This is a genomic window from Dyella sp. C11, assembly GCF_003121485.1.
Taxonomy (GTDB): Bacteria; Pseudomonadota; Gammaproteobacteria; order Xanthomonadales; family Rhodanobacteraceae; genus Dyella.
The window spans coordinates 54,276-109,707 of the sequence record NZ_QAVX01000004.1 but is presented as its reverse complement, the minus strand read 5'-3'; the positions used below and the strand labels follow the sequence as shown (position 1 = coordinate 109,707).

The window sequence follows — 55,432 nt, the reverse complement described above, 5'->3', positions numbered from 1 at the left end:
CGGCAGCTACGTCGTCACCGTCGACCAGAAGATCGAGAACGGCGGCAGCACCGCGTGGACCGGCAACACCTACGAACAGCTGCAGCGCGTGGCACCGGCACAGCAGAAGAGCTGGTGGCAGAACTTCAGCGATCCGTCCTCGCACAGCTTCTATGGCGCCGCGTGGTACAGCCCTGAAGACAAGATGTCGACGCTGCCCTTCAGCGACTTCGCCAAGAAGCCGCTCAACCACGCCATCACCGGTGGCTGGGCATCGATGCTGCAGCACTACTTCTTCGTCGCGTGGATTCCCGCGGCGCAGGACGCCAACACCTACAGCACCAGCGTGATCAATCCGGACACCGCGCAGCCGGTGTACCTGATTCGCTCGGTGGGTCCGTCGATCAACGTGGCACCGGGCCAGAGCGCCACGGCGGCTTCGCGCCTGTATGTCGGTCCCAAGCTGCAGGGCACGCTGGATCTGGTGGCACCGGGCCTGGACCTGACCACCAACTACGGCTGGCTCACCGTGGTGGCGCAGCCGCTGCATTGGCTGCTGTCGCAGTTGCACACCGTCGCCGGCAACTGGGGCGTGGCCATCATCCTGCTGGTGCTGTTGCTGAAGGGGGCGCTGTGGAAGCTCACCGCCGCGCAGTTCCGTTCCGGCGCCAAGATGCGCAAGCTGCAGCCGCGCGTTACCGCTCTGAAGGAGCGCTACGGCGACGACAAGATGAAGATGCAGCAGGCCATGATGGAGCTGTACAAGAAGGAGAAGGTCAATCCGATGTCGGGTTGCCTGCCCATCCTGATCACCATGCCCGTGTTCTTCGGCCTGTATCGCGTGCTGATGGAAAGCGTGGAACTGCGTCATGCGCCGTTCTTCGGCTGGATCCACGACTTGTCCGCGCCCGATCCGTTCTTCGTGCTGCCGGTGCTCTACATCCTGGTGATGCTGGCTACGCAGTGGCTGACGCCGGCCGCCGCAGGCATGGACCCGGCGCAGCAGAAGATGATGAAGGTGATGCCGGTGGTGTTCGGTTTCATGTTCCTGTTCTTCCCGGCCGGCCTGGTGCTGTACTGGGTGATCAACGGCCTGACCAGCCTGACCCAGCAGTGGCTGATCACGCGCGCGGTGGATCGCGCGGACGAGAAGGCCAAGGCGGCCTGATCGCTTCGGAAAAGCTTGAGAAAAAGGCCGCGAAAGCGGCCTTTTTCTTTGATGCTCCTTATTCTTCCGTCACCTTGGTTACTCCTCACCGTCATCCCTGCGAAAGCAGGGATCCAGCGTCTTTCGCACTTAAAGCGCCCATCCATATCAAGAGCAAAGGCACTGGATCCCTGCCTTCGCAGGGATGACGGTGAGGCATCTCGACATGTATTCGCCAACTTGCTGCCACCCTTCATAATTACCCCCATGACCCACACCGACACCATCGCCGCCATTGCCAGCGCCTCCGGTGCCGCGGGCGTCGGCGTGTTGCGCGTATCGGGACCAGCCGTGCCGGCCATCGCCAGTGAATTCCTAGGTCGCGATCCCGAACCGCGCCGCGCCTACTTCGCCGCGTTTCGCGACGCGCATGGCGAACTGATCGATCGCGGCCTGTTGCTCTACTTCCCTGCTCCAGCCTCCTACACCGGCGAACACGTACTGGAATTGCAGGGCCACGGCAGTCCTGTCCTGCTCGATGCGTTGTTGCGACGCGTGTGCGCCATGGGGTCGCGACTCGCGCGGCCGGGCGAATTCACCGAGCGCGCCTTTCTCAACGGCAAGCTCGACCTGGCACAGGCGGAAGCGGTCGCCGATCTCATCGCCGCGCGTTCGCAGGCGGGAGCGCGTGCGGCGCTGCAATCCATGGAAGGCGTGTTTTCGCGCAAGGTCCATGAATTGCTGCAATCGCTGATCGCGTTGCGCGTGCATATCGAAGCGGCCATCGATTTTCCCGAGGAAGAAATCGACTTCCTTGCCGATCCGCTGATCATGCAGCAGCTGCACGCATTGCGCGTGCAGTTGGATGACTTGTTGCGCGAAGCCCAACGCGGCGTGCGCCTCAACGACGGTTTGCGCGTCGCCATCATCGGACGTCCAAACGCGGGCAAGTCGAGTTTGTTGAATGCCCTGGCTGGTAGCGACCGCGCCATCGTCACCGACATCGCCGGCACCACGCGCGATGTGTTGCGGGAACAGTTGAACCTCGACGGCATCGCACTGGAACTTGCCGACACCGCGGGTTTGCGCGAAACGGACGATCCCGTCGAACGCGAGGGCGTGCGCCGTGCGCACGGCGAATTGGCGCGTGCCGATGTCGCCCTGCTCGTCACCGACGCGGAGCATGCCGGACACGACCTCGCCCTGTTGGCCGATCTTCCCGCCAACGTCGAGCGCATCGTGTTGATCAATAAAATCGACCTCGGCAGTCACGCTGCGCAGTACGACGTTCGCAGCGACGCCATCTGGGTGTGGGCATCGGCGAAAACCGGCGCCGGCCTTGACGCATTGCGCGATCATCTCAAGCAGCTTGCGGGTGCCGGCAGTGGCGAAGGTGCGTTCAGCGCACGCCGTCGCCACGTGCAGGCGCTGGAACAGGTCCATGCGCACCTAGCCTCGGCCGACCATGTGCTGCAAGCCACCCGCGCGGGTGAACTGGCCGCCGAGGAGTTGCGCCAGGCGCAGCATGCCTTGGGCGAAATCACCGGCACCTATTCCAGCGACGATCTGCTGGGAGCCATCTTCAGCTCGTTCTGCATCGGAAAGTAAGCCGCCTGACACGGCGAGTAATCGATAAATTACAGCGTGTTAGGCAACCCTCTGCTGACGTTCCTTACACGTTGGCGCTAACATGCTGAGTTTGCAGGCAAGCGGCTCGGCATCTCAGGCATGCTCCATCTCATTTTCGGCGCCTTCGGGCTGTCCACTCTCTGGCTCATCCCCCTGCTCTGGCGCGTCGGCAACGGCCTGTTGAAACGTCGTTCCGCGACGGGCGGCGGCGAAGGCTCGATCCGCTTGTGGCTGGGCGCACTCTTCGTGTTGCTGGCGAGTGCGACGCTGGAAGGCCTGGTGATCGATCAGTACACCGACGACGCCAACGCGGGCGGCACGTTGTGTCGCGCGTTGTCGCAAGGCCTGGACGGGTTGCTTGGCGGATGGATCACCACGCTGGCGATGCTGGCCGTACTTGCGGCCGCACTACCCTGGTATCTGGGTTTGGGCTGGCCGCAGATCTTCAAGCGTGTATCCGGCGTGGTCGACATCATCGCCGCGCTTCTGCAGCGGGGTGTGGAAGCCATCGCCAAAAAACGGGGCAAGGCGATCGTTGCGAGGCGCTCAAGCGGTGCCGTGCGCCGACCTGATCGTGCACCGGCGAAGGGACGTCGCGCTAAACCCGCCGCCGCGCGCCGCACGGAAGCCCCGGCCCCGGTCGTCGCTGCAGCGCAGAAACCTTCCGTGCAAGTGGCTGAGCCATCACCTTTGACGCCGACGCCCTTGTCGCGCGTCAGCCGCGTAGCGCAACAGGAGAAGGTGATACGCGAACCCTGGCTGACGCCCAAGCGCGGCAAGCTGGCCGCATCCCAGGAACAAGGGTCGCCCGTTCGCGCCGCGCCGTTGATGGCGACGAAACCGACCGTGGCCGCATGGCCGACGGCATCGGCGGCGACGAACGCCGTCGCGCAGACACCGATGGTTGCTGTTGCAGCACCGCTCGCGACGGCCGTGATCGAACCGACACCGCTGCCAGGGCCTGTGCACGTCCCGGAAGAATTCGGCATCGCACCTTCCCCGGTGATCGAAACCATGGTTTCCGCCGAGGAACCGGTGCTTGATGAAGAAGCTCCCTTCGATGTGGACTTGCCGGCGGCAAGCCACGCCCCCGTGTCGACTACGCCCATAGCTTCCTTGCGGCGCCCTGCTGCCAACGACGAAGAGCTGGCCAGCCTCGCGACGAGCGTTACACCGCTGCGTCAGCCTGCACCCGCGCATCAACGCTCGGCGGCCATGCTGCCGCCATTGTCGCTATTGGCTGCGCCGCGCACCGAACAGGCCTCCATTGACGATGCACAACTGGCCGAAACCGGCGAGTTGATCGAGCAACGCCTGCGCGAGTTCAAGGTGCCGGTGACCGTGGTCGGCGCATCGGCGGGCCCGGTGATTACCCGTTTTGAAGTGGAGCCCGCCGTGGGCGTGCGCGGCAACCAGATCGTCGCGTTGATGAAGGATCTCGCGCGCGGCCTGGGACGGACGTCCATTCGCGTGGTCGAAACCATTCCGGGCAAGACGTGCATGGGCTTGGAATTGCCCAACGAGCAGCGCCAGATGATTGCGCTGTCGGAAATCCTCGACTCCCCCGCCTACCGCGACTCCGACTCGCTGCTCACGCTGGCGATGGGCAAGGGCATTACCGGCGAGCCACTGGTGACGGACCTTGCCAAGGCGCCGCACATGCTGGTCGCGGGCACCACCGGTTCGGGCAAGTCCGTCGCGGTGAACGCGATGATCCTGTCGATGCTGTACAAGGCCACGCCCGACGACGTCCGCATGATCATGATCGACCCGAAGATGCTGGAACTCTCGGTGTACGAGGGCATTCCGCATCTGCTCGCTCCCGTGGTCACCGACATGAAGCTCGCTGCCAACGCCTTGGCGTGGTGCGTGGGCGAAATGGAAAACCGCTATCGCCTGATGTCGGACCTGCGCGTGCGCAACCTGGCCGGCTTCAACCAGAAGGTGCGTGAGGCACGGGCGTCTGGACGTCCATTGATGAATCCGTTCCCCGCGCATCCGGAAGTGCCGGAGCTGCTGGATACGTTGCCGATGATCGTGGTGGTGATCGACGAGCTGGCCGACCTGATGATGGTGGCCGGCAAGAAGATCGAAGAACTGATCGCACGACTTGCGCAGAAGGCACGTGCGGCGGGCATCCATCTGATCCTTGCCACGCAGCGTCCGTCGGTGGATGTGATCACGGGTCTCATCAAGGCCAACATTCCCACGCGCGTGGCGTTCCAGGTGTCGTCCAAGATCGACTCGCGCACCATCCTCGATCAGATGGGCGCGGAAAGCCTGCTTGGCCAGGGCGACATGTTGTTCCTGCCGCCGGGCACGGGTTATCCACAGCGCATCCACGGCGCGTTCGTGGCGGATGAGGAAGTGCACCGCATCGTCGCGCATCTCAAGCTCTACGGAGAGCCCGACTACAAGGACGAGATCCTTGCCGGTCCGCCCAGTGAAGGCAGCGGCGAGTTGTTCGGCGAAGAAGGGGCGGACGCGGAACTCGATCCGCTGTATGACGAAGCCGCCGCGTTCGTGCTGCGCTCGCGCCGCGCGTCGATCTCGTTCGTGCAGCGCCAGTTCCGCATCGGCTACAACCGCGCCGCGCGACTGGTGGAAGCGATGGAAGCGGCGGGATTGGTATCGTCGATGGGCATCAATGGGCAGCGGGAAGTGATTGCGCCGGGGCCGTCGGACTAATCAACAGCGTTTGTGGGAGCGCACCCTGTGCGCGACAACGGGATGCGAAAGCGAAGGAAAGTGCGGGCTTGAATCGAGGCCTATCCGTTCCGCTTCGCACAGTCGCGCACAGGGTGCGCTCCCACAAAAAAGCATCGGCGGCAAAGCGCTCAGGCGGACGGAAGGAACGCTTCCAGCTCGGCGCGCGTTGGCATGCCGCCTTGCGCGCCCAGTCGTGTCACCGACAATGCCGCGGCAGCACACGCCTTGCGGACTGCTGCAGGCAATCCTTCGTGAAGGAAAACGGCGAGAGCCGCATTGAACGTATCGCCGGCACCCGTGGTGTCCACGGCATCGACCTTGAAACCTGCCTGATGTGCCGCGTCACCGCCATCGCGATACCAAGCGCCATCACCGCCGCGCGTCAGCACCACCGGTGCAGGCGCGCGTTGCATCAATGACTGGAAATCTTCATCGGCATCCGCACCGAGCAGGATGGCGAGCTCGTGTTGATTGGGCGTGAGATAGCGCGCAAGTTTCAACCATTCCACCGGCAGCTTCTGCGTGGGTGCGGGGTTGAGGATCACCGGCTTGCCAAGTCGCTGGCCGAGTCGCAGCGTGGCTTCCACGGACTCGAGCGGAATTTCCATCTGCACCAGAATGGCGTCGGCGCTGGCGAGCGTGGATTGCGCCCGCTCGATCTGCGCCGGTGTCACGCGCGCGTTGGCGGCGGGAACCACGATGATGTGGTTTTCGCCTTCGGCGACGGTAATGGATGCGGTGCCGCTGCCGCATTCGGCGATGCGCACGACATGCGCGAGATCGACGTTCTCGCGCGACAGGCCTTCCCGCAGTTCCGCACCAAAAGCGTCGTCACCCACGGCGCCGATCAGCGCCACCTCGGCACCAAGCCGCGCGGCGGCCACCGCCTGGTTCGCACCCTTGCCGCCGTGCACGGTGAGGAAGCGCTCGCCGAGAATGGGTTCGCCGGGTCCGGCAAAACGCGACGCCAGCGTCACCAGATCCATGTTGATGCTGCCGACCACGGCCACGCGCGCCATACCTGCTCCATCACTTCTTCATGCGGGGAAGAGGGAGGATACGAGAAGGGCCGGCTGGCCGAAACGACAGCGCGTCGCCCCCGCGCGCGCCGGGGCGACGACGGGAATCACCATCAGCCGCCGCTGCTACCCGACGACGGCACGTTCTGGCCGTGCTTCTCCTGCATGCGCTCCATGGCTTTTTCGCGCGCGGCTTTCCACTTGTCGCGCTGTTCCGGCGTCAGCACGCCACCGATCTGGCTTTCGCTGTCCTGCACCAGGGACATGGTCTTCGCGCGGCGGTCCGCCGGCTTCAGGGTGGTGTCGGCGCGCAGTGCCTGCAGCTGCTGGTCGCGCTGCTGCAACATCGGGCCGATCTTGGCCTGCTGGTCCGGCGTGAGCTGCAGCTGCTTGGTCAGGCGCTGCAGTTGCGTCTGCGGATCAAACTGATGCATGTGCTGGCCGTTGGCGGGCGGCGGTGCGGTACCGGCCTGGTCGGCCTGCTGGGCCAGTGCGTGGCCCGTGAAGGCAACAGCGAGTGCAAACGCGAGAGAGCCGGGGAGGCGTTTCATGGGCGGTTCTCCGTGGGTGACCAGCGCGGGAACGCCCCCGCGGCGTCGCGGTTGACGGCGAGGAGCTCCCCCGCGCTTGAATCGCAGGCTAGCGCCCCGACCATCAACGCATTGTCCGCCCCGAGTTATCGCCATGATCGAGCTGCATTACTGGCCCACGCCCAACGGCCACAAAATCACGCTGTTTCTCGAAGAAACCGGTCTTCCGTACACCATCAAGCCAGTGAACATCGGCAAGGGCGAGCAGTTCCAGCCGGATTTCCTGGCCATTTCGCCCAACAACCGCATGCCCGCCGTGGTGGATACCGATCCGACGGGCGGCGGCGAGCCCATCAGCGTGTTCGAGTCCGGTGCCATCCTGCAGTACCTGGCCGAGAAGACCGGCCGGTTCCTGCCAACCGACTTGCGTGGCAAGTACACCGTGCTGGAATGGCTGGCCTGGCAGGTGGGTGGCCTGGGCCCGATGCTGGGCCAGAACCACCACTTCAACCGCTATGCACCCGAGAAAATCCCCTACGCCATCGACCGCTACGTGAACGAGACGCGGCGCCTGTACGGCGTGCTGAACAAGCGCCTGGAAGGCCGTGATTTCATCGCCGGAAAGGACTACTCCATCGCCGACATGGCGGCGTATCCGTGGATCGTGCCCTATGAAAACCAGGGCATGACGCTGGAGGACTTTCCCCGTGTGAAGGCCTGGTTCGAGTCGATCCGCGCGCGCCCTGCCACCCAGCGCGCCTATGCCATCGGCGAGCAGATCCGGGGCACATTCGACCTGACGACCGACGAAAACGCGCGAAAAGTGCTGTTCGGCCAAGGTGCAAAAGTCTGAGATCGCGCGCTGCATCCGTTGCCGGATGCAGCGCTTTTCACGGGAAATCGCTGGCTTCCCTGCGCCCGACGCGTTCTAATCGCCGCTTGTTCTTGCGTACGACGCGTCGCCCAGGGAAGTATTCATGCGCGCACTTTTCTTTGCCGCCCTCACACTGGTGGCTTTGCCGACCATGGCCGAAAAACTCACGATCGAACGCATCTTCGACGGCGGCAACCTTGCCGGTGCTGCGCCGCGCGGTTTGCAGATATCGCCCGATGGCACGCGCGTAACTTTCTTGCGTGCCCGTGCGGACGACCAGTTCCAGCTGGATTTGTGGGAATACCAGCTCAAGGGCAACACCACGCGCCTGCTGGTGGATTCGAAGAAACTCGAACCCAACGGCGAGCAGCTGTCGGATGCGGAAAAGGCGCGCCGCGAGCGCGAACGCACCGCGGGCCTGCACGGCATCGTGAGTTACCAGTGGTCGCCGGATGGCAAGCAGCTGCTGTTTCCCATCAACGGCAAGTTGTACGTCTACGCGTTGGCCACGCCCGATGCGGCGCCCAGGCAGCTCGACGCGGGCGACAACGTGATCGACCCCAAGATCTCGCCCAAGGGCCGTTACGTTTCGTACGTGCGCGACCAGAACCTGTGGGTGATCGACCTCACCAGTGGCGAAGCGAAACAGCTCACGCACGATGGCGGCAGCACCGTGCATAACGGTGAAGCCGAGTTCGTCGCGCAGGAAGAAATGGATCGCAGCGCGGGCTACTGGTGGGCGCCGGACGATTCGGCCATCGCGTTCGAACGCTATGACGAGTCGAAGGTGCCGGTGACCAAGCGCACCGAGCTCTACGCCGATCACACCGACGTGATCGACCAGCGCTACCCGGCGGCGGGTGCACCCAACGTCGCGGTGAAACTCGGTCTTGTCTCTCCCGCGGGCGGTCAGCCGCGCTGGATTGACCTGGGCAAGGATCAGGACATCTACCTGGTCCGCGTGAACTGGCTGCCCGACGGCAAGCACGTCAGCTATCAGCGCATGCCGCGCAACCAGCAAAAGCTGGAACTGCGCCTGGTGGATGCGAAGACGCTGGCCCACCGCACGCTGGTCACCGAAACCGCCGACACGTGGATCAACCTCAACGACGTCCTCACCTTCCTCAAGGACGGCAAGAGCTTCCTGTGGGGCAGCGAACGCAGTGGTTTCCACCATCTGTATCTGTACGGACTCGATGGCACGCTCAAGCATGCGGTAAGCGACGGCGATTGGCCCATCGACGGGCTGCTGGCGGTGAACGAACGGGCGGGCCTGGTGTACATGGCATCGAACAAGGACGCCGTGCCGGAAAAACAGGTCTACGCGGTGAAGCTCGATGGCAGCGACGCCAAGGCGCCGGTACGCATCACCCAGGGCGCGGGCACCCATGTGGCCACGTTTGCACCGGATGGCAGCTTCTATCTCGACAACTTTTCCAGCGTCGACACGCCGCCGCAGGTAAGCCTGCACAAGGCAGACGGTAGCCTCGTCACCTGGATCGAGCCGAACAAGCTCGACGACAAGCATCCCTACTGGCCCTACCGCGACAGCCTGATCAAGCCGGAATTCGGCACGCTGAAAGCCGCCGATGGCCAGACGCTGTACTACCGCCTATACAAGCCCGTGAACTTCGATCCCACCAAGAAGTACCCGGTGTTCGACATGTACTACGGCGGTCCGCACGCGCAGATGGTCGCCAACGTGTGGGGTGACTATTTCAACCAGTACATGGCCAACCAGGGCTTCGTGGTGTTCACCCTGGACAACCGCGGCATGGCGCGCCGCGGTCGCAAATTCGACAGCGTGATCTACCAGCAGCTGGGCGCGGCCGAGGTGGACGATCAACTCGTTGGCATCCACTGGCTGAAATCGCAGCCGTGGATCGACGGCAAGCGCATCGGCGTGTTCGGCTGGAGCTACGGCGGTTACATGACCACCATGATGCTGTCCAAGGCATCCGATGAACTGGCCGGCGGCGTGGCCGTGGCGCCCGTCACCAACTGGCGCCTGTACGACACGTTCTACACCGAGCGTTATCTTGGCCGCCCGCAGGACAACGATTCCGGCTACACGCGCAGTTCCCCGATGGCGTGGTTGGATGGCCTGACCTCGAAGCTCTATCTCGTCCACGGCATGGCGGACGACAACGTGCTGTTCCTCAATTCCACGGAGTTGATGGCGGAGTTGCAGAAGCGAGGGACGCAGTTTCAGTTCATGGCGTATCCGGGGGCGAAGCACGGTTTGAACCTGCCGGGACAGCGCAGTCACGTGTATCACCTGATCGAGAATTTCTTTCAGCAGCAGGTGAAGGGTGCTGCTGTGCCGGTGGCGCCGAAGCCTGCAGTGCAGCCGGCTGCTGCTGCGACGGCTCGATAGCCCTGCCTTAGCTCCCTCTCCCCTTCGGGGAGAGGGTTGGGGTGAGGGGTGGGTGCTCGCGGAAGCGTTTCTTTCGTTCGCTGTCATCCTTGCGATGACCTCCCCATCCCTCACCTGCATCCTCGCGGCGACATCTCTACCCCTCACCGTCATTCCCGCGAAGGCGGGAGGCGCTTTTCAACGGCCGAAGGGCCGGTCATCCAGTGACTTTGTTCTTTGGCTCTTTTGCGGTCCTTCCGCAACCCGGCTCGCCTGCCGCGGGCTTCCGACCTCCTGCCGGAGGCCGGGTCACTTTCTCTTGCTTGCCCAAGAGAAAGTAACCAAAGAGAAGGGCACCCCCACTTGGCGCTGCCTGGGCTGCGCCCAGCCAGTCCGTGAGGGGCGGCCGGGCTTTTCGACCGGGCTCCTGCCCGGGCGAAAAGTGCCTGACATCCATGTCAGGCACCCCTGCGGGGCCTGATCGTCCACCCCTCACCGCCGCACAGGGGGCCCAGGATCAAAATCAAAAGCGGAGCGGACGGCTCGTGCAGCTGCGCTGCACATCGCGTCGCTCCTGCCTTCGCGTGGAGCACGGTCATGAAAGGAAAGGCCAGATTGGCCCCTCACCCCAACCCTCTCCCCGAAGGGGAGAGGGGGCCAAAGAAAAAGGCCGCCCGTGAGGCGGCCTTTCTATCCAGCACATTCACAAGCATTACTGCGCGGTACCCACGCCCGAATCACCCTGCTCCAGCGGCGGCGGCGTGCCCGCCACGGCCAGCAGCGACGTGGCGTAGCCGTCTTCGATGCTCACGGTGGAAACCTCGTCCCAGGAGAAGAACGATGCCTCGCGCAGCCATTCGGCGTCCGGCGAGATCTCCTGCATGTTGAAGCCGTCTTCTTCCACGCTGATCAGGCGGCCGATGTAGCAGACCTCCGACTCGTCCTCGCTGTCCACGTGCACGCCGATGACGGGCGCCTGCGCGGCAGCGGCCTGGATCACGCTGCGGATGTCGTCCAGCGGGAAGCCTCGCGGCGGGCGTGGCATCAGGTGCTTCAAGGCCAGCGCCTTTTCCATGAAGGGCGCGTGCTTGTCGGGCGCTTCCAGTTCGGACACGTCGCGGTGACGCATCACATACATGCCGTCATACGTGATGCCGTCGCCGACGACCCACAGCAAAAAGAATTCACGGCCAACACCACCCACGTAACCACAAAAGCTGCCGTGTTCGAGTTCGCCGCGCCACAACCGGACCAGCTGGTGCTTCTGCTGCGCTTCGCGCAACTGGGCGCGCTGGCCGGTGGTCTTCAGTTCAATCACATTTCCCATGGTCAAAATTTTACCAGCCCGGGGCTTTCCCCTTGTTTACAGGATGTAACGGCTCAAATCCTCGTCCTGAACCAGTACACCCAGGTTTTTATCCACATATTCGGCGTCAATCATGTAATTTTCGCCGGATTTGTCAGCAGCTTCGTAGGAGATCTTCTCCAGTAGCCGCTCCATCACGGTGTGCAGGCGCCGGGCGCCGATGTTCTCGGTGCGCTCGTTCACCTGGAAAGCGACCTCAGCCAGGCGGTCCACGCCCTCCTCGGTGAAGCTGACCGTGACGCCTTCGGTACCCAGCAGGGCGATGTACTGCTTGGTCAAGGCGTTATGCGGTTCACGCAGGATGCGCTTGAAGTCGTCGACCGACAGCGCCGACAGCTCCACGCGAATCGGGAGGCGACCCTGCAGCTCGGGAATCAGGTCCGAGGGCTTGGCCAGCGAGAACGCGCCCGAGGCGATGAACAGCATGTGGTCGGTCTTGATCGGGCCGTATTTGGTGGACACCGTGGAGCCTTCCACCAGCGGCAGCAGGTCACGCTGCACGCCTTCGCGGCTGACGCCGGCGCCGCCGAACTCGGAGCGCTGGGCGACCTTGTCGATCTCGTCGATGAAGACGATGCCGTTCTGCTCCGCGGCGTGCATGGCCTGCGCGCGCACCTCTTCCTCGTTGAGCAGCTTGGCGGCTTCTTCTTCGATCAACATGGGGCGGGCCACCTTGATGGCCACCTTGCGCTGCTGGGTCTTGGCGCCGCCCATGTTCTGGAACATCTGGCGCAACTGCTGGCCCATTTCTTCCATGCCCGGCGGGGACATGATTTCCACGCCTACATTCATGGCGAAATCCAGCTCGATCTCGCGGTCGTCCAGGGCGCCTTCACGCAGCTGCTTGCGCAGCTTCTGCCGCGTGTCGTTCTGCTCGCTGCTGGGTGCGGCGTCGTGCGACCAGTCGGTGGGCGTCTGACGGCGCGGCAGCAGGGCGTCGAGGATGCGGTCTTCGGCGCGATCTTCGGCCTGCGTGCGCACGCGCTTCATGGCCTGCTCGCGCACCAGCTTGTAGGCCACGTCGGCGAGATCGCGGACGATGGATTCCACATCCTTGCCCACGTAACCCACCTCGGTGAACTTGGTGGCTTCCACCTTCACGAAGGGCGCATTGGCCAGCGTGGCGAGGCGGCGGGCGATTTCGGTCTTGCCCACGCCGGTGGGACCGATCATCAGGATGTTCTTGGGCGTGACTTCATCACGCAGGTTCGGCTCGAGCTGCATGCGGCGCCAGCGGTTGCGCAGCGCAATGGCCACGGCGCGCTTGGCGTCGTGCTGGCCAATGATGTAGCGGTCGAGTTCGTTGACGATTTCGCGGGGTGTCAGTTCGGACATGGGAGGGACCAGGGATGAGGGTTGAGTAGCGAGGGCGCCAAAACCGCGCCTCGTGCCTTGAGATGGGTCATGGGACGGTGCGTCTGCGGACTTGCGCCCTCGCGACTCGCCCCTCTTCCCTCAAAGCTCTTCAATCGTCGTGTTGTGATTGGTGTAGATGCAGATGTCACCGGCGATCTTCAGCGCTCGCTCGACAATGGCGCGCGAATCCATCTCGGTGTTCTCCATCAGTGCCAGCGCGGCGGACTGCGCATACGGGCCGCCCGAACCGATGGCGATCAGGCCATGCTCGGGTTCCAGTACGTCGCCGTTGCCGGAAATCAGCAGCGAGGCTTCCTTGTCGGCCACGGCCAGCATGGCTTCCAGGCGACCCAGGCGGCGGTCGGTGCGCCATTCCTTGGCCAGTTCCACGGCGGCGCGGGTGAGGTTGCCGCCGTGCTTGTCCAGCTTCTGCTCGAACAGCTCGAACAGGGTGAAGGCGTCGGCGGTGGCGCCGGCGAAACCGGCCAGCACGTTGCCCTTGCCGAGGCGGCGGATCTTGCGGGCGTTGGCCTTCATCACCGTGTTGCCCAGGGTGACCTGGCCGTCGCCGCCGATCACGACCCGCCCGTTGCGGCGCACCGAAACGATGGTCGTGGCGTGAAAGGATTCCATGCGGAACTCCGTAAAGAGTGAATTCGCCAGAGGTGGGGCCGTGGAAGCGGAAACCAAGTTGCCGGGCTTAGGGCCACTCCCTGCAGGAGCGCCCTTGGGCGCGACCGGTGCCTGAATGATGCGGTGCCGCGGTCGCGCCCAAGGGCGCTCCTACAACGGTGCAGGTCTTGCCTAGCGCCGGTTCCATGCCACGACAAGAAACCCCGCCACCAGGCACCACACGGCCAGCGCCGTGCCCAGCGCCGGCAACAGTCGCAGCCGGGCCACCAGCCAGTACAGCGAACCCAGGTATGCCAGGTACGGGATCACCGCCCACATGCCGAAGACGATGGTGGCGCGAAGGTTGGCCGTGCCGCGCTCACTGCCCACGATGTAATGCGCCATCAACGCGAAGGTGGGAAACAGCGGCAACAGTCCGGCGATGTAGTAATTGCGCGTGCGCGCCAGCAATCCGATCAGCAGCACCATCAGTGCGCCGATCAACGACTTCAGCAGCAGGTTGGCCACGCCGCTCATTTGCGCTTGGCACGCGGATGCGCGGCATCGTAGACGCGCGCCAGGTGCTGGAAATCCAGATGGGTGTAGATCTGCGTGGTGGCGATATCGGCGTGGCCCAGCAGCTCCTGCACCGCGCGCAGGTCGCCGGAGGATTCCAGCATGTGGCTGGCGAACGTGTGCCGCAGCAAATGCGGATGAATGCGCTTGGCCATGCCCTGCTGCAGCGCCAGCGCCTTCAGTCGCAGTTGTACCGTGCGCGGGTTGATGGTGGCGCCGCCGCGACCCTTGAACACGGCCTGTTCGGGCGCCATGCCTTCGGCGTCGCCCAGCGCGCGCAGCGCCGCCACGGCGTGGCGGCCCACCGGCACGATGCGCGTCTTGTTGCCCTTGCCGAGCACGCGCACCTCACCCTGCTGCAGATCCAGATCCACCCAGTGCAGCCCACACAATTCGGACAGGCGCAGGCCGGAGGAATAGAACAGCTCCAGCATGGCGCGGTCGCGCAGGTTCAAGGCGCCCTCGGTGGTCGTTTCCACCAGCGACGTGGCTTCGTCCACGTCCAGCACCTGCGGCAGCTTGCGATGCACCTTGGGTCCGCGCACGCCGGCCAGCGGATCGTGGTCGAGCGCGCCTTCGCGCGTCAGCTGGCGGAACAAGCTGCGGCAGGAGGAAAGCAGGCGCTGAAGGCTTTTCGGCGACAGACCCGCGCGATGTTCCGCCGCGACGAAGCCGCGCATGCGGTTGGGTTCAAGCGAGTTGAAGGCGGCAACGCCCTGCGCTTCCATCCAGCGCAGCAGCTTGGCCAGATCGCGGCGATAGCCATCCACGGTATGCGCCGACGCCTTCTTTTCTCCCGATAGCCGGGCCAGCCAGGCGTCGACCTGATCCTGCGGCTTGGACATCGTCAGGCTCTTACATGACGTCCTGCGCGCGACGCAGCGCGGCGGTGACCGTGCCGGCGATCATCTTCAGGAACACCGTGCCCATGCCTGGCTGGAAGTGATCCGAGTCGCCGCTGCCGATGGCAAGGATGCCGAACTCGCCCAGCGGCATCATCGCTGCCGAACGAATCTCCGGCGCGTGTTCGCCGAACAGGCGATACAGCCGTTCGGCGGAAAGGCGACCCGCCACGGGTTCGTGATGCGCCATGAAGTCGGCGAATTCGGGCACCTGCGAGCGGCCGCCCGGCACGTGCACCAGCCAGTCGGCGGGCGGCAGGCCAATGGGGCCGAACAGCATCAGGCGTACCTGGTCGGTCTGGAAATCCTCCGACAGGCGCGCCACCACGCTGCGCGCAGCCACGGCCGGTGTGCCGGCCCGAAGCACGGCGAGGTTCAGTTCGTGCACCCGCTGCATCAGCCGCTCGTTTTCCGCGGCAATGGACACCAGCGCGGCGAGCTGCTTTTCCAGCTCGGTGTTCTTCTCGCGCAGGCTCTGCAGCTGGTACACGGCCAGCGATGCCACCCGCCCCTGCTCACGTGGCAGGGTGAGCTGCGCGGCAATGTCGGGGTAGTCGCTGAGGAATTCGGGATGGCGGCGCAGATAAGCCGCGACGTCGCTGGCAGAAAGCGTGTCGGCGATGGCGGTGTCGGACATGGCTACCTCAGCAGGGTCGATGCGTCGCGGGCCGAGTGTGCGATGTCCGGCTACCGGCTTTCAACCGACACGGACAGGAAATTGCCCCGCTCAGCCCAACCATTCACCTTCGAACACGAACGTGGCGGGCCCGGTCATCCACAAGGTGTGCCCCGGTCCGGCCCATTCGATGGTGAGCGTGCCGCCAGGCAAGGTCACCTTTACCTGCTCGTCCACCTCGTCGCGCAGGCGCAATACGGCCATCGCCGCGCAGGCGCCCGTGCCGCAGGCCAGCGTCCAGCCGCTGCCGCGCTCATGCACGCGCAGTCGGAGTTGCCCGCGATCGACCTGCTGCACGAAACCGGTATTCGCACCTTCCGGGAACCGATCGTGCGAGGTCAGCATGGGGCCGATGCGGTACAGCGACGGCGACTGCAGGTCTGGTACCACCACCACGGCGTGCGGATTGCCCAGCGACAGTGCGCCGATCTCCAGCACGTCGCCACCTACCTCGATGGCGTAGCGATCGGACAGCGCCTCCGCCTCGAACGGCACGCGTTCCGGCTCCAGCGCAGGTACGCCCATGTCCACGGTGACTTCGCCGGGACCGCTCAGGCGCACGGTCACCGGGCCCGAGGGGCTTTCCAGCCGCACGGTGTCGCCAACGGACAGCTCGCCCGCACGGTGCAGCCACGCGGCTACGCAACGCACGCCGTTGCCGCACTGGCCCGACGGCGTGCCATCCGCATTCCAGATGCCGTAGTAGAACGCGCACGTCGCATCGCGTGGTGGTTCGATGCTGATCAGCTGATCGAAACCCACGCCCATGTGCCGGTCGGCGATGGCGCGGATCTGCTCTTCATTGAGCGGAAACGGCCGGGCCCGGCAATCGACCATCACGAAGTCGTTGCCGATGCCGTGCATCTTGCAAAACGGCAGCTTCATCACATGAACTTGCCGCCGGTGATGTGGCCGCTGGTGTCCACATCGGCGAAATAGCGGCTGTTGTTGGTGCGCAGCTCGCGCGTGGAGATGTCGCCCGGCAGCACCAGCAGCACATCCGGATAGGCCGCGCGGAACTGCGCAGCGGTCGGATGGGTGGCGATGAAGGCGTTGAAGGCCGTCACGTCGGTCACGAAGCCGTGCACGGGCGCAGGCGCAGGCGCCGCCGCGGTCGGTGCGGCCGCAACCGCCGGCTTCGCGGCGGGCGTGGCCGGCGTCGCCGGGTGCACGGTCGCGGCCGGCGCTGCCTTGGGCATGTACAGCGGACCCTTGTTGCCGCACGCGGCGAGCAGGGCGAGAACGGAGCACAGCGGAAGAAGCAGGAGGGATCGGCGCATGTCGGTTATCCGGCGGGAACCGGTTCAGTATAGGCAAGCCCTGAAAACGTGGCGAGCCGATGGCATCGCGCCAGACAGCCCCCGTTGGCGCCGCGCCAGCCGTTATGATGCCGCCGTCGCCGCCTTGCGCGGTTTGAATGCACAAGAAGTACGACGATGGATTGGACCGCGCTGCTGCGCCTCCCTTCGACGATCCTGCTGATCCTGGCAGTGATCGCCCTGCTCTTCACGCTCTTCCAGCTGGTGGCGCTGCGCCAGCGCCTGGACGATGGACAACGTGTGCCGGCCGTGGGCCGCGCGGTGCTGCTGATCGTCGGCTTCGTGCTCACGCTGGCGCTTACCGGCGCGGGCTTTGCGTTGCGCGGCTATCGCCTGCTCACCGAAGAGGCGCCCGTCGTCGAGATCGACTCGCACATCCTCTCGCCGCAGCGCTGGTCGCTGGTGCTGCATTGGCCCGATGGCGCCACGCGGCGCGTGGAAGTGGCCGGCGATGCCTGGCGCGTGGAAGCGGTGGTGCTGAAGTGGAAATTGCCGGCGATGCTGGCAGGCCTTCCGCCGCTTTATCGCCTCGACCGCCTGTCGGGCCGCTACGACGATCCCAACGACGAGATGCATGCGCCACGCACCGTGGTGGATTTCCGCGATGCCGGCGACTTCGACCTGCTCGACCTGCACAAGCAGTACCCGCGCTGGGTGCCCGATGTGGATGTGCTGTTCGGCAGCGGCGTGTTCCTGCCGCTGGTCGACCAGGGGCACTACACGGTGAGCCTGATGCGCACGGGCGCGTTGGTGGCGCGCCCGGATGATGCCACCGAGCAGAAAATCGCACAGCCGTTCTGAGTAGCAGCGGTCGTCGCCGCTCTCACTCCCTGTCCCCTCCGGGGAGAGGGCCGGGGCATTGCGACCTTTACGGTCGTGAGGGGCCAACCTTGCGACAAGCCTGTTCGAAGCGACAAGCCCGTTCGAGCGAACCGCTCTAGCCCACTTTGCGAAGCGGCGCTTCCACACCCGCAGGGCGCGGCGCACTCGCCTGCTCCAACGCCTTCTCATACCGCCACGCATCCGCGCCATCGCCGTAGTAACGGTCGTAGTGCCCGATGCGCTGGTAGCCCAGCCGCTCGTACAGGCGCATTGCGTCTTCGTTGTCCGTGCGCACTTCCAGTCGCAGTGCGGTGCAGCCGCGACGGGCAGCCAGTTGCTCGGCCGCTTCGAGCAGCGCGGAACCCACGCCCTTGCCGCGCGCCTCGAGCCTGGTGGCGATGGAATACAGCCGCGCCACTTGCGTGCCCTTGCGGAAAAACACCACGGCGGTGCCGAGGAAGTTGCGGTGATTGGCGCTGGCCACCAGTACCTGCGCGCTTTCGCTGTCCAGGTGGCGACGGTATTGGGCCCGGCTCAGGCGGTCGGTGGCAAAGCTGCTCTCTTCGAGGGCAACCAGGTCATCGAGATCGGAGAGCTCGGCGCGGCGCACGCGGACGGCGGCGGTCGCGGGCATAGGTGTCATCAGGGGCGGTCCGATGGCGCGCAGTGAAACAAGGCGGGCACTCTAGACCCCGTGCTCCCCGGGAGCAACGATGACTTGTGGCGCATTTCACAACCCGTTCAAGCTGCAGGCGCAGTTGTAAGGAAAAGGTGCAGGCAGGGCCGCCGCATCGTGACGCATGCCGCGCGTACGAATGAACCTTGAACATGCTCTGAGTCCACCCGTGACTTCCAGCCTTGTACGCGGCCGTGCATGTGCCAAACTGCGCGCCTTGCGCTGTGACGCCGCGTTTCCCCGCGAGGCGACACTTCCCTGTTCCATCTGACAGAGGTGCCATGACCCGTCTCGTCCTTGTTGTCGAGAAGGCCTCCGACTGGAGCGTCTACTACCCGTCCGCAGACGTGGTGACGGCCATGGATTACCTGCGCGAACCGGTGGGCGTGGATGACGAGCGCACACACGTCATCAACCTCTGTCGCAGCTACAAATACCTGGGAGCGGGCTACTACGTGTCGCTGCTGGCCGAGGCGCGCGGGCATCGCGTGATGCCTTCGGTGCGCACCGTGAACGACCTGCGCCGGCGCTCGCTGTACGGCCTGGAGATCGAGGATCTCAGCGCCAAGCTCACGCATTTCCTGCCTGCCGGCGGGCGTGACACCACCGACTTCGGCATCCTCGTCTACTTCGGGCAGACGGCGCATCCGGCGTTGCAGGATCTTGCGCGCCAGGTGTTCGAAATGTTTCCGTGCCCGCTGTTGCGCATCGAGTTCGAGCGCGATCGCGTGTGGCAGATCAGCGCCATCAAGCCGGTCGGTCTGCACACGCTCGACGACGCGCAGGAAGACGCCTTCGCGGAGGAGCTGGACCGCTTCAGCAAGAAGTTGTGGCGCAAGCCCAAGGCGCGCAAACAGTTCCGCTACGACATCGCCATGCTGGTCGATCCGCACGAAGCGATGCCGCCGTCGAACCGGAAGGCGCAGAAACTCTTCATCGCGGCCGGCAAGGAGCTGGGCATCGAAGTCGATCCCATCGGCAAGAACGATTACCAGCGCCTGGCCGAATACGACGGCCTGTTCATTCGCGAGACCACCGCCAGCGACAACCACACCTACCGCTTCGCGCATCGCGCTGAAAAGGAAGGCATGGTGGTGATGGACGATCCCACGTCGATCCTGCGCTGCACGAACAAGATCTTCCTCAACGATCTGATGATCTCGCGCAAGCTCGCCGTGCCACGCACGGAGATCCTTTACCGCGACGACGCCAAGGGCTTGAAGGAAGTCTCCGAGAAACTCGGCTTTCCGCTGGTGCTGAAGATTCCGGACGGATCGTTCTCGCGCGGCGTGGTGAAGGTGGAAAACGAAGCCGCGCTGGGCAAGGCGACATCGGAACTGTTCCAGCACAGTGCGCTGCTGCTGGCGCAGGAATTCATCCCCACCGAATTCGACTGGCGCATCGGTGTGCTCAACAACGAGCCACTGTATGCGTGCAAGTACTACATGTCGCGCGGCCACTGGCAGATCTACAACCACGGCGCCAAGGGCGCTTCGAAAACCGGTGAGTCGGAAACGCTGCCCATCGAAAAGGCACCGGCCGACGTGGTGAAGCTGGCGCTCAAGGCCACGCAGGCCGTGGGCGATGGCCTTTACGGTGTCGACATCAAACGGCTTGGCGACAAGCCCGTGGTGATCGAGGTGAACGACAACCCGTCCATCGATCACGGCGTGGAAGACGAGCATCTTGGTGAGGAGCTTTATCGCCGGATCATGCAGGAGTTCCTGCGGCGCATGGAGCGCAAGCGCGCCGGCGCCACGGACTGAGCAAACGTGTGTTGTGGGAGCGCACCCTGTGTGCGACTCGCAGCACTGCAGCTCGCCTCCCAAGTCAGAAAAGTGCGCGAAGCACCCCTGTAGGAGCGCATTCATGCGCGACCCGTGTGCATCGGTGTGCGAGGGTGCTGGATCTTCGTGTGGCGGAGGGAAGCGTTTTGCACAGCGGTCGCGCACAAGTGCGCTCCTACAGAAGAAAGGCTTCGCCAGATCGCTGTGATCGCGCGATGGAAATCAGCAATCGCACACATCGACCTTGCTGACAGTGGGGTGATTACGGCAGCCCATCCATGGACTGCCGTCACGCGGGCGCGTTCCGTCGCGCCGCTCCTGCGAGGTGCCCAGCCGCCCTGTCATCGACAGGTCCTTGCCGTCGCATGGAGCCCCACGCCGCGGCGTTCCGGCCGCGGCATCCACTGCCAAGTGAATTCGATTCCCTCAGTTCCAGATCAGCTGCGCGGCGCTGCGACGGCGCGGGCGGCGCAGCAGCGCGAGCAGCTGACGTGGCAGCGACGGTTCCAGCGCCAGCAGGATCACCAGCGGTGCACCGACCAGCCAGAACGCCGGCGTCCAGCCCAGGGCGTCCGTGTGTGCGGGCACCAGGGTGGTCAGCAGCAGCGCGGCGCCGCCCAGCAACCACAACAAAGCGGCGCCAAGCAGGCGTTCGTGATGGGCGAGGCGGGTGGTCTGGCGCATGGAGGTGATCCGTCGTCGGGTGTGGGCAAAGCGTGCCCCTGGCGGATCTCAAAACCTGCGATGGCAGAACTGGCGCGGCTTCCGGCGCTAAAATGGGCGGCCCGGCCGAGCCGGGAACCGCCTATGGGCGGCATCGACTTTCATCAGGAGCGCGCATGAGTGCAGGTCAGTTCGCGGTGTTCGGCCATCCCATCAGCCATTCGCTGTCGCCGCAGATCCACCAGATGTTCGCGCGACAGTTCGGGATCGAGCTGGAGTACCGCACCATCGACGCGGCACCGGCGGATGTCGAAGCCTCCGTGCGCGCGTTCTTCGCCAACGGTGGTCGTGGTGCCAACGTGACCTTGCCGCACAAGGCAACGGCATTTGCCATGGCCGATGAGCGTACGGAAGCGGCGACGCGTGCGGGCACGGCCAACGTCCTCACCCCGCTCGCCGGTGGCCGGCTTGCCGCGCACAACACCGATGGCAGCGGCCTGGTTCGCGACGTGACCGAGCGCCACAGCGTGGACTTGCGCGGTCACACCGCCCTGCTGCTGGGTGCCGGCGGCGCAGCGCGCGGCGTGGCGTGGAACCTGCTCGACGCCGGCGTGCACACGCTCACCATCGTCAACCGCACGCCGGAAACCGCCGACGTCCTGGCCGACGACATCGGCGAACCGGCGCGCGCGCATACGCGCTATTGGGAAGACCTGGCCGATCTGGGTGCCTTCGACCTGATCGTGAATGCCACCTCGGCCGGCGTGCTGGGCAAGTCGCTGGACCTGCCGTTCGCCATCGTGGGCAACCGTGCGCTTTGCTATGACCTTTCCTATGGCGTCGCCGCCACCGGCTTCCTCGCCTGGGCCCGCACGGCCGGTGCGCGCTATGCCTTCGACGGCCTGGGCATGCTGATCGAAACCGCGGCAGACAGCTTCGAGGTGTGGCACGGCAAGCGTCCCGACACCGATCCGGTCTACGTCGAACTGCGCAAGCAGTTCGGTTGAGCAAACGATGATGCAGCGCCCGGCACCCGCGGCGAATGCGCCGAGTTGCCGGGCAGGTTGCGGTGCCTGCTGCATCGCGCCGTCCATTTCCTCGCCCATTCCGGGCATGCCCCATGGCAAGCCGGCCGGCGTGCGCTGCGCGCAGCTGACCGACGACAACCGCTGCGCGATCTTCGGCCGGCCGGAGCGCCCCGCCGTGTGTTCCGGTCTTCGACCCGAGGCGGCCATGTGTGGCGATTCGCGTGAGCACGCGTTGGCTTATCTCGGCGCCCTGGAAGCCGCGACGCGTTCAGGCTGACGAAGCCTTCACCTTGCTGACCCGTCGCAAGAACCTGCATGGGCGGACTGTGGACGTATAGACGTCTGGCGCACATACCCGCGTGCTAGCGTGCCCGGCGCAGGGGGCACGTTGCGGGGAGAGACGTCATGGTGCCTGGGGGTTTGTTCCGCCATCCGGCGGTTTTCGTGCTGGCGGCGACGTTGGCGGGTGGCTTTGCCACGCACGCGCTGGCCGATCCGGTCGTAGGTTCGACCAATGTGGCCACGGCCGATCCCACGGTGCCGCGCCCGCCGGGCCAGCCCTGCGTGGTCACGTTGTTCACCAACGTCACTTTCGACGACTTCAACGCCCGCCCGTACAGCTACGCACCGCCCACGTCATGCAGCGGCGCATGGTCGAAGGTGGTGCTGGAAGCGGATTTCTCCGTGACCGCTGGCCGCCAGTACGACCGCACGGCCACGCTATGGCTGGGTGGCGTGAATCTCTATTTCGGCACCACGCAGGAACCGTCGGCGACGGTGTCGCCCGCGTGGCATGTGGAGCGCGACCTCACCGACTACGCCGCGTTGCTGCGCAGTGCGGGGCAGGGTCAGGCGATCATCGGCAACCTGGTGGACAGCACCTACACCGGCGTGATCCACGGCACCGCCCGATTGCTGTTCTACCCCGCTTCTGCACGCGCCCGCGCGGCCGACGCGCCGGATGCGGTGTATGCGTTGGGCAGCGACCCCATTGGCAGCACCGCAACGCTCAACACGTCGACCGACAAGCTGGCACGCACGCTCACCTTGCCGACCAATGTGGAACGCGCGTATCTCGACGTGTTCACCCAAAGCCAGAGCGGCGATGAGTTCTGGTACACCTGCGTGCCCGACGCCTACGCCGCCGAAACCGACGAATGCGGCGGCGGCAATTTCCGCGAGGCGGAGATCAGCATCGATGGCCAGCCCGCCGGCGTGGCGCCGGTGTATCCGTGGGTCTATACCGGCGGCATCGATCCGTACATGTGGCGCCCCACGCCCGGCGTGCAGACGTTGAATTTCCTGCCCTACCGCGTGGACCTGACACCGTTCGCCGGCCAGCTCAGCGACGGCAAGCCGCATGAGGTGGCCGTGCAGGTGGCAGGGGCCAATGGTTACTTCGCCGCGACTGCCGCCCTGCTTATCTATCGCGACGCACAGGCGAAAAAGGTGACCGGTGCGATCACCCGCAACACGCTCACGGGCCAGGCGCCGACACCCACCATCGGCAACACGCTGGTGACGGACAGCAGCGGCAATCTGTCGGGCGACATCACCACCCGGATTGATCGCCACTTCGTGATCGAGGGTTATGCCAACACCTCGCACGGCCGCATCACCAGCACGGTGACGCAGAACACCGGTTTCGACGATACGCAGACCTTCACCATCAACAGCAGCACGTATCGCCAGCAGACGGCACAGCGCACCTGGACCGACACCACCAGCCAGAGCCGTCTCGGCAATTTCCTCACCGCGGAGCGGCACGAGCACTTCAACTATCCTTTCTCGCTGGACTACAACCAGCAACTGGCGAGTGACGGCAGCACCAGCGCGGCGTCCACCGTGCACCAGGGTTATCGCCAGCACGACGAACTCCGATTGCTTGGCTTGACCGTGTACGGCGCGAGCGTGGACAACACCATCGACACGCAGGACGCGCTGGTGTTCGATGCCAGCGGGAACCTGACCAGCCACAATGGCCAGCAAAGCGCGCAGGCCTTTGTCTTCCACGACACGTTGGGCAGTTGCTACCGCGCGTCGCTCGCCACCCAGGCCGGCGCGGTGACGAGCACCAACTCAGGCAAGGGTTGTCCGGACGGCACCAACCGCGTGTCCTGGTTCGCCCATCCCGATGGTTCGCCGGACAGCAGCCTGCTGCCCGGTCGCTGATGACGGCCTTCGCAGTTCACGCGTCGGGTGGCGCGCAACCGACGTGTGAACTGCGTCACGTCTCGTGATGCGGGGCAACATCCCCGCAACATGACGCCTCTAAGCTTGCGCGCCCTGCCGGCGCGCCGGCTTTCATCGTCCATGTGTGGCCCATGCATCCCGCTTCGTCGCGTCGTTGTGCCCTAGGTATTGCCCGCTACAGCCTGCTCATCCTGATCGTGCTCATCGCCGCGGCGGGTGGGTTGATCTATCGGCAGATCAAACAGAACGACGACGCCGACCAGCCGAAGCAGGCCACGGTGGCCGCCGCCGGCCCGGTGATGCGCGCAGGCCTTGGCACCGACGATCTGCTCCAGCACGCCCGCGATGCCATGGCCGCGCAACGGCTGCTGGCGCCCGCCGGCAACAACGCCATCGAGTTCTACCTGGCGGTGCTCAAGCGCGAACCGGGCAACCGCGTGGCGCAGGATGCGCTGCGCGAAGTGTTCCCCTTCGCCGCCCACGCCGCCGAACAGACCATCGACACGGGTGACGACGCCGAGGCGCAGCGCCAGATCGATCTGCTCACGCGCGCCGATCCGCAGAACTACACCGTCACCTTGCTGCAAGCCAAGCTGCAGGCGCAGAGGGCGGCGGTTGCCCAGCAGGCGCAACAAGCCCAGCAGCAGGCGAATCGCCGCGAGCCGTCCCCGTCTTCCACCAGCAAGAGCCCGGCTCCCGCGCCGGCGGCACCCGTCGTGGTGGCGACGCCGACGCCTGCGCCGCCAGTCACACCCGCACCGGCACCCGCGGCGCCTTCCAAGCCGGCGGTGACCTCCAACGAACGCGCGATTGCTCAGTTGAACGTCGAATCCACGAAGATCGAAGCCGCCCCGCGCGCAGCGGTTCACGCGCGCACGCCGACCGTCACCACCCCGCTGGCCGATGCCAACGGCACGAGCGTGCCGGTGCTGACGCGCCGCGTGGAGCCAACCTATCCGCCGGACGCCAAGCGCACGCGACGCCAGGGCTGGGTGGATGTGACCTTCGTCGTGCAGCCCGATGGCACGGTCTCCAGCGTCGCCGTCGCCGATGCGGACCCGAAGTACGTCTTCGACCGTGCCGCGCTCAGTGCTGTCGCACGTTGGCAATTCGCACCGGGCACGCAGGATGGCAAGCCGGTGGCTTTGCCGATGCGTCAGCGCATCGAATTCCGACTGTGACGACGGCCTGCACGGGCGCACGCGCATAATCGCAGCCGGCACCTCAGGGAGATACGCCATGCTGCGCTTCGTCGCCCCCGCTGTTCTTGCCGTCGCCATGGCCGTGGGCGGATGTCAGGCATCCGCACCGACCGCGCCATCGCCCGTGCATGGCTACGTCACCGACATGAAAGCCTTTGATGCTTTCATCGCCACGCATCCGACGCCTGAGCAATTCCGTGCGGCGTATCCCGATGTGCTGCTGGTGATGCCGGGTAGCATCACCACGCTGGAATTTCGCACCAACAACAGCCGTTACTATCCGGAGCTGGACAAGGACGGCCGCATCACCGGCGGACACTTCAGCTGAGCGAGCGGACGTCCAGGCGTCCGTGAGTTTGGTGAGTCACATCGCTGACATGATGTAACGATAATGTGACAGGGTTCCGCCGGGACGCCTGAAGGCAGTCGATCCTGCGCGCGGGTGACCTCAATGCAGCGCCGCCATGTCACGTTTCGAATCCCCCGCCTCACGCCAGCGCGTGCTTATCGCCGTTTCCGTGATCGTGCTTGTCGCCATCGGCGGCGGTGTCTTCTTCTGGTCGAAGGGTTCGTCGACGGCCGCCGGTAGCAGCTCCACGGACGTCGCTTCGGCCTCGTCCTCAGGCGGTGACGACAGCGGCGTGGGCATCATGCTTGGCCTGGCCAAGACAGCCGTGGCGGAAAAGCGCCTGGTGGCACCGGCCGGCAGCAACGCGTACGAGTTCTACCTCAGCGTGCTGCAGCTCGATCCGCAGAACAAGATCGCCACGGACGAACTGCACGATGCACTTCCGTCCGCCACGGCCGACGTGGAACGCGCCATCAACGATAACAACCTCGACGAAGCCCAGCGCGAACTGTCGCTGCTGCGCGAGTTCGACAGCACCAACTACATCCTGTCGCTGCTGGGCGGCAAGCTGGACGCACAGCGTCAGATCCAGATCCGTCAGGACGAAGCGCGCGCGGCGGCGATGCAGGCGCAGCAGTCGGCGGGCAATGGGTCGATGCTGTAAGGCGTCAGCGCAATAAAGGGCCGGCTTTCTTCAAGAGCAGCTCCACCAGTGCGGGCTGCATGAAGTCATAGCGATCAGGAATGTCCAGGCAGACAACGCGCTTGCCGCGCAGTTGCCTGCCATGGCGCGACTGCAAACGTCGGCGGTGAGCCGATTCCATGACGATGATCAGATCCGCCCACTCAAGCTGATCGGCGGAAAGCAAAGTTTCCGCGTCATCGGCCAATCCGGCCGAGTCGACCTCCAGATGTGGCCACGCTCCGAACACGGCGGCTGCCCTCGGGCTGCGCAGCCGGTGCCGGCTGCAGAGGAACAGTACGCGACGCGGTGTCGTCACTGCGCCGCCAGATACTCGTCCTTGATGCGCACGTAGTGATCCGCCGAGTAATGCAGCTGCTCGATCTGCTTGTCGTTGAGCTTGCGCACCAACCTGGCCGGATTACCCATCCACAACTCGCCCTCGCCCACCACCTTGCCGGGTGGAATCAGGCTGCCCGCGCCCACGAAGCCATGCTTCTTCACTACCGCGCCATCCAGCACGGTCGCGTGCATGCCGATCAGGCAGTAATCCTCGATGGTGCAGGCGTGGATCACCGCGCCGTGGCCAATGGTGACACCCTCGCCCACGATGGTCGGCTGGCCACCCGGCGAATACGGACCGTCGTGCGTGACATGTACCACGGCGCCATCCTGCACGTTGGTGCGCGCGCCGATGCGGATGAAATGCACGTCGCCGCGCAACACAGCGCCGGGCCAGATGGAAACGTCGTCGAACAGCTCGACCGCACCGATCACCGTGGAAGCCGGGTCGACATAGACGCGCTGATGCAGCGTGGGCCAGATGCCCTTGTATTTGCGTAGAGGATCCATGCGCCCATGGTATCGCCTCCACCGGCCCTACCGCGCGTGCCGCCGCCTCAGCCACCTTATCCGGGTGGGAGATCCCTGTATCCCTGCGACAGATGCCTGTGGGAGCGCACCCTGTGCGCGACGGGGCGGGCAAAAGCATGGCTGTTCGCGACATCCCATCATCCGAGTGATGCGAGCCGCACGAGCGTCGCGCACAGGGTGCGCTCCCACAACGGCGTCTCTCACAGTGGAACGCTGCGCTACGACTTCTCCAATACATCGCGCGTGTAGATGTATCCCGCTTCCATCGCCCGCTCCCAATCCTTCCAGTCCAGCATGCCGATGTGTTCCAGCGGCGGCGTCAAAAGCAGATCGGCACGCTCGCGCCGGTGCTCGCTCGGCCCTTCGCTGTTGACCATGGCCGCGCGCACCAGCGTGGAAACCAGGCCGGGTCGCTGGATATCCCTTCGTCCCATCATCAACTGCCACCACGGCGGCGTGGCAAATTCTTCCGCCGTGGTGAGCAGGGAAATTTCCGCGCGAATGTCGATGGCCGTGATGTGCGCGAGACCATCTTCAGCCATCACGTCGGTCGGCAGGTTGTCCACCAGTGCACCGTCGACGAACACCCGACCGTGGTGAAGCACCGGCGGCAGCACGCCGGGAATGGCGCTCGACGCGCGCAGCCACAACCACAGCGGACCTTCGCGATGCACCGTCATGCCTTCGCCCGACAAGCAGGTCGAGACGCAGAAGAAAGGCAGCGTAAGGTCTTCGATATCGAGCGCACCGAACGCACGGCGCAGCATCAACGCCGCGCGTCGGCCCCGCGTAAGTGCCACCACCGGGATGGTCCAGTCGGACAGGGGACGTCCCTGCACGAACGCGCGCCGCAGCGTTTCGATGGTGGTGTCCAGCTCCCAGCCCGCTGCCACGCAGGCGCCAATGATCGCGCCGATGCTGGTGCCGCCAACAGCGTCAAACGTGTGACCTGCTTCGTGGAGCGCGCGTAACGCCCCCAGGTGCGCCACGCCGCGCGCACCGCCTCCGGCGAGCACCAAGCCTCGTGCGTTGCCGCTGATCACACGCGCCAGCCGCGCGATGTCAGCGCGACCACCCACGTGATGGTGTTGCAGTTCGCCACTGAACTGCGCGCGCCAACGATGCGCCGAACCAAGCGCCGGCTGACGCCCTGGATGCAACAAGATCAGGTGGCGAGGTCGATGACCCGCGCGCGACGGATGCATGGGTGTGGCTTCCGGCCACGGGCGCGCCGCCTGTGCCGCCAGCGTGGGCAGCAGCAGCACGTCGGCCTGCCGCACACAGCGCTGGCGCCACAGGTCGTCGCCGTTGCTGTCCAGGTAGATGATGAAACGCGCCTGCGCTTCGCGTTCGGCAAACCAGTCGCTCCCGCGCCCGGCGCCATGCTCGGCATCGATCACCACGCAGCTGCCCCACTGCTCCAGCTCCATCGCCAACTGCATGGCCAGCGAACGGGCAGGAACTTCCGCGTTCACCGGAAGCAACGCGAACGTGCGCGCAATGCCGGGACTTTCGTCGCCCCGCATGCGCTCCTGCAGGCGGTTGATGGCCACGCGCGCCACGCCCAGCATCGCCTGCGGATAGCGCTGGGTGAGCATTTCGTAAGCCGCAAGGTCCAGCCGAAGCAGTTCGCTGTCACGCAGGGCCCGCGCGGTGAAATTGCGGGGTTCGGCGGTAATCAGCCCGATTTCGCCGATGCTGTCGCCTGCCGCGACCAGGCGCACCCATTGCGTCGGCCCGTCGAAGACGCCCAGGCTGCCGGCCACCACGAAGTAGAGCGCATCCGCCGGGTCGCCCCGCTTGAACAGCGTGCGGCCACCGGGCAGGGAAAACCATTGCAGTTCAGGAACCAGTGCGGCGAGCGCCTCGTCCCCAAGGTGCCCGAACACATCGCTTCGACGCAGCAGGGCGGAAAAATCAGGTCTGGACATGGCGCGGCATGGTACGCATGGGGTTGTGACAATTCGTGATGAAACTGCTGTGACGGCGGCTTGATTTCGACCCATCGGGTCGCCACGCTGACGGGGCATTCAGGAGACACCATGGAACAGACCAATCCGCTGCTCGCCGACGACACCCTGCCGGCGTTTTCGCAGATCCGCCCCGAACACGTCACGCCCGCCATCGATACCCTGCTGGCCGATTACCGCGCCGGCATCGAGGCGCTGACCCAGCCGGGCGCACCGCACGATTTCGCCAGCGTCATGCTCACCCAGGAACGCCTCGAGCAGCGCCTGGCACGCGCCTGGGCACCGGTGGGTCACCTGCACTCCGTGGCGGACAGCGAAGCGCTGCGCGAGGTCTATGGACCCGCGGAAGAAAAGCTCACCGAGCACGCCATTGAAGTGGGCCAGAACCGCGATCTCTATCAGGCCGTGCAGGCGCTGGCGGATGCGCCCGACTTCGCCAGCCTGCCGCGTCCCGAGCGCGCGCTGGTGGAACACGCGCTGCGCGACTTCAAGCTCTCCGGTGTTGCGCTGGAAGAGCCCGCACGTTCGCGCTATCGCGAGATCGGCGTGGAGTTGAGCCGCCTTTCCACGGAATTCTCCAACGCGGTGCTCGACGCGACCGACGCGTGGCACGAGCACATCACCGACGAACGCGATCTTGCCGGCATTCCCGAGTCCGGCCGCGCCGTGTTGCGCCAGTACGCCAAGGAACAGAACCTCGACGGCTATCTCGTCACGCTCAAGCAGCCCAGCGTGCAGGCCGTGCTTACCTACGCCGACAACCGAGGCCTGCGCGAGCGCGTGTACTGGGCCTATCAGACGCGTGCGTCGGACCAGGGCCCGCAGGCCGGCAAGTACGACAACAGCGAACGCATCGAACGCATCATGGCGCTGCGCTACGAAGCCGCGCGCCTGCTGGGCTTCAGCAACGCGGCCGAAGAATCGCTCGCCACCAAGATGGCAGGCACGCCGGATGAAGTGATGGCGTTCCTGCACGATCTGGCCACCCGCGCCAAACCGGTGGCTCGCGAGGAACTCAAGCACCTGCGCGAATTCGCCACCAACGAACTCAAGCTCGACAACCTCGAATCGTGGGACGTCGGCTATGCGTCGGAAAAGCTGCGCCAGCAGCAGTACGACCTCGATGAAGAACAGCTCAAGCCTTACTTCCCGTTGCCCGCCGTGATGGACGGCCTGTTCGGCCTTACGCAGCGCCTGTATGGCATTTCGTTGAGCGCACGCGATGATGTCGACACCTGGCATCCGGATGTCCGCTACTACGACGTGCGCGATGCCGACGGTCGCGTGTTCGCCGGTGCCTATGTCGATCTCTATGCACGCAACGGCAAGCGCGGCGGCGCGTGGATGGACGTATGCCGCGCCCGCTTCCGCGATGGCGGGAACGAACAGCTGCCGGTGGCTTTCCTCACCTGCAACTTCGCGCCGCCCACCGAAGGCCGTCCCGCGCTGCTCACGCATGACGACGTGCTCACGCTCTTCCACGAATTCGGCCACGGCCTGCATCACCTGCTGACCGAAATCGCGCTGCCGTCCATCGGCGGCATCGACGGCGTGGAATGGGATGCCGTGGAACTGCCCAGCCAGTTCATGGAGAACTTCGGCTGGAACCGCGAAGCGCTGGATCTTTTCGCGCGCCACTACGAAACCGGCGAACGCCTGCCGGACGAACTGTTCGAACGCATGCTGGCAGCGCGGCATTTTCACGCCGGCCTGTTCCTGGTGCGCCAGCTGGAATTCGGCATGTTCGATTTCCGCCTGCACTTGGAATACGACCCCGCCAAGGGCGCACGCACCATGGAAGTGCTCGAAGGCGTGCGCCACGAAGTGGCTGTGCTGCATCCGCCGGCATGGCAGCGTTTTCCGCACGCGTTCTCGCACATCTTCGCTGGCGGCTATGCGGCGGGTTACTACAGCTACCTGTGGGCCGAGCTGCTCAGTGCCGATGCATTCGGCGAATTCGAAGCGAACGGCGTAATCGACCGTGCCACCGGTGACCGCTTCCGCAAGGAAATCCTCGCCGTCGGTGCCAGCCGCCCCGCCATCGAAAGCTTCATGGCGTTCCGCGGCCGTGCGCCGGAGCCGGAAGCCTTGCTGAAGAGCCACGGCCTGGCCTGACCACCTCGCCGCCGCTCACGGGCGGCGGCGTCACTTCGCTCATCGCTTACAATGCGCCCATGAAAATCGCCTCATGGAATGTGAACTCGCTGAAGGTGCGCCTGCCGCACCTCACCGAGTGGCTGGCTGACGCGAAACCCGACGTGGTCGCGTTGCAGGAAACCAAGCTCGAAGATGCCAAGTTTCCGGTGGATGAACTGGCCGCTGCTGGCTATCGCGCCATTTTTTCGGGCCAGAAGACCTATAACGGCGTGGCCATCCTGGCGCGTGCGGATCTCAAGGGCGAGTTCGAGGATGTCGTCACGGACATCCCCAACCTGGACGATCCGCAGCGACGCATCCTGGCCGCCACCATAGGCGGCGTGCGCGTAGTGGATCTGTACGTGGTCAACGGCAAGGCCGTGGGCGATGAAAAATACGCGTACAAGCTCGACTGGCTGGCCAAGATGCGCGAGTTCCTCGCCGGTGAGATGCAGCGCCATCCCAAGCTGGTGGTGCTGGGCGATTTCAACATCGCGCCGGACGACCGTGACGTGTACGACCCCGTCGCCTGGGGCGAGGATATTTTGTGCTCGCCGCCGGAGCGCGAGGCGCTCAAGCACATCACCGATCTGGGCCTGCACGACAGCTTTCGACTGTTCGAGCAGGCGGGCGAACACTTCAGCTGGTGGGACTATCGTCAGGCCGCGTTCCGGCGCAACATGGGTTTGCGCATCGACCTGATCCTGATCAGCGATGCATTGAAATCCGCGGCGAAAACGGCGGGTATCGATCGCACACCGCGAACGTGGGAACGCCCGTCCGATCACACGCCGGTAACGATTGATCTGGATATCTAAGCAACAAGCAACACCGCACAACAGGCAGCTGATGAATACACCAAAAACCGAATGGCCCAGTTCGCTAGGCGACGACGAGCTCGAGGAACTGGACCAATATCTGCGTGGCCATGTCGGCGAGGGCGACCTGCTGCTCGACGGCGTGCACGGGTTGCTCTCCGCAGTGACGGTGGGCCCCACGCAGGTATTGCCGGAAGAGTGGCTGCCCGAAGTGCTGCACGAGCCTTTCACCGACGAAACCGAAGGCAATCGCGTGCTGGCACTGCTGGCCAAGCTCAATGATTCCATCCGCGTCGAACTGGATGTGGACGCCTACGAGCCGATCCTGGGCGAAGTGGATACCGAAACCGGCCCGGTGCTTTCCGCCGCGGGCTGGTGCGAAGGTTTCAGCCGCGGCATCGACCTGCGCGCGGGCCTGTGGGAAAAGCGGCTCGCCGACGATCCGCAATTGATGGAACTGCTCGGCCCGGTGATGGCGCTGGCGGTGGACGAAGGCATCCTCAGTGCGGATGCCGAATTCGAGAAGTTGAGCGAAGACGAATACGACGAATGCCTTACGCAGGTGCCCGGCGTGCTCAATGCCGTGAACCTGTACTGGAACGAACATCCCGTGTCCGAAGCGGAAATCGAGGCTGCCGTGCGGCCCGCCGAAGACAAGGAACCGCACGAGGCGCCGCCGCGCCAGCGCAGCGGGCACTGGGTGCATTGAAGGCGCAGTGAGTCGCTGAGAAGCGGGAAGCGTGCCTTCGCGCGCTCTCCCTCACTGCTCGCTTCAAGCGAACAATCCGTTCCCGTTTGCCCGTCTTGGGCAACGGCGGATGCGGCGCCATCATGGTGGGCATCCACTTATGGGAGACAGCCATGACCGAGCGCAGCATTGTTCGCCGCATCCGCGGCATCGACACGTCCGATGGTGCGGGCGTGAAGCTCAAGCGCGTCATTGGCCAGCCTGGCCTCGACATGCTTGACCCGTTCCTGCTGCTGGACGAATTTCGTTCCGACCAGGCCGGTGATTACATCGCCGGCTTCCCAGAGCATCCGCATCGCGGCTTCGAAACCGTCACCTACATGCTCGCGGGTCACATGAAGCACCACGACAACCACGGCAACCGCGGCGATCTCGTGCCGGGCAGCGTGCAATGGATGACCGCGGGCCGCGGCATCCTGCACTCGGAAATGCCCGAGCAGGAAGATGGCCTGATGTGGGGCTTCCAGTTGTGGGTGAACCTGCCCTCGAAGGACAAGATGATCGCGCCGCGCTACCAGGACATCGGTCCGGAGCGCATTCCGGTCACGCGTCCGGCGGAAGGCGTGGAAGTGAAAGTGATCGCCGGTGAGTTCAACGGCGTCACTGGCCCGGTGGCGGAAATCGTCACGCAGCCGATCTACCTCGACGTCTCGGTGCAGCCGGGTGCATCCGTCACCATTCCGTTGCCCGAAGGCCACGCCGGCTTCGCCTACGTGTTCGACGGCAAGGATGCGGAGGTGGCGGGGCAGCCGCTGGCCCGCAGCGATCTGGCCGTGCTCACCCGCAGCGGTGAACTGCGCATCGCTGGCCGCGACACCGCGGCGCGCGTGTTGCTGGTGGCCGGCCATCCGCTCAATGAGCCGGTGACGCGCTATGGACCGTTCGTGATGAACACGCCGGACGAAATCCACCAGGCCATTGCCGACTTCCGCGCCGGCAAGTTCTGACGCGGCTGCCGCGACTCCGCGGCTCCTGGAACAAAAAGTCACCAGGCTCCGGCCGGGTGACTTTTTTTATGCCTGCCGGAGCGCCCGCGGTCCTGGTTGCTCAAGAAGTGACCAGCGCGGTCGTTAAAACTTCATCGGATGGATTTGCTGAGTTTTTGCGCAACTGGCCCGATCGATGCATGACCATGCCATGTGTAGCAGGGTTCTCAAAATCAAAGGCTTACCGCGAAAGCGGGGTTGTAAGGATGCGACAGGATGTCGTTAAATAAGGATTAATCTAAAGGGGCGCAACAGGCTGTACTATCTACCTACAGCTTTAGCGAAGAAAAACCACATAACTCGTTGTATTCACTATTATGAATGCCCTGATAACTCTCGTTGTCCTGGCCTTGATCGCCACGTTTGCCACGGCGATCAAGCGCGTACCGGCCGACCAGGTGCATAGCCTCTATCGCCGCGGCAAGCCGTATCGCCTTCTGCAGCCAGGTACCCACATGGCCCTCCCGCTGATCGACCGCGTGGAGCATCGCATCAACCTCGGCGGCCAGGTGCTGCGCTTCGAGGAGCCGCTGGCCAACGCCCACGACGTGCGCGGCACGGTCTACTGGCAGGTGCTGGAGCCCGAGCGCGCCGATTCGGTGATCGACCAGGCCGACCAGCTGATCCGTGGTGGCGCCCTGGCCGCGCTGCGCCAGGAGCCGGAAGCCTTCAGCGCGGATCGTCGCGACCTGGGCTCGCGTCTCAAGCAGAGCATGAACGGCGCGCTGCGCGAGCGCGGCATGATGGTCACCCGCGTGGAACTGGAATTTGCCTGATCCGGAGTGTTGCCGGACAGGCCCTGGCGAAGGTGGCCAAGAGCACCCGCCACAGGGGAAATCCTTGAAGCCCGCCTCGGCGGGCTTTTCTTTTGCCACATGGCTTCTTTTGTGGGAGCGCTCCCACAGGTGGCGCACGACGGCGCGGCCCCCGATACTTTGCGACCCCGTTTCATCAAGGCCTTTCCATGACCTCCCGTGCCGAACTGCAAACCCGCCTGGAACGTGGCATCGCCGCGCTCGGGCTTTCGTTGCCGGCCGGAGCCGTGGATCGCCTGCTGGACTATCAGGCCCTGCTGGCGCGCTGGAACGCCACCTACAACCTCACTGCCGTGCGAGACCCGGTCGAGATGGTGAGCCGTCACCTGGTCGATTCGCTGGCCATCGTGCCGTACGTGCAGGGCCAGACGCTGGCCGATCTCGGCACGGGTCCGGGCCTGCCGGGCATTCCGCTGGCCATCGTCGCGCCGGAGCGGCAGGTGCTGCTGGTGGATTCCAATGGCAAGAAGGTCCGCTTCCTGCGCGAAGCCATCCGCTCACTCAAGCTTGAGAACGTGCGGGCCGTGCAATCGCGCGTGGAAGACGTGGAAGGCCAGTTCGACTGCATTACCGCCCGCGCCTTTGCCAGCCTGGAAGACATGCTGGCCTGGGGTGGTCACCTTTTGACCAAGGACGGCATCTGGCTCGCCATGAAGGGCAGGCAGCCGGACGAGGAATTGCCGGGCGTGCCCGCGGGTTTCGAGGTTCGCGCCATCCACGAGCTGCAGGTCCCCGATGTGGGCGGCGAGCGCCATCTCGTGGTGCTGGGTCGCACAGCGGTCTGAACAGGCTGCTAATCTAGCCGCTCTTTTCACTCGTTCACGGTCTCGACGACACATGGCCCGCATCATCGCTGTCGCCAACCAGAAGGGCGGCGTCGGCAAAACCACTACCGCCGTCAATCTCGCTGCTGCGCTGGCCGCGGCCAAGCGCAAGGTGCTGCTCGTCGACCTCGATCCGCAAGGCAACGCCACCATGGCGTCGGGCGTGGACAAGCGTGTGGCCAAGCCCAACGGCTGCGAAGTGCTGCTGGACGAAGCGCCGATCGAGCAGGCCATCGTCAAGACCGAGGCGCACTACGACCTGCTGCCCGGCAACGGTGACCTCACCGCCGCCGAGCTGAAGCTGATGGACGCGATCGCCCGCGAAAATCGCCTGAAGGACGCGCTGGCCAAGGTCGCCGACCGTTACGACACCATCCTCATCGATTGTCCGCCGTCGCTGCACCTGCTTACGCTCAACGCGCTGGCGGCGGCGAACGGCCTGCTGATTCCGGTGCAGTGCGAATATTTCGCGCTGGAAGGTCTTTCCAGCCTGCTCGACACGGTGAAGGCCGTGCGCCAGCGCTTGAATCCCACGCTGGAAATCGAAGGCCTGCTGCGCACCATGTACGACGTGCGCAACAACCTCGGCAACGAAGTATCCGCGCAGCTCACCACGCATTTCGGCGACAAGGTGCTGCGCTCCATCATTCCGCGCAACGTGCGCCTGGCCGAAGCGCCCAGCCACGGTCAGCCGATCCATCTGTACGACCGCAGTTCGCGTGGCGCCATCGCCTATATCGGTCTCGCTGGCGAAATCATCCGTCGCGAGCGCGGCCAGAACGCGCCGGCGGCGAACGAAGTGGTCACGCCGATGCTGCACGAGAGTGACGAGACGCTCGACGACGTCGTCGACATCCATCAGGAGTAAGCATGTCCGCTGCGAAAAAACGGGGCCTGGGACGTGGGCTCGACGTGCTGTTGGGCGGGCATGACGAACCCGGCAAGCCCTCGGTGCTGGAACAGGAAGGCGAGCTGCGCACGTTGCCGATCCAACACATCCAGCCCGGCAAATACCAGCCGCGCCGCCACTGGAACGACGAAGCGCTCGACGAGCTGGCCGCGTCCATTCGCGCGCAGGGGCTTATCCAGCCCGTGGTGGTGCGCGAGATCGGCAAGAACCAGTTCGAGCTGATCGCCGGCGAGCGCCGCTGGCGCGCCGCGCAACGTGCGCAGCTTTCGGAGCTGCCCGTGCTGGTGAAGGACGTGCCGGAAGTGGCCGTGCCGGCCATGGCGCTGATCGAGAACATCCAGCGCCAGGACCTTACCCCGCTGGAAGAGGCCGATGCGCTCAAGCGGCTGATCGATGATTTCTCCCTTACCCATCAGCAGGCTGCCGATGCGGTGGGCCGTTCGCGCGCCTCCGTATCCAACCTGCTGCGCCTTACCGAACTCCCGGTTTCCATCAAGCGCCTGCTCGATGAAGGCAAGCTGGAGATGGGCCACGCACGCTGCCTGATCACGCTGCCGGAAAGCATGGCCGAAGGCCTGGCGCTGGAAGCGTCGCGCAACGGCTGGAGCGTGCGCGAGCTGGAAGAAGCGGCCCGCCGCGCGCAGACCGAACCCAAGGGCAAGGCCAAGAGCACGCCCTCGCGTGACCCCAATGTCGATGCGCTGGAGCGCGAGCTGGGCGAGCGCCTTGCCACGCGTGTTGAAGTGGCGCAGGGGCGCGGTGGGAAGGGGAAGCTGGTGATCCACTATCACAGCAATGATGAGCTGGATGGGATTTTGGGGAAGATTCGCTAAGCGTTTCTTTTTTTCTCCCTCTCCCCTCCGGGGAGAGGGTTGGGGTGAGTCCCAAAAAGGGGATAAAGGTCGGGTGCTTGCGGTAACGTTTCTATCCCGCACTCCCATCCGGGCAAAGACATCCCTATCCCTCACAGTCATCCCGGCGAGAACGTACCTATCCCTCACCGTCATTCCCGCGAAGGCGGGAATCCAGTGACTTTGCCTTTGCTCTCTCGCTCGGTTGAGCCGATGCCGCGACCTGGCTCGCCTGCCGCGGGCTTCCGACCTCCTGCCGGAGGCCGGGTCACTTTTCTTTGCTTGCCCAAAGAAAAGTAACCAAAAGAAAGGGCACCCCGGATGACCGCGCCTTCCGGCCTGCGGCCTCCAGGTTCGCGTGCGGGCTACGGGGTTTGTCGACAGGGCATCCTGCCCTGACGACAAACTGGCTGGCATCCGTGCCAGCCACCCTGCGGGCTGGTCCTCCACCCGCACGCCGCGGTCATACGGGGACCCCGACGAGCCAAAAGCCAAAAGCCAAAAGCCAGGCCAAGAGCCAAGAGCCGAAGGCTGGAACTCGAACTGCGTTGGGGCGGCTTGTGGCCAGGCCGCAGGAGTCAGAAGGCTGCGCGGCAATCCCGCGAAGTGGAGACACGTGGCCCGCTCTTTGATGCGGAGCTGACGAGTGAATACACGCGAAGTCCAACACCATCCCCTGACATGGCCATCCAAATCAGTTCTACTACCGGCATGCCTATCCATGACTCATCCGCGCCGCGCCGCGCGCATCACGAGACACGATGAATCCACCCGTCGTCCTCACGCCGCTTGCCTTGGCGCCGCTCAACACGCGCATCGCGTTCCTGCTGGAACTCGCGCGCCGCCTGCATCAATACGGCACAGCCGCGCCCCGACTGGAAGGCGCGATTGGTGGCGCGGCGCAGCGGCTCGGGCTGGTGGCGGATGTGTGGTCCAGTCCAACGGCCATCATCATTTCGTTTACGGATCTGGCGCAGGGCGAGGACGAAGTGGCGCAGGTCACGCAGGTGATGCGCCTTGCCCCTGGCGACGTGAATCTCGCGAGGCTGAGTGACGCGGATGCCATTGCCGACAAGGTGATCGCGGGTGATATCGAGTTGCGCGAGGGTTTTCGCCTGTTGCGCGAACTGGGTCGCCCGGATACACGGCGTGCGCAGGCTGGCGTGATCGGCAGTTACGGCCTTGCTGCGGCAAGCGTGGTGGCGCTGCTGCTGCACAGTTCGTGGGCGGACCTTCTCGCGGCGGCGTTCATCGGTCTGATCATCGGTACCATCACCGTGTTGTCGGCGACGCGTCCGCGACTGGCCGTGGCCAGCGAGGCGATCAGCGCGCTGGTGGCAACGACCATCGCCATCGTCGTCAGTGAATTGGTGGTGCCGCTGGCGATCAAGTCGGTGATCCTCGCTGGGTTGATCGTGTTGATGCCGGGCATGACGCTGACGACGGCGGTGCGCGAGATTTCCAGCCAGCACCTGGTATCGGGTGTGGCACGCATGGGCGGCGCCATCGCCACGCTGATCAAGCTTACGTTCGGCACGGTGGCTGCCACGCAGCTGTGCAGTGCATTCGGCATCGAAGGCCGCGACTACGCCTTGCCGCCATTGCCGGCATGGACGGATTATCCGGCGCTGCTGGTCGGCGCGTTTGCGTTTGCGATTTCATTCCGCGCCGCGCGTCGCGATTGGCTGGTGGTGATGGCGGCGGTGGTGTTGGGTTATCTGTCCACGCGTTGGGGTGGTGCATTGGCGGGCCGGTTGCCTGCGGCGCCCTTTGGCGTGTTCCTGGGCGGATTGATATTGAGCAGCGTGGCGAATCTCTACGCGCGTTTCGTGCATCGACCCGGTGCCATGATCCGGGAGCCGGGCATTATCTTGCTGGTGCCGGGTAGCGTGGGATTCCGCAGTGTCTCGTACTTGCTGGAACGCGATACCACGCTGGGCATGGATAGCACGCTGCTGCTGATTACCCTGCTTATCGCACTGGTGGCGGGATTGCTGTTCGGCGACCTGTTGATTGCGCCACGCCGCTCGCTCTGAAAATCGGCGCGCGGAAATAAAAAAAGCCGGCTTTTAGCCGGCTTTTTTGGGGGGATGACCCAGGCGATCAGATCGCCAGATCCTTTTCCTTCTTGCCCGCCTTCAGCGCGTCGTTGAACCAGCGCGGACGCTTGCCGCGGCCGGACCACACCTGTTCGGGATCTGCCGGGTTGCGATACTTCGGCGCCACCGTGGTGCCGGTGCGGCGGGTCTTGCCACCGCGCGTGCTGCCAAAAATATCGTCGAACGAATAACCCTCAGCCTTGATCAGCGCATGGATTTTCTCGCGCAGCTTGGCGACCTTTTCCTTGCGCAATTCCTGCTGACGAACCTGGGCCTTGCTGATCAGGTCGTTGAGCTGATTATGGTTGAGGTTCTTGATATCAACTGCCATGCGTAACTCCCGGGATGAGTGTGGCTGCCTGTTGGGTGCTGCGACATGTGGCAGTACCTCTTTTGGATTATTGATTTTTACCTATCCAAAGGGCAGTTGCAAAGGAAATGCGAACCATTTGAAAGGACGGGCGAACGTAACTGGCGGCCATTAAAAGGAATATGGTCTAAAGGCCGTAGCAGGGTGAGCCAGTCGACATTTTGGCTTTCGGGGCTTTATGGCCATTGGCCAGTCGGCGCCGCGCCAAATTTTGGGAAAAACAAAATACGGCAGGCAATGTCAGCGCCGGACAAAAAAACGGCCGCTTGCGCGGCCGCTTTCCTGGACCGGGTTTCCGTGATCAGCCGAGCAGTGTGAACAGCTCGTCCTGCGTCACGGCGCGAGCCTCGGCTTCATCGCGTGCGCGATATTCCAGCGTGCCGGCGGCAATGCCGCGCTCACTGACCACCACGCGATGCGGGATGCCGATCAGTTCCATGTCGGCAAACATGGCGCCGGGGCGCAGGCCGCGGTCGTCCAGCACCACGTCGATGCCGCGTGCCTGCAGCGTCTTGTAGAGCGACTCGGCCGCCTCGGTGATCTCGGGCGCGTTCTTGGGATTGATCACGCACACCGCGATGCGCCAGGGCGCCATCGGTTCGGGCCACATGATGCCGGCGTCGTCATGGCGCTGTTCGATGGCGGCGGCCACGATGCGGCTGACGCCGATGCCGTAGCAGCCCATCATCATCACCTGGGCCTTGCCGTTTTCATCGAGCACGGTGGCCTTCAGTGCCTCGGCGTACTTCTTGCCGAGCTGGAACACGTGGCCCACTTCAATGCCGCGTGCCATCTGCAACGTGCCCTGGCCGTCGGGCGAGGGATCGCCCGCCACGACCTGGCGGATGTCTTCCACGCGCGTCACGCGGGCATCGCGGTCCCAGTTGGCGCCGGTGTAGTGCGTGCCGTCCTGGTTGCCGCCGCAGACGAAGTCGGCGAGCACGGCCGCGCTACGATCGATGATGACCGGGATTTCCGCGGGCAGATTCACCGGGCCGATGAAGCCCGGGCGCGTGCCGGTAACGGCAAGGATTTCTTCTTCCGAGGCAAGCTCGGAGGCACCCGGCATCTCGGCGAGCTTGCCGGCCTTCACCTCGTTCACTTCGTGGTCGCCACGCAGGCAGAGCGCGACGAGGCCTTCGGTGCCGCGCACCAGGATGGTCTTCACGCACTGCTGCGGCGTGACCTTGAGGAACGCGGCGACGTCGTCGATGGTCTTCTGCGTGGGTGTATCCACGCGCACAAGCTCGGCCGACGGAGCAGGGCGCTCGCCGGTCGGTGCCAATGCTTCCGCCTTTTCGATGTTGGCTGCGTAGTCGGAGCCATCGGAGAAGACGATGGCGTCTTCGCCCGAATCAGCCATGACCTGGAATTCGTGGCTGGCGTTGCCGCCGATGGCGCCGGTGTCGGCCTGCACGGCGCGGAACTTCAAGCCCAGGCGCGTGAAGATGCGCGAGTAGGCCTGGTACATCGCGTCGTACGTCTGCTGCAGCGATTCCTGCGTCAGGTGGAAGGAGTAGGAATCCTTCATCAGGAACTCGCGCGCACGCATCACGCCGAAGCGCGGGCGGATTTCATCGCGGAATTTGGTCTGGATCTGATAGAAATTCACCGGCAGCTGCTTGTAGCTCTTCAGCTCGTTGCGCGCGTAGTCGGTGATCACTTCTTCGGCCGTGGGTGCGTAGCAGAACTCCTGCTCCTTGCGGTCCTTGACCTTGAGCAGCTGCGGGCCGAATTTTTCCCAGCGGCCGGTTTCTTCCCACAGTTCCTTGGGCTGGATGGTGGGCATCAGCAGCTCGATGGCGCCGGCGCGGTCCATTTCCTCCCGCACCACGGCTTCCACCTTGCGCAGCACGCGCAGGCCCAGCGGCGACCAGGTATACAGGCCGGCGGCAAGCTTGCGGATCATGCCGGTGCGCAGCATCAGGCGATGGCTGGCGATTTCGGCGTCGGCAGGAACTTCCTTGACGGTGGCCAGGTGGAATTGGCTGAGGCGCATGCGTGCGGATCCGGCGGAGAAAGAGGCCGATTATAGCGGCCCGCGGCGCACAACTTCGCGCGCCGCGCCGGTTTTCCGGTCGTCTTGCGAGGGCTGGCTTAGCCGCCTGAGCAATACTGCTGGTATTGGGACTGGGTGGCGGTCTGCTGCTGCTTGCGCTGCTCAGCGTTGATCACGGTCTGCTGGCCGTTGGTTTCCATCACCACGGGGCCGCTGCCGTTGAGCGCGTCCATGTTGGTCTTGAGGTTGGCGCAAAGCTTGGCGCGGTTTTCCGGCGTATCGGCGACGGGCTGGGTTGGATGGCTGTTGTCGGGCTTGGCCGTGGCATCGGCCGTGCTGTCGCTGCTGGCGGGGGCTGCCAAGGGTTCCACCGTGCCGGTGGTGCTGACCTTGTTGTACTTGGTGCCCTGCGGCGGCGGGGCATCAGAGTAGTGCACCGTGCCCTTGGCATCGGTCCATTTGTAGGCCTGGGCAGCAACCAGGGGCGCGGCCAGCAGCAGTGCGGTGGCGATCAGGAGGCGACGCATGGAGGGCTCCAAGGGCGGAAATAATAAGCTGCGCATTTGTTAACACCCCGCCCGGCCGGACTCAAGCGGGGGATGGTTTACACTGCGCGTATTCCGTCACGGATTGATTCATGAGCGACAGTACGCCCGTCCGCCCCCCGCGCCACAGGGGCATCTATCTGCTGCCGAACCTGTTCACCACCGGCGCGATGTTTGCCGGGTTCTACGCGATCGTGACGAGCATCGGCGGCGATTTCAGCTCGGCGGCCATTGCGGTATTCGTGGCGGCGCTGCTGGACGGCATGGACGGTCGCGTGGCCCGCCTGACCAACACCCAGAGCGAGTTTGGCGTGCAGTACGACTCGCTGTCGGACCTGGTCAGCTTCGGGCTGGCGCCGGCCCTGGTGATGTACACCTGGTCGCTGTCCACGCTCAAGGACTACGGCCCCACCTGGGGCAAGATCGGCTGGGCGGCGGCCTTCATCTATGCGGCCTGCGCGGCGTTGCGCCTGGCGCGGTTCAACACCCAGGTCGGCGTGATCGACAAGCGCTATTTCCAGGGGCTGGCGAGCCCGGCGGCCGCGGCGGTGTGCATGTCCTTCGTGTGGACCATGGACAAGTTCGGCGTGATCGGCGCGGAAGTGTGTTTCATCACCCTGGTGATGGCGGTACTGGTAGGTCTGCTGATGGTCAGCAATTTCCGCTACTACAGTTTCAAATCCTTGCCGATGGGCGACCGCGTGCCGTTCCTGTGGGTGCTGATCGGCGTGCTGGTGCTGGTGCCGTTTTTCATTGATCCGCCGCGCGTGCTGTTCGTGGTGTTCACGCTGTATCTGCTGTCTGGCCCGGTGATGACCCTGTGGGGTCGCGCCACGCGCCGTCGACGTCGAGGCATGGCGTGATGGCCGGCCCTGCGCACGCCTTGCCGCATCGCGAGCGCGTGTTGCGCGCGCTGGGCGTGACGCCTTGGGTGCGCCGCGCGTCGGCACCGGAACCCGTGGTGGTTGAGACCCTTGTTGCGGACGACGCGGCGCCGATGGTGGCCGGCGAGTGCATCGTGGTGTTGCCGTCGGGTTGCTCGGCGAGGGAGCTCGACCTGGTCGGCCGTGCGTTGATGACGGCCGGCGCTGCCGTGGCCCGCGCTCCGCGCATCGAAGTGCGTGACGGACAACTGGCGGCCGTGCCTGAGGCTCGCGCCTATCTGGTGTTTGGCGAAGCGCAGGCCCACGCCCTGGGTCGCGAGTTGCCGGCCGCCGCGCTGAGTCGCGCGCATATCGTGCTCGCCGACGAACCGGCTGGCGTGCTGGCATCGGGCGCGGCCAAGCGCCGCCTGTGGAATGCGCTGCGCAGTCTACGGCGCGCGCTGGCCTCCGGCGTGGAGTGATGTTCATGGTTGCCGTGGCCCGACCCCATGCCGAAATCCGCGCCATGCGTCGCGATGACGTCCCCATGGTGGCCGCGATGGAGGCGGTGTCCTACGACTTCCCGTGGACGGCCGGCATCTTTGGCGACTGCCTGAAAGCCGGGCATCCGTGCTGGGTGATGTGGGTGGACGGTGTCATCGCCGGCTATGGCGTGCTGTCCGTGGCCGCGGGCGAGGCGCATGTGCTCAACGTTTGCGTGGGTCCCGATCATCGCGGGCTGGGCCTGGGGCGTTTCCTGTTCCGCCGCCTGCTGGATATTGCCCGCTGGAATGGCGCGGGCAGGGTGTTCCTGGAAGTGCGCCCATCCAACCCTGTGGCGCAGAGTCTTTACCGATCGATCGGCTTCGAGGAGATCGGCCGCCGGCCGAAGTACTACCCGGCAAAGGACGGGCGCGAGGATGCCATCGTGATGGCGCTGGATTTGTTGCCGGCGCCCTGAGTCGGCAGTTCTTCCTGTAGGAGCGCACTTGTGCGCGACCATGTCTCACCTGGCGGCGAGGTCGCGCACAAGTGCGCTCCTACAGAAATGGACGCGCCCGGTGGAACGGGGCGCGTCTCGCTTCTTAGCCCAGCTTCTGCGCCTGCTCACGCAACGCGTTGGCTTGTGTCGTCCAGTCCGTGATGCGCTGACGCTCCTGCGCCACCACTTCCGCCGGTGCATTGGCGACGAAGTTGGCGTTGCCCAGCTTGCCTTCGCACTTCTTGATTTCGCCTTCGATGCGGGCGATTTCCTTGGAAAGGCGCGTCTTCTCGGCACTCAGGTCGATCAGGCCCGCCAGCGGAATCAGCACGCGCATGGAGCCGACCACGGCCGCGGCGGCAGCCGGTTCATCGGCACCGGATTCGATCCACTGCGGCGCATCCACGCGGGCAAGGAAGCTGATCTGTGCGGCGAACTTGGCGGCGCGCGAGCGATCCGTGGCGTCGCCATCGGCGAGCAGCAGCGGGATGGTCTTGCCCGGCGCGATGTTCATTTCGGCGCGGATACGACGGATGCCGCTCAACACGTTCTTGAACCATTCGATTTCGGCGGTGGCGGCATCGTCGGCGGCAATGTCTTCCGCCTTCGGCCACGGACGCTCCAGCAGGAACTTCGCATCGAGGCCGAGCTTCGGCGCAACCGAATGCCAGATCTCTTCGCTGATGAACGGCACGATGGGGTGCAACGCGCGCAGGATGGTTTCCAGCACCACCACCAGCGTGTGGCGCGTGGATGCCGCAGCGGCCGCGTCGTCACCGTTCAATGCCGGCTTGGAGAGTTCAAGGAACCAGTCGCAGAACTCGTTCCACGTGAACTCGTACAGCTCCTGCGCCAGCAGGTCGAAGCGGTAGCTGGCGAAGTGCTGCTCCACATCGGTCAGCGTCTGCTTGAGGCGCGTAAGAATCCAGCGCTCGGCTTCCGTCACCGGGCCGTTCGCAGGCGCAACCAACTCGCCGTCCGGCAGATTCATCAGGACGAAGCGCGCGGCGTTCCACAACTTGTTGCAGAACGCCTTGTAGCCTTCGGCACGCTTGATGTCGAAGTTGATGGTGCGGCTGTAGCTGGCGAGCGCGGCGAAGGTGAAGCGCAGCGCGTCGGTGCCGATGGCGGGGATGCCGGCCGGGTAGTCCTTGCGGATGCGCTTTTCCACCTTCTCGCGCACCTGCGGAATCAGCAGCGACTTGGTGGACTTGGTGACCAGCGGCTCCAGTTCGATACCGTCGATCAAATCGAGCGGATCGAGCGTGTTGCCCTTGGACTTGGACATCTTCTGGCCTTCCGCATCACGCACGATGGCGTTGATGTAGACATGCTTGAAGGGCACGCGACCGGTGAAGTACTTGGTCGCCATCACCATGCGCGCGACCCAGAAGAAGATGATGTCAAAGCCGGTCACCAGCACGGCGCTGGGCAGGAACACGTTGTCCGTTTCCCAGTTGGCCACGACGTTGCCGTGTTCGTCCTTCACCGGGCCGTCCATCGGCCAACCCAGCGTGGAGAACGGCCACAGTGCAGACGAGAACCAGGTGTCGAGCACGTCCTCGTCCTGGCGCAGCGCGCCGACGGGCGTGGTGGTGGCATGCGCGCGTGCGTCGGCCTCGTCTTCGCCGACGAAGATGTTGCCCGCTTCGTCGTACCACGCCGGAATGCGATGGCCCCACCACAGCTGGCGGCTGATGCACCAGTCCTGGATGTTGTCGAGCCACTGCGTGTACGTGGTGCTCCAGTTTTCCGGCACGAACTTGATCTCGCCGCCGCGCACGGCGTCGAGCGCAGGCTCGGTGATTTCCTTGCGGCCCTTCTCGCTGGTCAGGTCGAGGAACCACTGGTCGGTGAGCATGGGCTCGATCACCGCATCCGAGCGCTGGCTCACCGGCACCTGCAGCTTGTGCGGCTTGGTCTCGACGAGAAGGCCCTGCGCTTCCAGATCGGCGAGCACGGCCTTGCGTGCTTCGTAGCGATCCATGCCGCGGTATTTTTCCGGCGCGTTGTCGTTGACCTTCGCGTCCAGCGTGAAGATGTTGATCGGCGCCAGGTTGTGGCGCTGGCCGATGGCGTAGTCGTTGAAGTCGTGCGCGGGCGTGATCTTGACGAAGCCGGTGCCGAATTCGCGATCGACGTAGTCGTCCGCAATCACCGGGATCTCGCGATCGCTCAGCGGCAGGCGCAGCGTCTTGCCGACAAGGTGCGTGTAGCGCTCGTCTTCCGGATTCACCGCCACAGCGACGTCGCCCAGCATGGTTTCCGGACGCGTGGTGGCCACGACGACGCTGTCCTTGCCGTCAACGGTGAAGTAGCGGATGGACCACAGGTGGCCGTCGCGTTCGACGCTGTTCACTTCAAGATCGGACACCGCCGTGCCCAGTGCCGGGTCCCAGTTCACCAGGCGGTTGCCGCGGTAGATCAAACCCGCGCGGAACCAGTCGACGAACACCTTGCGCACCGCGGCCGACAGGCCCGGGTCCATGGTGAAGCGCTCGCGCGACCAGTCGGCGGCGACGCCCAGGCGGCGCATCTGGTTGGTGATGGTGGAGCCCGATTCTTCCTTCCACTGCCACACGCGCTCGACGAAGGCTTCGCGGCCCAGGTCGTGGCGGGTCTTGTTCTCCACCGCGAGCTGGTTTTCCACGATCTTCTGCGTGGCGATGCCGGCGTGGTCCGTGCCCACCTGCCACAGCGTGTTCATGCCGCGCATGCGCTGGTAGCGGATCAGCATGTCCATCACGGTCTGCTGGAACGCATGGCCCATGTGCAGGGTGCCGGTAACATTTGGCGGCGGCAGCAGGATGCAGTAGGGCTCGCCCTGGCCGGACGGCTTGAAGTCACCGCTGGCTTCCCAGGCGGCATACCACTTCGATTCGATCTGGCCGGGTTCGAAACTCTTGTCCATCGGGGGCTCGCGTGTGCGCGCCGGGCTCGGCGCGTGGGGATTGACGGTAAAAGGTCGATTGTACGGGCGGGGGGCACGAGGTGCCAAAAGCCCCGCTTTTCACTCCCTCTCCCCTCCGGGGAGAGGGTTGGGGTGAGGGGGCGGGGCCTGCCCTGAGGCTTGGTTGGAATATGGGGGCTTTTTTCAGGGGTAGGTGACACTTCCGCGAGCACCCGCTCCTCACCCTAGCCCTCTCCCCGGAGGGGAGAGGGGACAAGAGCGTCAGCCGCGCAGCTTTCGGCCGTACGCGTGCACTTCATCCACCAGCACCTTCACATGCTCCGGATTCACCTCCGGCGTGATCCCGTGCCCCAGGTTGAACACGTGCCCCGGATGGTTGCCGTAGCTGTCCAGCACGCGGCGCACCTCGCGGCGGATGACCTCCGGGTCGGCCAGCAGGATGGCCGGGTCCAGGTTGCCCTGCAGCGCCACGCGGCCGGCCACGGCCTGGCGGGCGTCGGCAAGGTCGATGGTCCAGTCCACGCCCAGCGCGGAACAACCGGTGTCGGCCATGGTGGCCAGATGCTGCCCGGCACCCTTGGAGAACAGGATCACCGGCAGGTCGCGGCTGGCCGGGTGGGCCTTCAGTGCCTCGACCACCTGCGCCATGTGGCGCAGCGAGAATTCACGGAACGGGGCCGGTCCGAGCAGGCCGCCCCAGGTGTCGAACACCATCAGCGCCTGCGCGCCGGCTTCCGCCTGGGCGATGAGATAGGCAGCCACGGCCTTGGCCAGCGTTTCCAGCAGCTGGTGGGCGAGGGCGGGATCGCTCCAGCACATGCCCTTGAGGCGGGCGAAATCGCGCGAGCCCTGGCCTTCCACCATGTAGCAGGCCAGCGTCCATGGGCTGCCGGAGAAACCGATCAGCGGCACGCGGCCGTGCAGCTCCTGGCGGATCAGGCGTACGGCGTCCATCACGTAGCGCAGCTCGCGGTCCATGTCGGGCACGGCGAGCCTTTCGATATCGGCCTTCGTGCGAACCGGGTGGGCGAACTGCGGGCCTTCGCCCGTGGCGAAACTCAGGCCCAGGCCCATCGCATCGGGAATGGTGAGGATGTCCGAGAACAGAATCGCGGCGTCCAGCTCGAAACGTTCAAGTGGCTGCAAGGTGACTTCGCAGGCGAGTTCGGGATTCGTGGCCAGCGCCATGAAGCTGCCGGCGCGTGCGCGGGTTGCGCGGTATTCCGGCAGATAGCGGCCGGCCTGGCGCATCACCCACACGGGCGTGGTGTCGGTAGCCTCACGGCGCAGGGCGCGCAGGAAGCGGTCGTTCTTCAAGGCATCAGTCATTTCTACGATCCGTAAGGGCCGTCCTGGCCCTGGCTGAACATCACGCGGAAGCCGCGCTTGATCTGCGCGTCGCGTGCCTTTTCGAAAGCGGCGAGCGCGTCGTCGCGCTCCAGGAATTGCTCACGCTTCAGCGTGGCCTTGCCACCTTGCACGCCCGATTCGCGATACAGCGTCCAGCCGCCCAGCAGATCCTGTTCCAGCACGATCTGGACATAACGCGGCGCCTCGGCGGTGGCGGTCATGGCTTGCAGGTAGAGGCGCATGGAGTCCGGTTCGAAAGAGGGCTGGTGGCCGCAGAAGCCGCATTCTAAGAGGCTTGGGGTCTGGGGAGCGAGTGCGACAGGGTGACGCGCTGGGCGTCGGCTGTCTTGCGGTCGCGCACAAGTGCGCTCCTACAAAAGAAACTCCGCTGTAGGAGCGCACTTGTGCGCGACCCACGGCGATACGTTGTCGGTTAGCGAGTGGCCGCTTCCAGCACCGCCAGCACATCACGCTCATCCACGCCGCTGACTATCTCCGCACGCCCGATGCCGCGCCACAGAATGAGCCGCAGCGTGCCGGCGAGGTTCTTCTTGTCCAGGCGCATCAACGCAAGCAGCTGCTCCGCATCCATGCCGGCGGGAACCGACGTGGGCAAACCCACGGCTTCGAGCAGGCCGTGCAGGCGTGCCGTATCGGCCGTATCGCTCATGCCGAGGCGCTCGGACAATCGTGCCGCCAGCAGCATGCCCACCGCGACGCCTTCGCCATGCAGCAGCACCTTGTACTTGCCGGCCGTTTCCAGTGCATGGCCAAAGGTGTGGCCGAGGTTGAGCAGCGCGCGTTCGCCTTGTTCTGTTTCATCGCGTGCCACCACGCCGGCCTTGTAGTGCACCTTGCGGGCGATGGCTTCGATCAGTGGCGCAGTCTGGCGCGCGTTCAACGCCGCGGCATGCGCTTCCAGCCACGCGAAAAACGCGGGATCGCCAATGGCAGCGCCTTTCACCACTTCCGCCAGGCCCGCACGGTATTCGCGCTCGGGCAGGGTGGTGAGCGTGTCGATATCGGCGATCACGGCGCGTGGCTGATGGAACGCGCCCACCAGGTTCTTGCCGGCCGGCAGGTTCACGCCCGTCTTGCCGCCGACGGAGGAATCGACCATCGACAGCAAGGTGGTCGGCATCTGGATGAAGTCGATGCCACGCATCCAGCACGCCGCGCTGAAACCGGCGAGATCGCCTACCACGCCACCGCCCAGTGCAATCACACAGGCATCGCGGGTAGCGCCAAGCTTGGCCAGTGCATCGAGCGCCAGGCCCACGTTGGCGAAGGTCTTGTGTGCCTCGCCATCGTCGATGAGGAACGACGACCAGCTCAGTCCATCCAGCCCCTGCGACACGCGCTCCAGATACAGTGGCGCCACCGTCGTATTGCTGATCACCAGCGCGTGGCGACCGCGCAGCGTGCGACGCCAGCGTGCGTGATCGGACAGCAGGCCGGGGCCGATCCAGACGGGATAGCTGCGCTCGCCCAGGGCAACGTCGATGGTGCGGGGTTGGGTATGCGTGGTCGTTGTCATGCGGCGTGCTGGCGCTGCCAGTGCTGGTCGATCAGAAGGATGCTGCGCGCGCTGGCAGCGTGGACGGTTTCGTGCGCACCGGGAATCACCAGGTCGGCGATTTCTTCATACAGCGGCGTGCGTCGTTCCGACATGGTGGACAAGCGTTCGGCGCGATCCACGCCGGCGAGCAAGGGGCGCTGGCGATCCTGCGCGAGACGCTCCAGCTGTTGCTCCAGAGTGGCCTGCAGCCACAGCACATAGCCGTGATCGACAAGCCGGCGACGATTGGCAGCATCCAGCACGGCACCCGCGCCCGTGGCCATCAGTACACCGCGGCGCTGGCTGTGTTCGGCGAGCAGGGTGCTTTCGCGCTGGCGAAAGCCGGCTTCGCCTTCGATCTCAAACACGGTGCTCACCGGCACGCCACACACCCGCTCGATCTCCTGGTCGAGATCGACAAAGGTAAGCCCATAATGGTCAGCCAGCCGACGCCCGATGGACGTCTTGCCGGCGCCGGTGGGGCCGACGATGAACAGGTTGAACGATGGATTCATGGGTGAATGCTAACAGGCGCGAAAGCGCAACGTGGCGCCATTTTCCGGGAGAGCGGCGATGAGCGCGCGCGTATTGATCGCCGGAGCAGGCGATGTCGGCCTGCGTGTGGCGCAGTTGCTGCGCCAACGTGGCGACGAGGTTTGGGCGTTGCGTCGCCGTGCTGCCGACTATGGTGGCGATGGCGTGCATGGGATTCAGGGCGACCTGACCCAGCCGGAAACCCTGCGCGCGTTACCCGAGGGAATCACCCATGTCGTGTACCTGCCGACGCCTGATGCGCGTGACGAAGGGCTCTATCGCGCGGTCTTCGTCGATGGTCTCCGGCATCTGCTCGACGCCCTTGGGCCATCGACACTACAGCGGCTGGTGTTTGTTTCATCGAGTGCCGTCTATGGCGAACACGGCGACGCGTGGGTCGACGAGGAAACGCCGGTGGCACCTCCTGGCTTCAACGGCCGCGTATTGCTGGAAGCGGAGGCGCTGGCACGCGCGGGCGCGCCGTCGATCGTGTTGCGACTCGCCGGGCTTTACGGGCCCGGTCGGCTTCAGTTGATCGAACGCCTGCGCCGTGGCGAGGTGCGCGTGCCACGCCACGAAACCCATTGGGCCAACCGCATCCATGTCGACGACGCCGCGGCGGCCATCGTGCATCTGCTGTTTCTTGCCGGGCCGTCGCCGCTCTATCTCGGCGTGGACAGCACGCCGCTGCCGCTGGATGTGCTGTACGACGCTCTCGCGCGACAACTTGGCGTAGCGTTGCCGGGAGAAGGGCCTGCGCCCGCCGGTGTGGGCAGCAAGCGGCTTAGCAACGTTCGGCTGCGGGCGTCGGGCTTCACACCGCGCTGGCCCGACGCGCGTGCCGGCTATGCCGCCTTGCTGGACGGCAGCGGCTGAGCCAGCCTGCTTTGCGCCGTTCATTCCACGTCACACGGAGAGACGATTCATGCCGAACAACATCGCGCTTCACCTGATCACCACCGCGAATGAATTGCCGGGTTATCGCATCGTGCGACCGATGGGCATCGTGCGCGGCATCACCGTCCGCTCGCGCAGCGTGGTGGGCAACTTCGGCGCGGCGCTGCAGACGCTGGTGGGCGGCAACATCACCATCTATACCGAGCTGTGCGAACACGCACGGGAGGAAGCCTTCGACTTGATGCTGCGCCATGCCGCCGAACGAGGTGCCAACGCGGTGATCGGCATGCGCTATGACGCGAACGATGTTGCCGAAGGCGTCACCGAAGTTCTCGCTTACGGCACCGCCGTGCAAGTGGAACCGAACGCTTGAAGCGAAGCGAATAGTCCGCGTCAGCTGTGATTGAGGGCGATGACGTGGCGGTCATCGTCGTATTCCACGGTGGTATCGGCCTGCTCGGGCAGCGTGGCGAGCGCATGACGGCTAAGGCGCTCGTAGTGGGCGAGAAAGCGGACCATGGTCTGGGCATCCATGGCGAGCGGTGCGTGTCGTGCCAGCAGTTCTTCTTCCTGCTGGCTGCGCCACTTGCGCACGATTTCCCAGTTGGGCGCCTGCAACACGATCAATGCATCGAGCTTGCGCCACAGCGGCTGGTAACCACGCAGCTGCTTGTTCACCCAGTGGCGCCAGGTGCCTTCCGGGTCTTCATCGCGCTCCAGCTCATTCACGGGCTTGTCCAGGGCACCGAGCAGCTGCGGGCGCAGGCCCAGTGCCCAACCTTCCAGAATCACCAGCTTGGGCGGCCGTGTGACCTTGGGCCACTTGGAGGGCGCCATGCGGGTGTCGCGCCCCTTGTCGAAGCGCGGATGCTCCACCGGCAACTTGTCAGAGGCCTGCGGCAACGCGGCCAGCACCGACATCAACAGCTCGATTTCATGCGTGCCCGGCACGCCGCGGGTTTTCAACAGCGGATGGATCTGGTGAGCAAGGACTTCACGTTCGCTTCGCGAATAGTAGAAGTCATCCAGCGATAGCACCTCGGTCGGCCAGCCGCGGGACTCGGCCTGGGTCTTCATTTCCCGGGCCAGCGTGCTCTTGCCGCTGCCCTGCAGGCCGGAAAGGCCCAGCACATAGGGGCGGCGGACGCGGGCAATCCGCCCGGCGTATTGATCGAGCAAATGCCCGGCAAGGGTCGAATTCTGCGTGCTAGCATCCGAAGGGTGGGTTGGCATAGGTAAAGTAGATCGCGCCGGGAGCTGTTTGCACGCAAATCAAGGAAGAGCGAGGGAGTGTATGTCAATACACGACCGAGTGATGACGTAGAGTTGTGGGCAAACAGACCCGGCCCTCCGGGTTGCTTCGCCAAGGCAGCCAGCCAGCGATCCTCGCTTTGCTCATGCGACCTGCATGAGCGTCAGCAAGGCTCACCGGCTGGCGGCCTTGGCGAAGCAACGCGATCGGCTTTACCTATGCCAACCCACCCTTTCATCGCACCATGATGGCGCGCGCTGGCCACGATTCAAGACCCTTATGCTGAAACACGAAATTCTTGACACATTTGTGCAACTCCTGGACGAGGCCGGCAAGGCAGGCGAGCCCGAGCCTACGGCCATGAGCCTGGCCTCGGTCGATGCGGCCGGGCGGGTGAGTTCGCGCATTGTGTTGCTGAAGGGTGCCGACGAACGGGGCTTTCGCTTCTACACCAACTACGAAAGCGACAAGGGCGGCCAGGTCGAGGCGCATCCGCAGGTCGCGCTGTGTTTCCACTGGAAACAGCTGCGCAACGCCGTGCAGGTTCGTGTGGAAGGCGTGGCGCGCAAGGTGTTGCCGGAAGAGTCGGATGCGTACTTCGCCACGCGTGCACGCGAAAGCCAGATTGGCGCGTGGGCCTCGCTGCAGTCGCAGACCCTGCCCGATCGCGAAACGTTCGAACAGCGCTACGCGCGCTACGAACACGAATTCGAAGGCCGGGACGTGCCGCGTCCGCCACACTGGGGCGGTTACGTGGTGGAACCGGACATGGTGGAGTTCTGGTACGGCGCCGAATACCGGCTGCACGAACGCGTGCGCTGGAGCCGTCACGGACAAACCTGGACGAGTCGCCTGCTGTATCCCTGATCCTGCCGGAGGCTTTCCGCATGCGAGCTGCGCCTGCCGATCACGTCGCCCAGAACGGTTTTGTCGTGCACACGCGCGGCCGCGGCTTTACGGAGATCACCGACAAGGTCAACGAGGTGGTGTCCGCCAGCGGCGTACACACCGGCATCGCGAACATCTTCAGCCTGCACACCAGTTCATCGCTGCTGATCAGCGAGAACGCCGATCCCACGGTGCGTGACGATCTCGAACGCTGGTTTGCGCGTGCGGTGGTCGACGGCGACAAGATCTTCCGTCATGACGAAGAAGGCCCGGACGACATGCCCGCCCATGTGCGCGCCATTCTCACCGGGGTGAGCCTGGTAGTGCCGGTGCACACCGGCAAGCTGCAACTGGGTACGTGGCAAGGCATTTATCTTTGGGAACACCGACTTGATCCGCATCAGCGAAAGATCACGGTGACCGTGCTGGGGCATTGAAGGCGTGACTGACGTTCCAAGTAGCACCGACCATTATCCGCAGCGCATTGTCTGCCTGACCGAAGAACCCACCGAAGTGCTTTACGCGCTGGGCGAGGAACGCCGCATCGTCGGCATTTCCGGCTTCACTGTGCGACCGCCACGGGCACGCAGGGAAAAGCCCAAGGTCTCGGCATTCACCAGTGCAAAGATCGACGAGATCCTGAAGCTGGAACCCGATTTCGTGATCGGTTTTTCGGATATCCAGGCGGATATCGCGCGCGAGCTGATCAAGGCGGGCGTGGAGGTGTGGATCAGCAATCATCGCAGCGTGAAAGGCATTCTTGCCTACATCCGTCGACTGGGCGCGATGGTGGGCGCGGCAGAGAAGGCAGCCGCCTATGCACGCAAGGCCGAGCAACACATCGCGGACATCGAAGCGATAGCTGCCTCGTTCGTACGCCGTCCAAAGGTGTATTTCGAGGAGTGGGATGAGCCGCTGATCACCGGCATTCGCTGGGTAGCCGAGTTGATCCGCATTGCCGGTGGCGATGACGTGTTTCCGCAAATGTCAGGGGAATCGCTGGCGAAGCATCGCATTCTCGCCGACGCGGGCGAGGTTGTGCGCGCGGCTCCGGACGTCATTCTTGGCTCGTGGTGCGGGAAGCGGTTTCGTCCGGAGCGTGTGGCGGCGAGGGAAGGGTGGGATGCGATTCCTGCCGTGCGCCATGGTGATCTCTACGAGATCAAGTCGCCGATCATTTTGCAGCCGGGGCCGGCAGCGTTGTTCGATGGGCTGGATGCGATGCATCGGATTTTTGTGGAGTGGAACGGGAAGCAGCGGGGCTGATTTGCGGCTTTGCTTGAGTTGCTCCTATCGAGCAGGCGACTTGTTCAAGCAGGTCCAGAGCAAGACCATGGGCTCCACGCCGCACACCATTGATGTTGCCGCCCCCCCTGTAGGAGCGCACCTTGTGCGCGCCCGCGGCGTCTCGTCGTTACCGCTCCGCAGGCTGGTCGCGCACAAGGTGCGCTCCTACAGAGATAGGCATGTTCTCGCAGGTGGTCCCTCACCCCAGCCCTATGGGCTCGACGACGCACATCATTCTCGACGGCACACACCATTGATGTTGCCGCACCCCCTGTAGGAGCGCACCTTGTGCGCGACCGCGGCGTCTCGTCGTTACCGCTCCGTAGGCTTGTCGCGCACAAAGTGCGCTCCTACAGAGATAGGCGTGTTCTCGCAGGTGGTCCCTCACCCCAGCCCTATGGGCTCGACGACGCACATCATTCTCGACGGCACACACCATTGATGTTGCTGTACCCCCTGTAGGAGCGCACCTTGTGCGCGACCGCGGCGTCTCGTCGTTACCGCTCCGTAGGAA

Annotated in this window: 55 protein-coding genes (1 of these 55 running past the window's edge); 31 read left to right on the top strand and 24 right to left on the bottom strand. The window is 64.7% G+C overall.

Features of this window, described 5'->3' with window-relative positions; genetic code table 11:
* The 3 genes from yidC to DK366_RS21720 form a co-directional block, all read left to right on the top strand.
* A protein-coding gene (gene yidC / locus DK366_RS06060) for a membrane protein insertase YidC (RefSeq protein WP_109124645.1) crosses the window boundary here: on the top strand, positions 1–1,147 show its 3' portion. 551 nt of this gene lie to the left of the window's left edge; only the last 1,147 of its 1,698 coding nucleotides appear in the window; its start codon lies beyond the left edge, outside the window; its stop codon occupies positions 1,145–1,147.
* A gap of 246 nt (positions 1,148–1,393) precedes the next feature.
* The gene (gene mnmE, locus DK366_RS06055; protein ID WP_109124644.1) at positions 1,394–2,734 is read left to right on the top strand and encodes a tRNA uridine-5-carboxymethylaminomethyl(34) synthesis GTPase MnmE; all 1,341 of its coding nucleotides are present in this window, start codon (positions 1,394–1,396) and stop codon (positions 2,732–2,734) included.
* A gap of 120 nt (positions 2,735–2,854) precedes the next feature.
* Positions 2,855–5,443, top strand: coding sequence for a DNA translocase FtsK 4TM domain-containing protein (locus DK366_RS21720; RefSeq protein WP_109124643.1), 2,589 nt, complete (start codon positions 2,855–2,857; stop codon positions 5,441–5,443).
* Positions 5,444–5,592: 149 nt separating this feature from the next.
* Here DK366_RS21720 and rbsK read toward each other — a convergent pair whose 3' ends face one another.
* Together rbsK and DK366_RS06040 are read right to left on the bottom strand one after the other, a co-directional pair.
* The gene (gene rbsK / locus DK366_RS06045) at positions 5,593–6,483 is read right to left on the bottom strand and encodes a ribokinase (RefSeq protein WP_109124642.1); all 891 of its coding nucleotides are present in this window, start codon (positions 6,481–6,483) and stop codon (positions 5,593–5,595) included.
* A 113-nt stretch (positions 6,484–6,596) separates the two neighbouring features.
* The gene (locus tag DK366_RS06040; RefSeq protein ID WP_109124641.1) at positions 6,597–7,034 is read right to left on the bottom strand and encodes a hypothetical protein; all 438 of its coding nucleotides are present in this window, start codon (positions 7,032–7,034) and stop codon (positions 6,597–6,599) included.
* A gap of 133 nt (positions 7,035–7,167) precedes the next feature.
* Between DK366_RS06040 and DK366_RS06035 the strand changes: the two genes are divergently transcribed.
* Entirely contained in the window at positions 7,168–7,866 is a 699-nt protein-coding gene (locus DK366_RS06035; RefSeq protein ID WP_109124640.1) for a glutathione binding-like protein, read from the top strand.
* A gap of 124 nt (positions 7,867–7,990) precedes the next feature.
* Positions 7,991–10,264: a S9 family peptidase gene (locus tag DK366_RS06030; protein ID WP_109124639.1), complete on the top strand. Its 2,274-nt coding sequence runs from the start codon at positions 7,991–7,993 to the stop codon at positions 10,262–10,264.
* 691 nt (positions 10,265–10,955) lie between these two features.
* Here the strand turns inward: DK366_RS06030 and DK366_RS06025 are convergent.
* From DK366_RS06025 to DK366_RS05990, 8 genes are all read right to left on the bottom strand, one after another.
* Entirely contained in the window at positions 10,956–11,570 is a 615-nt protein-coding gene (locus DK366_RS06025) for a hypothetical protein (protein ID WP_109124638.1), read from the bottom strand.
* 36 nt (positions 11,571–11,606) lie between these two features.
* Positions 11,607–12,944, bottom strand: a complete 1,338-nt coding sequence (gene hslU / locus DK366_RS06020; protein WP_109124637.1) for an ATP-dependent protease ATPase subunit HslU — start codon at positions 12,942–12,944, stop codon at positions 11,607–11,609.
* 120 nt (positions 12,945–13,064) lie between these two features.
* Complete coding sequence (gene hslV / locus DK366_RS06015) at positions 13,065–13,598, bottom strand: ATP-dependent protease subunit HslV (protein WP_109124636.1); 534 nt, start codon at positions 13,596–13,598, stop codon at positions 13,065–13,067.
* 171 nt (positions 13,599–13,769) lie between these two features.
* Complete coding sequence (locus DK366_RS06010) at positions 13,770–14,114, bottom strand: GlpM family protein (RefSeq protein ID WP_109124635.1); 345 nt, start codon at positions 14,112–14,114, stop codon at positions 13,770–13,772.
* Positions 14,111–14,998 carry a tyrosine recombinase XerC gene (gene xerC / locus DK366_RS06005; RefSeq protein WP_109124634.1) on the bottom strand — a complete coding sequence of 296 codons (888 nt, stop codon included), beginning with the start codon at positions 14,996–14,998 and terminating at the stop codon, positions 14,111–14,113. The genes DK366_RS06010 and xerC overlap by 4 nt, the downstream gene beginning before the upstream one ends.
* A gap of 10 nt (positions 14,999–15,008) precedes the next feature.
* A complete protein-coding gene (locus DK366_RS06000) occupies positions 15,009–15,692 on the bottom strand; it encodes a DUF484 family protein (RefSeq protein ID WP_109124633.1) in 684 nt (227 codons plus the stop codon).
* A gap of 90 nt (positions 15,693–15,782) precedes the next feature.
* Entirely contained in the window at positions 15,783–16,616 is an 834-nt protein-coding gene (gene dapF / locus DK366_RS05995; RefSeq protein ID WP_109124632.1) for a diaminopimelate epimerase, read from the bottom strand.
* Positions 16,616–17,011, bottom strand: coding sequence for a lipoprotein (locus DK366_RS05990; RefSeq protein ID WP_109124631.1), 396 nt, complete (start codon positions 17,009–17,011; stop codon positions 16,616–16,618). The genes dapF and DK366_RS05990 overlap by 1 nt, the downstream gene beginning before the upstream one ends.
* 156 nt (positions 17,012–17,167) lie before the next feature.
* On the opposite strand from DK366_RS05990, the gene DK366_RS05985 reads away from it, so the two are divergent.
* Complete coding sequence (locus DK366_RS05985; RefSeq protein WP_109124630.1) at positions 17,168–17,851, top strand: hypothetical protein; 684 nt, start codon at positions 17,168–17,170, stop codon at positions 17,849–17,851.
* Positions 17,852–17,987: 136 nt separating this feature from the next.
* Here DK366_RS05985 and DK366_RS05980 read toward each other — a convergent pair whose 3' ends face one another.
* Positions 17,988–18,515, bottom strand: a complete 528-nt coding sequence (locus DK366_RS05980; RefSeq protein ID WP_198651445.1) for a GNAT family N-acetyltransferase — start codon at positions 18,513–18,515, stop codon at positions 17,988–17,990.
* Between the two features lie 314 nt (positions 18,516–18,829).
* Here DK366_RS05980 and DK366_RS05975 point away from each other — a divergent pair, with 314 nt between their 5' ends.
* Entirely contained in the window at positions 18,830–20,314 is a 1,485-nt protein-coding gene (locus DK366_RS05975) for a RimK family protein (RefSeq protein WP_109124628.1), read from the top strand.
* A 447-nt stretch (positions 20,315–20,761) separates the two neighbouring features.
* Here DK366_RS05975 and DK366_RS05970 read toward each other — a convergent pair whose 3' ends face one another.
* Entirely contained in the window at positions 20,762–21,019 is a 258-nt protein-coding gene (locus DK366_RS05970) for a hypothetical protein (protein ID WP_109124627.1), read from the bottom strand.
* Between the two features lie 155 nt (positions 21,020–21,174).
* On the opposite strand from DK366_RS05970, the gene aroE reads away from it, so the two are divergent.
* From aroE to DK366_RS05940, 6 genes are all read left to right on the top strand, one after another.
* On the top strand, positions 21,175–22,005 hold the full coding sequence (gene aroE / locus DK366_RS05965; RefSeq protein ID WP_109124626.1) for a shikimate dehydrogenase: 831 nt from the start codon (positions 21,175–21,177) through the stop codon (positions 22,003–22,005).
* A 7-nt stretch (positions 22,006–22,012) separates the two neighbouring features.
* Positions 22,013–22,303 carry a YkgJ family cysteine cluster protein gene (locus tag DK366_RS05960; RefSeq protein WP_109124625.1) on the top strand — a complete coding sequence of 97 codons (291 nt, stop codon included), beginning with the start codon at positions 22,013–22,015 and terminating at the stop codon, positions 22,301–22,303.
* Positions 22,304–22,431: 128 nt separating this feature from the next.
* Entirely contained in the window at positions 22,432–24,198 is a 1,767-nt protein-coding gene (locus DK366_RS05955) for a peptide-N4-asparagine amidase (RefSeq protein WP_109124624.1), read from the top strand.
* Positions 24,199–24,350: 152 nt separating this feature from the next.
* A complete protein-coding gene (locus DK366_RS05950) occupies positions 24,351–25,400 on the top strand; it encodes an energy transducer TonB (RefSeq protein ID WP_109124623.1) in 1,050 nt (349 codons plus the stop codon).
* Between the two features lie 58 nt (positions 25,401–25,458).
* Positions 25,459–25,749: a hypothetical protein gene (locus DK366_RS05945; protein ID WP_109124622.1), complete on the top strand. Its 291-nt coding sequence runs from the start codon at positions 25,459–25,461 to the stop codon at positions 25,747–25,749.
* A 136-nt stretch (positions 25,750–25,885) separates the two neighbouring features.
* The gene (locus DK366_RS05940; protein ID WP_109124621.1) at positions 25,886–26,434 is read left to right on the top strand and encodes a hypothetical protein; all 549 of its coding nucleotides are present in this window, start codon (positions 25,886–25,888) and stop codon (positions 26,432–26,434) included.
* Positions 26,435–26,438: 4 nt separating this feature from the next.
* Here the strand turns inward: DK366_RS05940 and DK366_RS05935 are convergent, their stop codons facing one another.
* The 3 genes from DK366_RS05935 to DK366_RS05925 all read right to left on the bottom strand — a co-directional run bounded on the left by DK366_RS05935 (position 26,439) and on the right by DK366_RS05925 (position 29,256).
* Positions 26,439–26,702, bottom strand: coding sequence for a phosphotyrosine protein phosphatase (locus tag DK366_RS05935; protein WP_232820935.1), 264 nt, complete (start codon positions 26,700–26,702; stop codon positions 26,439–26,441).
* 65 nt (positions 26,703–26,767) lie between these two features.
* Positions 26,768–27,304 (bottom strand): gamma carbonic anhydrase family protein, encoded by a 537-nt coding sequence (locus tag DK366_RS05930; RefSeq protein ID WP_109124619.1) that lies wholly within the window; start codon positions 27,302–27,304, stop codon positions 26,768–26,770.
* Positions 27,305–27,543: 239 nt separating this feature from the next.
* Positions 27,544–29,256, bottom strand: a complete 1,713-nt coding sequence (locus tag DK366_RS05925; protein ID WP_109124618.1) for a patatin-like phospholipase family protein — start codon at positions 29,254–29,256, stop codon at positions 27,544–27,546.
* 111 nt (positions 29,257–29,367) lie between these two features.
* Between DK366_RS05925 and DK366_RS05920 the strand changes: the two genes are divergently transcribed.
* From DK366_RS05920 to DK366_RS05880, 9 genes are all read left to right on the top strand, one after another.
* Positions 29,368–31,410: a M3 family metallopeptidase gene (locus tag DK366_RS05920; RefSeq protein WP_109124617.1), complete on the top strand. Its 2,043-nt coding sequence runs from the start codon at positions 29,368–29,370 to the stop codon at positions 31,408–31,410.
* Positions 31,411–31,469: 59 nt separating this feature from the next.
* On the top strand, positions 31,470–32,249 hold the full coding sequence (gene xth / locus DK366_RS05915) for an exodeoxyribonuclease III (RefSeq protein ID WP_109124616.1): 780 nt from the start codon (positions 31,470–31,472) through the stop codon (positions 32,247–32,249).
* 31 nt (positions 32,250–32,280) lie between these two features.
* Entirely contained in the window at positions 32,281–32,958 is a 678-nt protein-coding gene (locus DK366_RS05910) for a YecA family protein (RefSeq protein WP_109124615.1), read from the top strand.
* 152 nt (positions 32,959–33,110) lie between these two features.
* Positions 33,111–33,944, top strand: a complete 834-nt coding sequence (locus DK366_RS05905; protein ID WP_109124614.1) for a pirin family protein — start codon at positions 33,111–33,113, stop codon at positions 33,942–33,944.
* Between the two features lie 356 nt (positions 33,945–34,300).
* Positions 34,301–34,759, top strand: a complete 459-nt coding sequence (locus DK366_RS05900) for an SPFH domain-containing protein (protein ID WP_109124613.1) — start codon at positions 34,301–34,303, stop codon at positions 34,757–34,759.
* A gap of 188 nt (positions 34,760–34,947) precedes the next feature.
* Entirely contained in the window at positions 34,948–35,583 is a 636-nt protein-coding gene (gene rsmG / locus DK366_RS05895) for a 16S rRNA (guanine(527)-N(7))-methyltransferase RsmG (protein ID WP_109124612.1), read from the top strand.
* Positions 35,584–35,635: 52 nt separating this feature from the next.
* Positions 35,636–36,490, top strand: a complete 855-nt coding sequence (locus DK366_RS05890; RefSeq protein WP_109124611.1) for a ParA family protein — start codon at positions 35,636–35,638, stop codon at positions 36,488–36,490.
* 2 nt (positions 36,491–36,492) lie between these two features.
* Positions 36,493–37,365 carry a ParB/RepB/Spo0J family partition protein gene (locus DK366_RS05885; protein WP_198651444.1) on the top strand — a complete coding sequence of 291 codons (873 nt, stop codon included), beginning with the start codon at positions 36,493–36,495 and terminating at the stop codon, positions 37,363–37,365.
* Positions 37,366–38,144: 779 nt separating this feature from the next.
* Positions 38,145–39,419, top strand: coding sequence for a threonine/serine exporter family protein (locus DK366_RS05880; RefSeq protein ID WP_109124610.1), 1,275 nt, complete (start codon positions 38,145–38,147; stop codon positions 39,417–39,419).
* A gap of 67 nt (positions 39,420–39,486) precedes the next feature.
* On the opposite strand, the gene DK366_RS05875 is transcribed toward DK366_RS05880, so the two are convergent.
* Entirely contained in the window at positions 39,487–39,813 is a 327-nt protein-coding gene (locus DK366_RS05875) for an H-NS histone family protein (protein WP_109124609.1), read from the bottom strand.
* A gap of 45 nt (positions 39,814–39,858) precedes the next feature.
* Here DK366_RS05875 and DK366_RS21155 point away from each other — a divergent pair, with 45 nt between their 5' ends.
* Complete coding sequence (locus tag DK366_RS21155) at positions 39,859–40,170, top strand: hypothetical protein (protein WP_157956461.1); 312 nt, start codon at positions 39,859–39,861, stop codon at positions 40,168–40,170.
* On the opposite strand, the gene DK366_RS05870 is transcribed toward DK366_RS21155, so the two are convergent.
* Together DK366_RS05870 and DK366_RS05865 are read right to left on the bottom strand one after the other, a co-directional pair.
* Positions 40,154–41,851: a proline--tRNA ligase gene (locus DK366_RS05870; protein WP_109124608.1), complete on the bottom strand. Its 1,698-nt coding sequence runs from the start codon at positions 41,849–41,851 to the stop codon at positions 40,154–40,156. The two genes, DK366_RS21155 and DK366_RS05870, sit on opposite strands and share 17 nt — an antisense overlap.
* 98 nt (positions 41,852–41,949) lie before the next feature.
* The gene (locus tag DK366_RS05865; protein WP_109124607.1) at positions 41,950–42,378 is read right to left on the bottom strand and encodes a DUF4124 domain-containing protein; all 429 of its coding nucleotides are present in this window, start codon (positions 42,376–42,378) and stop codon (positions 41,950–41,952) included.
* A 110-nt stretch (positions 42,379–42,488) separates the two neighbouring features.
* Here DK366_RS05865 and pssA point away from each other — a divergent pair, with 110 nt between their 5' ends.
* From pssA to rimI, 3 genes are read left to right on the top strand one after another with little or no spacing between them, the layout of a single operon-like run.
* The gene (gene pssA, locus DK366_RS05860; RefSeq protein WP_109124606.1) at positions 42,489–43,259 is read left to right on the top strand and encodes a CDP-diacylglycerol--serine O-phosphatidyltransferase; all 771 of its coding nucleotides are present in this window, start codon (positions 42,489–42,491) and stop codon (positions 43,257–43,259) included.
* Complete coding sequence (locus DK366_RS05855) at positions 43,259–43,741, top strand: hypothetical protein (protein ID WP_109124605.1); 483 nt, start codon at positions 43,259–43,261, stop codon at positions 43,739–43,741. The genes pssA and DK366_RS05855 overlap by 1 nt, the downstream gene beginning before the upstream one ends.
* A gap of 5 nt (positions 43,742–43,746) precedes the next feature.
* Positions 43,747–44,220, top strand: coding sequence for a ribosomal protein S18-alanine N-acetyltransferase (gene rimI / locus DK366_RS05850; protein WP_109124744.1), 474 nt, complete (start codon positions 43,747–43,749; stop codon positions 44,218–44,220).
* A gap of 124 nt (positions 44,221–44,344) precedes the next feature.
* Here rimI and DK366_RS05845 read toward each other — a convergent pair whose 3' ends face one another.
* The 5 genes from DK366_RS05845 to DK366_RS05825 form a co-directional block, all read right to left on the bottom strand.
* Positions 44,345–47,152, bottom strand: coding sequence for a valine--tRNA ligase (locus DK366_RS05845; RefSeq protein ID WP_109124604.1), 2,808 nt, complete (start codon positions 47,150–47,152; stop codon positions 44,345–44,347).
* 261 nt (positions 47,153–47,413) lie between these two features.
* Positions 47,414–48,481, bottom strand: a complete 1,068-nt coding sequence (gene hemE, locus DK366_RS05840) for a uroporphyrinogen decarboxylase (RefSeq protein ID WP_109124603.1) — start codon at positions 48,479–48,481, stop codon at positions 47,414–47,416.
* 2 nt (positions 48,482–48,483) lie between these two features.
* Positions 48,484–48,744, bottom strand: coding sequence for a WGR domain-containing protein (locus DK366_RS05835; protein ID WP_109124602.1), 261 nt, complete (start codon positions 48,742–48,744; stop codon positions 48,484–48,486).
* A 191-nt stretch (positions 48,745–48,935) separates the two neighbouring features.
* Positions 48,936–50,039, bottom strand: coding sequence for a 3-dehydroquinate synthase (gene aroB / locus DK366_RS05830; RefSeq protein ID WP_109124601.1), 1,104 nt, complete (start codon positions 50,037–50,039; stop codon positions 48,936–48,938).
* The gene (locus DK366_RS05825) at positions 50,036–50,575 is read right to left on the bottom strand and encodes a shikimate kinase (RefSeq protein WP_109124600.1); all 540 of its coding nucleotides are present in this window, start codon (positions 50,573–50,575) and stop codon (positions 50,036–50,038) included. Before DK366_RS05825 ends, aroB begins: the two co-directional genes overlap by 4 nt.
* Positions 50,576–50,633: 58 nt before the next feature.
* Here DK366_RS05825 and DK366_RS05820 point away from each other — a divergent pair, with 58 nt between their 5' ends.
* Both DK366_RS05820 and DK366_RS05815 read left to right on the top strand, forming a co-directional pair.
* A complete protein-coding gene (locus DK366_RS05820; RefSeq protein ID WP_109124599.1) occupies positions 50,634–51,470 on the top strand; it encodes an SDR family oxidoreductase in 837 nt (278 codons plus the stop codon).
* 49 nt (positions 51,471–51,519) lie between these two features.
* Positions 51,520–51,864, top strand: coding sequence for a heavy metal-binding domain-containing protein (locus tag DK366_RS05815; RefSeq protein WP_109124598.1), 345 nt, complete (start codon positions 51,520–51,522; stop codon positions 51,862–51,864).
* Positions 51,865–51,884: 20 nt separating this feature from the next.
* Here the strand turns inward: DK366_RS05815 and DK366_RS05810 are convergent, their stop codons facing one another.
* Positions 51,885–52,724: a kinase gene (locus tag DK366_RS05810; RefSeq protein WP_109124597.1), complete on the bottom strand. Its 840-nt coding sequence runs from the start codon at positions 52,722–52,724 to the stop codon at positions 51,885–51,887.
* A 298-nt stretch (positions 52,725–53,022) separates the two neighbouring features.
* Here DK366_RS05810 and pdxH point away from each other — a divergent pair, with 298 nt between their 5' ends.
* From pdxH to DK366_RS05795, 3 genes are read left to right on the top strand one after another with little or no spacing between them, the layout of a single operon-like run.
* Positions 53,023–53,610, top strand: a complete 588-nt coding sequence (gene pdxH, locus DK366_RS05805) for a pyridoxamine 5'-phosphate oxidase (protein ID WP_109124743.1) — start codon at positions 53,023–53,025, stop codon at positions 53,608–53,610.
* 20 nt (positions 53,611–53,630) lie between these two features.
* Entirely contained in the window at positions 53,631–54,068 is a 438-nt protein-coding gene (locus tag DK366_RS05800) for a secondary thiamine-phosphate synthase enzyme YjbQ (RefSeq protein WP_109124596.1), read from the top strand.
* A gap of 4 nt (positions 54,069–54,072) precedes the next feature.
* Positions 54,073–54,897, top strand: a complete 825-nt coding sequence (locus DK366_RS05795) for a cobalamin-binding protein (RefSeq protein WP_109124595.1) — start codon at positions 54,073–54,075, stop codon at positions 54,895–54,897.
* Positions 54,898–55,432: the final 535 nt, after the last annotated feature.

Excerpts from the sequence above, each read along its gene's own strand:
- DK366_RS06010 (WP_109124635.1), bottom strand. The coding sequence starts at position 14,114 with ATGAGCGGCGTGGCCAACCTGCTGCTGAAGTCGTTGATCGGCGCACTG.
- xerC (WP_109124634.1), bottom strand. The coding sequence starts at position 14,998 with ATGTCCAAGCCGCAGGATCAGGTCGACGCCTGGCTGGCCCGGCTATCG.
- rimI (WP_109124744.1), top strand. The coding sequence starts at position 43,747 with ATGGTTGCCGTGGCCCGACCCCATGCCGAAATCCGCGCCATGCGTCGC.
- pdxH (WP_109124743.1), top strand. The coding sequence starts at position 53,023 with ATGCTGAAACACGAAATTCTTGACACATTTGTGCAACTCCTGGACGAG.
- DK366_RS05815 (WP_109124598.1), top strand. The coding sequence starts at position 51,520 with ATGCCGAACAACATCGCGCTTCACCTGATCACCACCGCGAATGAATTG.
- DK366_RS05990 (WP_109124631.1), bottom strand. The coding sequence starts at position 17,011 with ATGCGCCGATCCCTCCTGCTTCTTCCGCTGTGCTCCGTTCTCGCCCTG.
- DK366_RS05940 (WP_109124621.1), top strand. The coding sequence starts at position 25,886 with ATGTCACGTTTCGAATCCCCCGCCTCACGCCAGCGCGTGCTTATCGCC.
- DK366_RS05825 (WP_109124600.1), bottom strand. The coding sequence starts at position 50,575 with ATGAATCCATCGTTCAACCTGTTCATCGTCGGCCCCACCGGCGCCGGC.
- DK366_RS05955 (WP_109124624.1), top strand. The coding sequence starts at position 22,432 with ATGGTGCCTGGGGGTTTGTTCCGCCATCCGGCGGTTTTCGTGCTGGCG.
- rsmG (WP_109124612.1), top strand. The coding sequence starts at position 34,948 with ATGACCTCCCGTGCCGAACTGCAAACCCGCCTGGAACGTGGCATCGCC.
- DK366_RS21720 (WP_109124643.1), top strand. The coding sequence starts at position 2,855 with ATGCTCCATCTCATTTTCGGCGCCTTCGGGCTGTCCACTCTCTGGCTC.
- DK366_RS06035 (WP_109124640.1), top strand. The coding sequence starts at position 7,168 with ATGATCGAGCTGCATTACTGGCCCACGCCCAACGGCCACAAAATCACG.
- hemE (WP_109124603.1), bottom strand. The coding sequence starts at position 48,481 with ATGACTGATGCCTTGAAGAACGACCGCTTCCTGCGCGCCCTGCGCCGT.
- DK366_RS05925 (WP_109124618.1), bottom strand. The coding sequence starts at position 29,256 with ATGTCCAGACCTGATTTTTCCGCCCTGCTGCGTCGAAGCGATGTGTTC.
- DK366_RS05845 (WP_109124604.1), bottom strand. The coding sequence starts at position 47,152 with ATGGACAAGAGTTTCGAACCCGGCCAGATCGAATCGAAGTGGTATGCC.
- DK366_RS05810 (WP_109124597.1), bottom strand. The coding sequence starts at position 52,724 with ATGCCAACCCACCCTTCGGATGCTAGCACGCAGAATTCGACCCTTGCC.
- DK366_RS05820 (WP_109124599.1), top strand. The coding sequence starts at position 50,634 with ATGAGCGCGCGCGTATTGATCGCCGGAGCAGGCGATGTCGGCCTGCGT.
- hslU (WP_109124637.1), bottom strand. The coding sequence starts at position 12,944 with ATGTCCGAACTGACACCCCGCGAAATCGTCAACGAACTCGACCGCTAC.
- DK366_RS05875 (WP_109124609.1), bottom strand. The coding sequence starts at position 39,813 with ATGGCAGTTGATATCAAGAACCTCAACCATAATCAGCTCAACGACCTG.
- DK366_RS05900 (WP_109124613.1), top strand. The coding sequence starts at position 34,301 with ATGAATGCCCTGATAACTCTCGTTGTCCTGGCCTTGATCGCCACGTTT.
- hslV (WP_109124636.1), bottom strand. The coding sequence starts at position 13,598 with ATGGAATCCTTTCACGCCACGACCATCGTTTCGGTGCGCCGCAACGGG.
- DK366_RS05960 (WP_109124625.1), top strand. The coding sequence starts at position 22,013 with ATGATGCAGCGCCCGGCACCCGCGGCGAATGCGCCGAGTTGCCGGGCA.
- DK366_RS06040 (WP_109124641.1), bottom strand. The coding sequence starts at position 7,034 with ATGAAACGCCTCCCCGGCTCTCTCGCGTTTGCACTCGCTGTTGCCTTC.
- DK366_RS05890 (WP_109124611.1), top strand. The coding sequence starts at position 35,636 with ATGGCCCGCATCATCGCTGTCGCCAACCAGAAGGGCGGCGTCGGCAAA.
- dapF (WP_109124632.1), bottom strand. The coding sequence starts at position 16,616 with ATGAAGCTGCCGTTTTGCAAGATGCACGGCATCGGCAACGACTTCGTG.
- DK366_RS06000 (WP_109124633.1), bottom strand. The coding sequence starts at position 15,692 with ATGTCCGACACCGCCATCGCCGACACGCTTTCTGCCAGCGACGTCGCG.
- rbsK (WP_109124642.1), bottom strand. The coding sequence starts at position 6,483 with ATGGCGCGCGTGGCCGTGGTCGGCAGCATCAACATGGATCTGGTGACG.
- aroE (WP_109124626.1), top strand. The coding sequence starts at position 21,175 with ATGAGTGCAGGTCAGTTCGCGGTGTTCGGCCATCCCATCAGCCATTCG.
- DK366_RS05905 (WP_109124614.1), top strand. The coding sequence starts at position 33,111 with ATGACCGAGCGCAGCATTGTTCGCCGCATCCGCGGCATCGACACGTCC.
- DK366_RS05910 (WP_109124615.1), top strand. The coding sequence starts at position 32,281 with ATGAATACACCAAAAACCGAATGGCCCAGTTCGCTAGGCGACGACGAG.
- DK366_RS05800 (WP_109124596.1), top strand. The coding sequence starts at position 53,631 with ATGCGAGCTGCGCCTGCCGATCACGTCGCCCAGAACGGTTTTGTCGTG.
- mnmE (WP_109124644.1), top strand. The coding sequence starts at position 1,394 with ATGACCCACACCGACACCATCGCCGCCATTGCCAGCGCCTCCGGTGCC.
- DK366_RS05945 (WP_109124622.1), top strand. The coding sequence starts at position 25,459 with ATGCTGCGCTTCGTCGCCCCCGCTGTTCTTGCCGTCGCCATGGCCGTG.
- aroB (WP_109124601.1), bottom strand. The coding sequence starts at position 50,039 with ATGACAACGACCACGCATACCCAACCCCGCACCATCGACGTTGCCCTG.
- DK366_RS21155 (WP_157956461.1), top strand. The coding sequence starts at position 39,859 with ATGTGGCAGTACCTCTTTTGGATTATTGATTTTTACCTATCCAAAGGG.
- DK366_RS05975 (WP_109124628.1), top strand. The coding sequence starts at position 18,830 with ATGACCCGTCTCGTCCTTGTTGTCGAGAAGGCCTCCGACTGGAGCGTC.
- DK366_RS06030 (WP_109124639.1), top strand. The coding sequence starts at position 7,991 with ATGCGCGCACTTTTCTTTGCCGCCCTCACACTGGTGGCTTTGCCGACC.
- DK366_RS05880 (WP_109124610.1), top strand. The coding sequence starts at position 38,145 with ATGAATCCACCCGTCGTCCTCACGCCGCTTGCCTTGGCGCCGCTCAAC.
- pssA (WP_109124606.1), top strand. The coding sequence starts at position 42,489 with ATGAGCGACAGTACGCCCGTCCGCCCCCCGCGCCACAGGGGCATCTAT.
- DK366_RS05980 (WP_198651445.1), bottom strand. The coding sequence starts at position 18,515 with ATGACACCTATGCCCGCGACCGCCGCCGTCCGCGTGCGCCGCGCCGAG.
- DK366_RS05865 (WP_109124607.1), bottom strand. The coding sequence starts at position 42,378 with ATGCGTCGCCTCCTGATCGCCACCGCACTGCTGCTGGCCGCGCCCCTG.
- xth (WP_109124616.1), top strand. The coding sequence starts at position 31,470 with ATGAAAATCGCCTCATGGAATGTGAACTCGCTGAAGGTGCGCCTGCCG.
- DK366_RS05885 (WP_198651444.1), top strand. The coding sequence starts at position 36,493 with ATGTCCGCTGCGAAAAAACGGGGCCTGGGACGTGGGCTCGACGTGCTG.
- DK366_RS05835 (WP_109124602.1), bottom strand. The coding sequence starts at position 48,744 with ATGCGCCTCTACCTGCAAGCCATGACCGCCACCGCCGAGGCGCCGCGT.
- DK366_RS05920 (WP_109124617.1), top strand. The coding sequence starts at position 29,368 with ATGGAACAGACCAATCCGCTGCTCGCCGACGACACCCTGCCGGCGTTT.
- DK366_RS05930 (WP_109124619.1), bottom strand. The coding sequence starts at position 27,304 with ATGGATCCTCTACGCAAATACAAGGGCATCTGGCCCACGCTGCATCAG.
- DK366_RS05870 (WP_109124608.1), bottom strand. The coding sequence starts at position 41,851 with ATGCGCCTCAGCCAATTCCACCTGGCCACCGTCAAGGAAGTTCCTGCC.
- DK366_RS06025 (WP_109124638.1), bottom strand. The coding sequence starts at position 11,570 with ATGGGAAATGTGATTGAACTGAAGACCACCGGCCAGCGCGCCCAGTTG.
- DK366_RS05970 (WP_109124627.1), bottom strand. The coding sequence starts at position 21,019 with ATGCGCCAGACCACCCGCCTCGCCCATCACGAACGCCTGCTTGGCGCC.
- DK366_RS05950 (WP_109124623.1), top strand. The coding sequence starts at position 24,351 with ATGCATCCCGCTTCGTCGCGTCGTTGTGCCCTAGGTATTGCCCGCTAC.
- DK366_RS05985 (WP_109124630.1), top strand. The coding sequence starts at position 17,168 with ATGGATTGGACCGCGCTGCTGCGCCTCCCTTCGACGATCCTGCTGATC.
- DK366_RS05855 (WP_109124605.1), top strand. The coding sequence starts at position 43,259 with ATGGCCGGCCCTGCGCACGCCTTGCCGCATCGCGAGCGCGTGTTGCGC.